Source organism: Nonomuraea sp. NPDC052634, from assembly GCF_040678535.1.
Lineage (GTDB): Bacteria > Actinomycetota > Actinomycetes > Streptosporangiales > Streptosporangiaceae > Nonomuraea > Nonomuraea fastidiosa.
In genome coordinates this window covers 168,200-225,366 of record NZ_JBFATY010000006.1, presented here as the reverse complement: position 1 = coordinate 225,366, position 57,167 = coordinate 168,200, and the positions used below count along the sequence as shown (strand labels likewise).

Below are 57,167 nucleotides of genomic sequence, written 5' to 3'. Positions count from 1 at the left end.
GAAACGAACGTAATCACCCCGGAACCTCCGGTTCATGCGGACGGTCCGAGCAGCACCCGGACGGCGCTAGGGTTTTCGAGATGCACATCGATGACTGGCTGCAGGCGATCCCCGCCGGCTGGCTGTACGCCACCGTCGCCCTCGTCATCGGCCTGGAGAGCCTCGGCATCCCGCTGCCCGGCGAGATCGTGCTGGTGAGCTCCGCCATCCTGGCCTCCAAGGGCGTCGTGCACCCGGCCTGGGTGGCGGCCTGCGCGGGCACCGGCGCCATCGTCGGCGACACGGCCGGCTACGCCATCGGCCGCAGAGGCGGCGCCGCCCTGTTCGCCCGGCTCGGCCGCCGCTTCCCCCGCCACTTCGGGCCCCGCCACATCAGCAAGGCCGAGCACTACTTCACCCGCTTCGGCATGTGGGCGGTCTTCTTCGGACGGTTCGTGGCGCTGCTGCGCATCCTGGCCGGGCCGCTCGCGGGGGCGCTGCGCATGCCGTACTGGCGCTTCGCCGTCGCCAACGTGCTCGGCGGCATCGTGTGGGCGGCCGGCACCACCACGGTCGTCTACTACCTCGGGCTGGTCGCCGAGAAGTGGCTCAAAGGTTTCTCCTGGGCAGGGCTCGGCGCGGCCGTCGTCATCGGCGTGTGCACCACGCTCTACCTGCGCCGCCGCGCCGCCTCAGCGCTCGATGAGGGTGACCTCTAGCGAGTAGTGGGAGGCCCGGTAGACGTGCGAGCCGTGCTCGACCGCCCGGCCCTGGTCGTCGTAGGTGGTGCGGACCATCGTCAGCAGCGGCGCGCCCCTGCGCTCCTGCAGCAGCCTGGCCTCGGCCTGCCCGGCGGCCCGCGCGCCGATGCGCTGGTTGGCCACCCGCATGCGCACGCCCGCGCCGCGCAGCAGCTCGTACAGGCCGCGGCTCTCCAGATCGGCCGCGGTGAGCTGGGCCAGGCCCAGCGGCAGCCAGTTGTGCAGCACCGCCAGCGGCTCGCCGGCCGCGAAGCGCAGCCGCTCCAGATAGAGGATCTGCGAGCCCGGCTCCACGCCCAGGATGGCGGCGATCTCCTCATCCACCGGGCGCGGCTCCAGCGCCAGCACCTGCGTGGCCGGCTCCTGGCCCGCCCTGCGCAGGTCGTCGTAGAGGCTGGTCAGCTCGACCGAGCGCTTGACCTGGCCGTGCACCACCTGCGTGCCGACGCCGCGCTTGCGCACCAGCAGGCCCTTGTCCACCAGATATTGGATGGCCTGGCGAATGGTGGGCCGCGACAGGCCGAGCTTGTCGGCCAGCAAGATCTCGTTGTCCAGCCGCGAGCCCGGGGGCAGGTCGCCACGCCGGATCGCCTCGGCGATCTGCTCGGCCACCTGGAAATACAGCGGCACGGGGCTTGACCGGTCGAGGTCGATGGCCAGGTTGGCGGTCATGCTGATCAGCTTAACCCAGGTCAGAATGTCCTGACAAATGAGTCAAGCTGTCGTGGCGGCCCGGTCAGGACCGCAGCAGCGGCGCCAGCCCGGCCAGCGAGGTGATCCTCGGGAACCCCTCGGGGCCGCCGCCGGCGTTCAGCCGGTCGAGCCAGACCGAGCGCATGCCCGTCGCGGCCGGGGCCGTCACGTCCTTGACGACGTCGTCGCCCACCAGCAGCACCTCCTGCGGCGCCAGCCCCAGAGCCGCCGCGGCCCGCGCGTACGCCTCCGGCTTCGGCTTGAAGCAGCCGGCCAGCACCTCGCCGGTCAGCACCGGGCCGACCTTGCCCTCCAGCCCGATCGCGCGGACCTTCGCCTCCTGCACGCGCTGCCCGCCGTTGGTCAGCACGCCGAGCGTGAACCCGGCGAGCTCCGCCACCGCGTCCGCCGCGTCGGGGAAGGCCCGCCAGGAACGCCGGTAGCGGACGACGAACTCCTCGTAGGCGGCGTCGAGATCGCCGGGGGCGGGCACGTCCAGCTCGGCGCAGAGCGCGGAGAGCCGCAGCCGCCGCTGCTCGTCCATGGTGCAGCGGCCCGCGTGCCACATCGCCAGGTACGGCTCCTCCAGCGCCGCCCACAACGCCGGCACCTCCGCCAGCCGCGGATGCCCGGGATAACGCTCGGCCGCCCAGGAGGCGATGGCCGCATCGGCCGCGCCGCGATGGTCCAGCAGCGTCCCGTCCAGGTCGAACAGCACGCCCTTGATCGCCGGCCCGGTCATGCGGCGGCGCTCGCGACGATCCTGGCCGCCGTCTCGCGCGGCGGGTAGCCCAGCGTCAGCCCGCGCACCGACAGCGCCGCCTGCGCGAAGCGCTCCTCGGCCGGCTCGGTCAGCACGTACGACAGCGCCGGCGACAGCGCGCGATGCTCCTCCAGCGCCGCCGCCTCCCGGTCGGCCAGGTCCTCCGGCAGCGCCTCGCGGTAGTCGGCGATCAGCGCGTCGAGGTCGAAGAGCTGCCCGTAGCGCTCGGAGGTGCCCGCCACCACGCGCACCAGGTCGCCCTCGGCCCGCGCCTGGTAGACCAGGTTCGTGCCGCCGCTCTTGGCGAACCAGCGCATCGCCTCGTCCACCGGCAGCGCGAACGCGCCGTACGGCTTGCGCCCGTACAGCAGGGCCTCGGCGATCCACCGGTCGCACCACAGCTCGTCGCGGTAGGGCGCGGGCGCGCCGGGATCGACGGCCATGCCCTGGGCCAGCACCGGGTTCCAGGCCGACACCATCGGGCTGGAGAAGCGCGGCATGCGGGGGCCGCGCCAGTGGCTCAGCGCGTAGCCGTACCAGACGGTCACCACCTCCATCTGGCGCTTGGGCAGCGGCCGCTCGTAGGTGCCGTTCATGATCTGGCCGCCGTCGGGGTGGCGCCACGGGCCCGGCGGGACGTCCGTCTCCGTGGGGACCGGGGGAGTCCGGTAGTCGGGATGGAGTGTCCAGGCGTCCGCCAACAGTCCCTGCCTTTCGGATCGGCGTATGCATTCGGTGTCGGGCCACTAGAGTGGCCATCGTGCATCACCCGTCACCCTGTTGCAATAGACCTGGTGTAAACGCTGATTTTTGTCATCGGTGGTTGTGACAGACGTATGCAGTTGAGCGTTGTGGCGGCCCGTCTCTCCGCGTTGCGCGTCGGGGCCGGGCTGTCGATGAAGTCCGCGGCCGACGCCGCCGGGCTCAACACCTCCACCATCTTCCGCATCGAGCACGGGCTGGTCGCGCCCCGCGAGGCCACCGTGCGCACGCTGCTGGAGCTGTACGGCGAGGGCGAGCACGTCTCCCGCGTGCTGTCGCTGCTGCGCGAGGAGCGCGCGCCCGGCTGGTACGACGCCCCCGGCGTGCCGCTGCGGCTGTCGGCGTTCCTGGAGCTGGAGGACCGGGCGCAGATCATCTACACCTACTGCCCCCACCAGATCCCGGCTCTGCTGCAGACCCCCGCCTACGCGCTGTCGGCCGCGCTCGCCGGGCTGCTGCCCGGCGCCACCTACGAGCAGGCCGCCGCCTGGGCCGGGCTGATCGCGGCCCGGCAGCGGCTGCTCGACCGGCAGCACGGGCCGCGCCTGTGGGCGGTCATCGACCGTACGGCGCTGCTCGACCCGCCGCTCAGCCGGCCCGAGGACCGCCGCGCCCAGCTCGACGCGCTCACCGCGGCCACCAAGCAGCAGCACATCGCGCTGCAGGTGGCCCGGCCGGTCGCCGAGAGCGGCTACCTCTACCAGGGGCCGCCGTTCACGCTGCTGCGCTTCGCCGAGCCCGACAGGCCCGACGCGCTGGTGCTGCACCTGCTGCACGCGCCGGTCGTCATCGAGGACCGGCGCCGGGTCGAGGAGCACCAGCAGGCGTTCGCCCGGCTGTCGCTGTCGGCGCTGCCGGTCGACGCGACCGCCGACGTGCTCGACGAGATCAGGAACGCCCTGCCCGGCTGATTCCAGGATCGACCCCGTTTCCGTGCGCGCGCCGCTCGCCCGGCCGTGGCGGCTCCGGCCCGGCCGGAAGGCGCGGTGGGGGCCCGGGGCGTGCGGGGCGGTCGTGAGGAACGGTCGGGGCTCGGCCGGATGGCGCGGTGGGGGCCTGGGTCGGCCGGTGCGGCCGTGGGGATCGGCCGGGGAGCGGTCAGCGGTGCTGGCGGTAGGAGCCGGCGGCCTGGACATGGTCGATCATGATGCGTTCGGCGGCCGCGCCGTCGCCGGACTCCAGCGCAGCCAGGATGCCCTCGTGCGCGTCGAGCTGCGCCCGCACCTGCGTCTCGTCCAGCCACAGCGACGCCTCGGCGGGCACGGGGAAGCTGTTGCGCACCGACCTGGCGTGCCCGCCGAGGAAGGCGGGCCCGCCGATGTCCACGATGCGCAGGTGGAAGCGCCGGCTCTGCTCGCCGAGCCGGTCGTTCCTGCCCTCGGCGGCGTCGCGTTCCATCGCGGCGTGCAGCTCGCGCAGCTCGGCCAGCTCATCGGCGGTGATCCTGGCCGCCGCGAGCCGCGCGCCCAGCCCTTCGACGACCGCGCGCAGCCCGTAGTACTCGGCCAGCGCCTCGTCGCCCAGGTCCACCACGGTCGCGCCGTGGTGCGGCTCGTAGCTGATCAGCCGGTCCTTCTCCAGCCTGCGCAGCGCCTCGCGCACCGGCGTGACCGACACCCCGAGCCGCTTGGCCACCTCCGCGGCCCTGACCGCGGTCCCTCCGGGGATCCGCGCCGAACGGATCTCCTCCAGCAGCACGGCGTAGACGTAGTCGGCCTTGCTCATCGGCGGCCGCGGCTCGGTGGCTGACATGTCCCCAAGTGTCTCGCAAAATGGTCACATGGTTGACCTATGACTTATTTCTTATAAGTTACATGCCCATGACGAGCCTCGACGACCTGCGGGTCATCGACGCGGCGACCCTGTTCGCCGGTCCCTCCGCCGCCATGATGCTCGGCGACTTCGGCGCCGACGTGATCAAGATCGAGCACCCGAAGCGGGGCGACCCCTCGCGCGGGCACGGCGCCTCGGTCGACGGCGTGGGCCTGTGGTGGAAGACCCTGTCGCGCAACAAGCGCACCGCCGCCGTCGACCTGTCGCGCCCCGAGGGGCAGGAGATCCTGCGCCGCCTCGTGGAACGCTCCGACGTGCTGATCGAGAACTTCCGTCCCGGCACGCTCGAACGCTGGAACCTCTCGCCCGACGACCTCCTCGAGCTCAATCCCCGGCTCATCGTCGCCAGGATGACCGGGTTCGGGCAGTTCGGTCCGATGGCCAAGCGGCCCGGCTTCGGCACGCTCGCCGAGGCCATGAGCGGCTTCGCCGCCATGACGGGACAGCCCGACGGGCCGCCCACCCTGCCGCCGCTCGCCCTGGCCGACGGCATCGCCGGCCTGGCCATGTCGTACGCGATCATGGTCGCGCTGCACGCCCGCGAGCGCACCGGGCGCGGCCAGGTCATCGACATGGCCATCATCGAGCCGATCCTGGGGCTGCTCGGGCCGCAGATGACCGCGTACAAGGCGCTCGGGGTCGTGCCGAAGCGCACCGGCAACCGCTCCAGCAGCAACGCCCCGCGCAACACCTACCGCACCCGCGACGGCCGCTGGCTGGCCATCTCCACCAGCGCCCAGCCCATCGCCGAGCGCGTGATGACCCTCGTCGGGCGGCCCGACCTGGTCGAGCAGCCGTGGTTCGCCACCGGGCACGGCCGGGTGCAGCACGTGGACGAGCTGGACGAGGCCGTCGCCTCCTGGATCGCCGAGCGCGACGCCGACGAGGTCATCGCCGCCTTCGAGGAGGTGCAGGCCGCCGTCGCCCCCATCTACGACGTCAGGGACATCGCCGAGGACCCCCAGTACGCCGCGCTCGGCACGTTCGTCGAGGTGCCGGACGAGGAGCTGGGCTCGCTCACCATGCAGAACGTGCTGTTCCGCCTGTCGGACACCCCCGGCGAGATCCGCTGGCCGGGCCGCCCGCTCGGCCACGACACCGACGAGGTGCTCGGCGAGCTCGACTACCCCGAAGACCGCATCGCGCGGCTGCGCGAGGACGGGGTGATCGCGTGAGCGCGCCCGCCCACCCGCCGGTGACCTGGCTGTACGTGCCGGGCGACCGCCCCGAGCGGTTCGGCAAGGCCGTCGCCTCCGGCGCGGACGTCGTCATCATCGACCTGGAGGACGCGGTCGCCCCGGCCCGCAAGGACGAGGCCAGGGAGAACGCCGTCGCCTACCTGCGGGCCAGGCCCGACGGCGGCGTGCTGCACGTGCGGGTCAACGACCCCGCCACCGCGCGCGGCCGCGACGACCTGGCCGCCGTCGCCGGCCTGGCCGACGCCGTGCGGCTGCCGAAGGTCGAGTCCACCGGCGTGCTCGACGCGCTGACCGGCGCGCCCGCGTACGCGCTGCTCGAATCCGCGGCCGGGATCGTCAACGCCCGAGAGATCGCCGCGCACCCGAGCGTGGCCGGCGTGGCGCTCGGCGAGCAGGACCTCGCCAGCGAGCTCGGCATCACCGACGAGCAGGCCATGAACCACCTGCGGCTACAGGTCGTGCTCGCCGCCGCCGCTGCCGGGCTGCCCCCGGTGCCGATGTCGGTCTACCCGGACGTCAAGGACGAGGCGGGCCTGCTCGCCTCCTGCCGGGCCGGACGCGCGATCGGCATGTTCGGCAGGACCGCCATCCACCCGCGCCAGATCCCCGCGATCAGGCGGGCCTTCCGCCCCGGCGAGGAGGAGACGGCCAGGGCCGCCGAGATCGTCGCCGCGGCCGAGCGGGCCGAGCAGGCCGGGCTCGGCGCGGTCGCGCTGCCCGACGGCCGCTTCGTGGACGCTCCCATCGTCGCCAGGGCCCGCCGCACGCTCGCGCTCGCCCGCCATCTCGCCGAGCCTCCCGCGCAGGCCCCGCCGACCGGCACCTGAACCCCCAGGCGCCGCACCACCCCACCCCCAACGCCCCTGGAGGACTTCACGCCATGGGAATCGCCGTATGGGCGCTCATCGCCTACATCGTCATCATCGTCGTCTGGAACGGCGTGCTGAAACGCAACATCGGTGAGGCGATGCTCATCGGATTCGCCGGCGTGTGCCTCTTCGGCGGCGGGCGCTTCTTCGAGCTGGCCTGGGCGGGCATCGCCGACGCCATGGCCGAGGAGGTCGTCTTCGCCGCCCTGGCGTTCGTCTTCATGGGCTACCTGCTGACCCGGCTCGGGCTCATCCAGGAGCAGGTCACGGTGCTCAACTCGGTGTTCGGCCGGCTGCGCGGCGGCGCGGGATACGTCTCGACCGCGGCCGCCGCGCTGCTCGGCGGCCCCTCGGGATCCGGCTCCGGCATCTCGGCCTCCGTCGGCTCGGTCACCATCCCCTGGATGATCCGCTCGAACTGGCGGCCCGACCTCGCCGCCTCGCTGGTCGCCGGCAACGCCGGGCTCGGCATCTCGATCCCGCCGAGCTCGTCGATGTTCCTGCTGCTCGGCTCGGCCGCCGTCGCGCCGGTGCTGAGCGCCGACCAGCTCTTCGTGCCCGCCCTCGTGGGCGGCCTGTGGACGGTGGCGCACCGGTTCGTGGTGGTGTTCCTGTGGGTGCGCAGGAACCGCATCGCCGCCACCGACGCCTCCGACATCCTCCCGCTGCGGGAGGCGCTGCGCGCCGGATGGGCCTCGCTGCTGGTCTACGCTGGCATCCTCATCCCGGTGCTGATGACGCTGGACTTCGGCAAGGCGCTGATGGAGTCGCGGGTCGGTGAGGCGGCCGACGGCATCAGCATCGTCGTGTGGATCCCGGTGCTGACCGTGCTGGCCACGTTCGCGGTGGCCTGGCGGCGGCTGCCGCGCACCGCGAGCGCCTGGAGCGAGCTGCTCGGCGAGATGGCGCCCCGCTACGCCGTCATCGGCGCCACCCTGTTCTTCGCCTTCGCCGCCGCGGCCGCCCTGGGCGAGCTGGGCCTGGTCGAGCAGCTCACCACGATCATGGAGGGCGTGGACGCGCCCGCCGTCGTCATCGCCGCCATCGTCGGCCTGCTGCTCGTCGTCATCGCCGCGCCGCTGACCGGCACCGCCACGATCGCCGCCGTCGGCGGCGTCGCCTTCAGCGCGCTCACCGCCGCGGGAGTCGCGCCCGCCGCCGCGGCCACCGCCATCCTCATCTTCGCCTCGACCGAGGGCGCGTCCCCGCCGGGAGCCGCCCCCATCTACATCGCCAGCGGCATCGCCCAGGTGGACCCGGCCAGGACGTTCGGCCGGCTCATCCTGTGGTTCGTCATCCCGACCCTGGTCATCGGCGTGCTCATCGCCACCGGCGTGCTGCCGATCTGAGAGGAGCCCCCGTCATGCGACAGCTCACCATGATCCTGTTCAAGATCGGCCTCGTGCTGTTCCTCGCGCTCGGCGTCGTGCTCGTGCTGGCGCAGGCCGTCGGCCTCATCGCCGGCAGCCCCGGCCTGGTGTCGGGCGCGGTCGCGGCGCTCGGCCTGCCCATGACCGTCGCGGCCGGGGTGACCGGCCTGCTCGGGTTCGTGATGTCGTACGTCTTCCACTGGAAGACCGGCGAGGACTGAACCGCGCCCCGCATGGACGGCGACGGCCTGGGTAGTCGTGCCGCCGAACACGCGGGGGGAAGCATGAAGACGCAGCTGCGGAGCAGGAAGCGCGGCATGGACCGGGCCGTCATGCTGGCGAGGACGGCCGCATCGCCCAAGCCCGGCATGGGCGCGCGGGTCAAGAAGCGGGTCACGAAGGCCGTGACCCGGCCCAAGACAGTCCTGCTCGGCTCGGCGCTGCTGGCGGCGTTCCTCGCCGGCCGGGCCTCGCGCCGGCAGCGCAGGCCGGGTCACCTCATTCCGATATCCGGGGGCGCCGCCCGGGGATGAGCTTCGCGGCCAGCAGCGACAGGTTCTCGGCCGACTGGCCGAGGAAGTAGTACAGGCGCGGCGGCAGCAGCGGCAGCAGCCGCGAATGCCGCTCGTTGAGCAGCGCGACCATCTGCTTCGGCGGCAGGTCGATGTAGCGCGGCACGTTCTCGTACCAGCGGGAGCTGTTGCGCGCCGCCCGCTGCGAGACGCGGATCGCCGCGCGGCGCTCGCGCTCGTAGCGGGCCAGCGCGCGGCTCAGCTCGGGCTCGGCGTGCAGCGCCTCCACCAGGTACGCGGCGTCGCCCAGCGCCAGCGCGGTGCCCGCGCCGATGGAGTAGTGCGTGGTGTGCGCGGCGTCGCCGAGCAGCACCACGTTGTCGCGGTACCACCTGCGGTTGGTCAGCGTACGGAAGTTCAGCCAGCGCGCGCTGCCGCCGCCCTCCGTGCTGGTGAGCAGCGGGTGGCCGTCGAGCACCTCGGCGAACAGTTTCTCCAGCTGGGCCAGCCCGTCGGCCTCGCTCGCCGTGTCCAGCCCCAGGCCCCGCCAGGTGTCGGGGGCGCACTCGACGATGAACGTGCTGTGGCCGGGGTCGTAGCCGTAGCCGTACCCCCAGATCCAGCCGTGCGGCGTCTCGGTGAAGGCGAAGGTGAACGCGTCGAGCGCCTTGGTGGTGCCGAGCCACATGTACATGTTGCGGCCGACCGACACCTCGGTGCCGTAATGCCCGGCGTCCCGCTCGCGCAGCACGCTGTTGATGCCGTCGGCGGCCACCACCAGGTCGGCGTCAGGGAATTCCGCCTCGGCGGTGATCTCGCGCTCGTACTCGATGCGCACGCCGAGCTCCGTGGCCCGCGCGGCGAGGATGTCGAGCATGCGCTGCCGCCCGACGCCGAACCCCTCGTCGCCGTGCTCGACGACGACGGTCGCGCGGTCCTGCACGTGCACGACCCAGCTGTCCCACCGCACGGACGACTCGCCGATGGCGCGCGCGGACTCGGGATCGACCTCGTGCAGGTAGTCGAACAGCTCCTCCCAGTACGTCACCCCCCACCCGTAGGTGGCGCCGGCCGGGTAACGCTCGTAGACGGTGATCTCGTGGGAGGGGTCCACCCGCTTCATCAGGATGGAGAAATACAGGCTGGCGGGTCCGCCGCCGACGCAGGCGACCTTCACAACGAGCTCCTCACCGTACTAAACGTCACCATTCAGGTGCAGAGAGTAGCAAGAGGTGGGCGGTGTGGCCGGACGCCGCGCCGCCCACCAGGACGAACGCGTACCTTTTCTGGACCTTCCGCTTTTTTGGGTCAGGCGGTGACCGTGGCGCGCACGAGGCGGCACACGTCCGACGGGCGCAGCGCGTCGCCGCGCTGCCAGAGCGCCGGATCGACGCAGTCCGCCTGCCGCACGTGCTCGGCCACCTCCAGGCCATGCCGCTTGAGCAGGGCCGTCAGGTCGTCGGGGGCGAAGAACGACAGCCACGGCTCGCCGCGCTCGGCGGCCGCCCCGGCCGCGTGGCCGGCGTACGAGGCGCCGCGCGCGTCGCGCAGCTCGGGCGGCAGGGCGTACTCCATGACCAGCTCGCTGCCCGCGGGCAGGCGGCCGAGCGCGGCGAGGGTGGCGGCGACGGCCTCCTCGGTGAGGTACATGGTGACGCCGAGCCAGCTCACGAACGTGGGCTCGCCGTCGCTGAGCCCGGCCTCGCGCAGCGCCTGCGGCAGGTCGCCGGATTCGAAGTCGAGCGGCGCGAACGTCAGGCCGGACGGCTGATCGAGGCCCGCCGCGGCGATCAGCTCGCGCTTCCACCGCTGGGTGTCCGGGTGGTCCACCTCGATCACCCTGACGTCCGGCCGCGCCCGCCAGGCGTAGGTGTCGAGCCCCGCGCCCAGCAGCACGTGGTGGCGTACGCCCGCCTCGGCCGCCTCCGCCGCGCGCCGCTCGGTGTAGGCGCTGCGGGTGGTCACCTGGGCGCGGGTGCCCGCCAGGATGGGGTGCTCGCCGAAGCGGCGGTGGTAGCCGATCGGCTCGTCGGCCAGGGCGCCGAGCAGCCGGGCGGCCAGGGTGTCGCAGAAGAGGAACGGCTCGGCGTCCACGATGAGGTGGGCGGCGCGGGCGGCGGCGGCCATGAACGCGGTCTGGCTTGGTTGCGCGTCTCGCATGTACGGTGCGTTCCTTTCAGGAAATGCTCGGGAACGCTGATGTTAAGCGCGCAAATCACCACTCCAAAACCATCATAGCAGCCTAAAATAAATTGTTTATTGTGTGCTTGTTGCGGGCGAATAACGAATCCTTTCTGGTATTTGTCCGCCGCTGCGGTGATGCTCGGGGAGCGCGGGTCCGGGCGCGCGTGACGCGAGGGCCGCGTGGCGCGAGGGCTGCGTGAGGCGAGGGCTGCGTGGCGCGAGGGCTGCGCGTGACGCGGGGCGCGAGGGCCGCGAGGGGTGCGGGCGCAAGGGGCGTGGGATGCGGAGTGGCTGTCGGGGTGATCGAAACCGGTGGGCCGTTCAAGGAGGGGCGCGGGGAGGTGCCGCGCCCGCGTTCCAGTGAGATGGGGTGCGGGGGCGCCCGCCGCGCCGGTCAGGCGCCGGAGCGGCGGGCGGCCCCTTGCCGGGGGTCAGGTGGTGCGGGTCAGGTCGAGGCGGACCCTGGCCAGCCAGGAGCCCCAGCCGTCCTCCGGGCGGCTGTCGCCGATCCGCAGGTAGAAGGTGTGGCCGTCGCCCAGCAGCTCGCCCAGGTCGAGCGTGCGAGGCGAGCGGTTGGACAGGTCGCGCACGTTCTCGCTCTCCCGGAGCACCGTCCGCCAGTTCTCGCCGTCGGTGGAGACGTCCACCAGGAACTGGTTGCCGATGTCCAGCGTGAGCGTGCCGCCGCGCACGTCGGACGGCGGCGCGAAGCGGTAGACGGCGTGGCTGTCGCCGTCGGTGAAGCGGGCCCGCCCGTCGAAGACCTCGCCGTCGAGCTGCGAGCCGTCCTCGTCGAGCAGCCACGGCTCCTCCGCCGCGGTGCCGGGCGTGAACTCCACGGTGTCGCCGATCACGATGACCGTCACCTGCTTCTCCGCGACGCCGAGGCCGGTGCCGGCGGTGGAGAAGCGTACGCGATGCGCGCCGGGCGCGGCCGAGGCCGGCACGTTCACCCGGAACGTCACCGTCTGTGACGCCCCCGAGGCGAGCGGCCCGAACGCCGCCGACGCGGGCTCGGCCGTCCAGCCTTCGGGCACGCCCGCGACGACCTGACCCTTGGCGGAGCCGCGGGAGTGGTTGGCCACGGTCACCGGCACGCTCACCTGCTCGCCGGGCCCGGCCACCGCCGGGGGAGCGGTCAGCGCGATCGGCGAGGTCGCGGGCGGCGCGGGCGCGAGCAGCTCGATCTCCGCCAGCGACCCGCCGCCGGTGAACCTGATCCGGTACTGCGCGTACGCGCCAGGCTTGGGAATCTTGAACGGCCGGGTCTGCAGCCGCCAGGCGAACCTCTCGCCCGACCGCTCGTCCAGCACCTTCCACCGGGTGCCGTCGTTCGACCCTTCGAGCACCCAGCCGGCCGGGTCGCCGGCCTCCTCGGCGCCGGAGGTCAGCGTGTAGAAGGCGGCCCGCCGCCGCTCGCCGAACGCGTACGTCACCGTCTCCGGCAGCGCCGCCCGGGTCGCGGAGTCGTCGTCGAACAGCGCGGCGACCTCGCCCGGCGCGTCGGCGGGCCGCGTCAGGTCGCCCAGCGGCTCGGGCACCCGGTCGCCACGGCTGATCGACGGCGGCGCGGCGTCCTTGCCGGTGCCCCAGCGCGACGGCCGCGGCCCCATCTCGAACTCCAGCTCGGCGCCCTTGGCGAGCAGGTCGTGCGGCAGGTACGTCTTGCCGTACGGCTTGCCGTCGACCTTCAGCCCCTGCACGTACACGTTGCGCGCGCTGTTGTTGCGCGCCTTGATCACCAGCTTCCTGCCGTTCTCCAGGCGCAGCGTCGCCTTCTCGAACAGCGGCGAGCCGATCGCGTAGTACGGGCTGCCCATCTGCAGCGGGTAGAAGCCGAGCGCCGAGAACACCTGCCAGGCCGACATCTCGCCGTTGTCCTCGTCACCGGCGTAGCCCTGGCCGATCTCGCTGCCCAGGTACAGCCGCGAGAGCGCCTCGCGGACCTTGGCCTGCGTCTTCCACGGCTGGCCCGCGTAGGTGTACATGTACGGAATGTGGTGCGACGGCTGGTTGCTGTGCCCGTACTGGCCCATCCGCACGTCGCGGGCCTCGCGCATCTCGTGGATGACCCCGCTGTACGAGCCGGGGAACAGCGCCGTCTCCTGATCGGCGAAGAACGCGTCCAGCTTGGCCGCCAGCTCGTCCCTGCCGCCGTAGAGGGCGGCCAGGCCGGCGCCGTCCTGCGGCACGTGGAAGGCCATGTTCCAGCCGTTGGTCTCGGTGTAGTCGAAGCCCCAGACGCGCGGGTCGTACTCCTGCGGCGGGCGGCGGAAGGAGCCGTCGGCGTTGCGGCCCTGGAAGAAGCGGGTCGCCGGGTCGAACATGTGCACGTAGCCGAGCGCCCGGTTCCTGAAGTACTCGGCCTCCTCCAGGTAGCGGTCGCGCTCGGCGCCCTTGGCGTGGGCGGCCAGCGCCTCGGCCATGTTGGCGATGCCGAAGTCGTTGATGTAGCCGTCCAGCGCCCACGACATGGCCTCGCCGGTCGACTGGATCGACGTGTAGCCGAGGAAGGCCGAGGTGGACAGCCCCTTGCGGCCCACGTGCCGGGCCGGCGGCGTGACGGTGGCGTTCTTCACCGCCGCCTCGTACGCCTCCTTCGCGTCGAAGCCGGACACGCCCTTGAGGTAGGCGTCGGCGAAGGCGACGTCGGAGCTGGTGCCGACCATCGCGTCCGCGTAGCCGGGCGCGGACCAGCGGGCGATCCAGCCGCCGTCCCGGTACTGCTGCACGAACCCGTCCACCATCTCGCCCGCCGCCTTCGGCGTGAGCAGCGCGTACGCCGGCCAGGTGGTGCGGTAGGTGTCCCAGAAGCCGTTGTTGACGTACACCTTCCCGTCGGCCACCCGCGGCTCGGCCGGGATGTCGGTGGAGGTGGAGGACTGCACGGCGTGCCGGTAGACGGGCCGCTCGGCGGTGCCGGTGTTCTCGTGCGCGGAGTTCGGATACAGGAACAGCCGGTACAGGTTCGAGTAGAGCGTGACGAGCTGGTCCTCGCTCGCGCCCTCCACCTCGATGACGCCGAGCTTGGCGTCCCACGCCTTGCGGGCGCGCTCGCTGACCTTCTCCAGCGTGTCGGACGCGGAGATCTCCAGCTCCAGGTTCTTCCGCGCCTGCTCCACGCTGATCAGCGAGGACGCGATGCGCATGCTGACCTGGCGGCTCTTGCCCGCGTCGAAGGAGAGGTAGCCGAGCACGTTGTCGCGGCCCTGGCCGGTCAGCTTGCCGCCGCCGGTGACCGGGCGGTCGAAGACGGCGTAGAAGTACATGCGGGTCGCGCCGTTCGACGACTCGGTGCGCACGTCGGAGTGGCCGGTGACGACGCCGTTCTCGACGTCGAGGGTGAGGCCGCCGCGGTCGTCGACGTTGTCGAAGATCAGCTTGGCGGCGTCGCCGGGGAAGGTGAAGCGGGCCAGCGCGGCGTGGTCCGCGGGCGCGATCTCGGTCTTCAGCCCGTTCTCGAACGTGACCGCGTACAGGTGCGGGCTCGCCACCTCGCGCTCGTGGCGGAAGGGGAGCGCGCGGGCCGTGCGCGACGGGTCGGGCACCCCTTCGGCGGCCGACGGCATGAACTGGAACGTCTGCCGGTCGCCGATCCACGGGCTCGGCTCGTGACTGGCCGTGAACGCCTCGATCTCCGGCAGGTTGGCGGCGTTGTTGCCACGGTGGTACTCGTACAGCCAGCGGGTCGAGCCGGCGTCGGTCATCGGCGTCCAGAAGGTGAAGCCGTGCGGCACCGCCGTGGCCGGGAAGGTGTTGCCGCGCGAGAACCCGCCGGTGGAGTGGGTGCCGCGGGTGGTCACCACGTACTGCGACGGCGAGGTGCGGCGCTCGCCGCGCCCCTCGTACGGGCGGCGCTTGCGCTCGGAGACGATCCTGATGTCGTCCACCCAGCCGCGGAACCCGGCCTCGCCCGCGGGCGTGTCGAAGGCCACCAGGATGCGCGTGATGCGCTTGCCCTTGGCCACCTCGCCGATCCTGGACCGCTTGTAGTTCCACTGGTCGGCGTAGAGGGTCTTCGACTCGCCCTGCGCGCGCGGGTCGAGCCGGACGCCGTGCTGGTCGGTCGCCTTCAGGTCGCTGAGGTAGGTGCCGTCTGCGAAGGCCAGGTCGATCGAGACGTACGTGCTGGGGTAGCGCAGGTCGGCGCCGGTGAACTCGGGGAAGACCACGTAGGACAGTTCGGTCGTGGCCGTGACCGGGATGTCCACGTCGAACACCTTGTTGGTGGCGTGCCCGCCGTTCTTGCGCGTGGTGCCGCCGGAGTAGCGCAGCGCGTGCAGGCCGGTGAAGCCGGCGCGCGGCTTGGCGGTGTGGCCGCGGGTGGGGCCGGTGCCGATCCGGCTGCGCATGTCGCTGGGCGGTGGCGCGCCCGTGCTGCCGTCGGACAGCTCCCACTCGGCGAGCTGCAGCGTCGAGCCGCCGCCGATGCGGGTGACGTTCAGCCGGTAGTGGGCGTAGGCGGTGGTGTTGGGGAAGCGGTACTCCTTGCGCTGGTGGCGGGCGGTGAACGTCTCGCCGGTGCGGGTGTCGAGCGTCGTCCAGGTCGTGCCGTCCTGCGAGCCCTGCAGCTCCCAGTCGCGCGGGTCGCGTTCGGGGGAGTCGTCGGCGGAGGTCAGCGCGTAGCGGGTGACCGCGACGGGCTCCGACAGCGCGTACGCGGCCCAGCCGGTGCCGGAGAAGACCAGCCACTTGGTGCCGGCGTCACTGTCGGCCAGGTTCTCGCGGACCTCGCCGCCTGAGGCGTTCTCGCCGCTGGAGGTCACCTGGGAGATCTTCTCGACGATGCTGCCTTCGATGATGCCGGGCATGGCGCCGGTGACGCCTCGGGACTTCTCGGAGGTGTCGGTCCAGGCCGGTGCGGGGTCGCCGGGTTCGAAGGAGCTGGCGAAGGCCGCGCCCTCGTCCTTGGCCAGGGCCTGGCCGTCCTGGGCGGCCCTGCGCTGCGCCTGCTCGGGCGGCGGCGGCTCGGACGGCGCGGGGGCGGGCGGCGGGCTGTAGGAGGGGCCGGGTGCGGGGGTGCCGGACGGTCCCGGGTTGGGAACGGGCTCGGGGCCCGCTGCTCCCGACGAGAGCGCGTACGCGGCCGGGGTGGCGATGAGGAGGGCGACGACGGGCGATAAGACCGCCGTGATGAGAGGGCGCTTCACGGGGGGTCACCTTTCTTGCGCGGGATCGCTTGACAACGTTGTCAGCCCCGATCACTAAGGAAAGTTTCAAGCGGTGAACGCGTTGTCAAGACATCGTTGTCAATCGTGCGGCGCGAGGCCGGTGAAACAGCGCCCGGAAAGCGCTCGTGGATGCGATTCCGTGCGGGCTCCAGGCCGTCTCGCTTCGGCTTGGTACGTTCGGGCCTGCGGACGCGGCGCTCCATGGCGAGCGATGCCGCGTGGCGGCATGTGCACGGGCGCTTCGCGCCGATCGCGTTCCTTCTCACCGTGGCCCTGGCGGCCGGCGCGGCCGTGTCCTTCGTCTCAGGCGACGGCATGTACGGCGCCGTGATCGCCGTCGCGGTCGTCACCGTCGCGACCCTGCTGATCGGGTCGGCGTGGGCGCATCGCGGCCTCGACGGGGACGACGCGCCTCAGAACCCCTCGCTGCGGTAGATGAGGGAGAGCGGCTCGGACGCGTCCGGCGCGGCGAGGCGGGTGGCGGTGCGGCCGACGAAGCGGGCCAGCGACCGTGCCAGGTGCGGCTGGTCGAAGTAGCCGAGCCGGTGCACGACCTCGACCGCCGGCACCCCCTCCTGGATGAGCACCGCCGCCGCCCTGGCGCGGTCGATCTGCCGGACCGCGTTCCTCGTCAGCCCGGTGGCCGCGAGGAAGCGCCGCTGCACCGTACGTTCCGACACCATGGACACCGGGCCTCCGCCCGAGGCCACCAGCGGATCGCGCACCAGCACCTCCGCGCGCACCAGCCGCTCCACGAACGACTCGGCGTCGTCGAAGCCCGGCACCTGCCACGACGACCCCTTCAGGTGGAACGAGCGCCGCGTGGCTCCGGGGATCACCAGGTTGCCGTCCACCAGCTCCGCCAGCGGCAGGTGCGGCATCGACACGCCCAGCGCGAAGCTGATCCCGATGAACGTGGCCTCCTCGGGCACCGGCGCCCGGCTCGCCCGCGTCTCCGGCCCCTGCACGGCCACGTTCATCCGGCCCTGCTGCTCCCAGAAGACCAGCTCAAGGCGGGCGGAGGCGACCGACAGCATCTGCGAGACGCCGCTGCTGCGGCTGCGCCAGACCCGCTCGATGTACGGCGAGTCGGAGCGCCGGCTCTCCATCTCCAGGCCCATGGCGGGGTCGCTTCCTTCCGTGGCCGCGCCCGAGGGTCGTGCCGGGCGTCGCAGTTCCAACCGTAGACGGCTCACGCCCGCAGCGCTGCGGGGAAGCCGGTCCAGCGCAGATCCGGGGGCAGGTGGCTCATGTCGTTGAAGAACAGCAGCGACGGCGGCGCCTTGGGACGGTAGAGGATCGCGGTGAGCGCGCAGTTGCCCTGGTTGAGCCCCATCCACCGGGCGTCGGGCGCACCCAGCGCGTGCCGGACGAACCAGGCGATGAGGTAGTTGTGCGTCACGATCAGCTCGTGGGTCTCGGCGGCGGCCGGGCCGGCGTGCCGGGCGATCGCCTCGGCGGCCAGCGGCGGGCCCGAGGCCAGCTCCGTTTCGGTGAAGCCGTCGAGGAACGCGGCGTGCCGGGGCGGCAGCTCCTCGCGCGGGGGCGCGGCGGGCACGTAGTCGCCGTACACCTCGCCGGATCGTACGGCGGCGCCGGGCAGATGGGCGGCCACGATCTCGGCGGTGGCCGCGGCCCGGGGGAGCGGGCTGTGGTGCACCGCCGTGATGGGGTGCTCCGCCAGCCGCCGTCCCAGCAGCTCGGCCTGCTCGCGCCCGATCGGGCTCAGCTCGCCCTCGTCGATCGCCTCGCCGTGCCGTGCCAGATACAGATAGCGATTCGCCACCTTTGCACCTTGATGGGTGAGATGATAGGTGAGAGGGAAGTTTGTCATAAGTCGCGGATTTTGCGCGGTGAATCGTCCTGAAACGGCCATGCCGGGGTGTCCTCGCCGTCACGAGGCGCATGGGCGGATGGTGGACCGGCGCCGAGGGCATGTACGGTGCGTTGTCAAGGATTCACGCACAGGAGTCGTCCTCATGCCTCGTCAGGCGCTACCCCTGGCCTGCCACGCCGCGGCCATCGCCGCCGTACTCTTCGCCGTCACCACCGCGCCCACCCAGGGATCCGGGCGCACCGCCGCCGACGACCCGGCGCTGCCCGGACCCGCAGGGCTCGAGGAGCTGCCCGAGCTGGCCGACCTGACCGTACGCCGGCTGCTGCTCGCCGACGCGGTCGCCGCCGCCGAATTCGGCACCGCCACGCTCGTCGCCGACCCGGCCGGGCAGCGCGAGCTGCTCGACGCCGTGGCCGAGCACTCCGTCGAGATCGGCCTGCCCGTCCCGACCGGCGTGGGGTTCTTCCGCGCCCAGATCGCGGCGGCCGAGCACGTGCGGCGCGGCCTGCACGAACGCTGGCGGGCCCGCCCCGCCCTGCTCCCGCACCCGCGCCCCGACCTGGCCGCCGACGTGCGCCCGCGGCTCGACCTGCTGACCCCGCGCCTGCTCCGCCTGCTCAAGGAGACCGAGCCGGTACGCGGGGTGCCGCGGCGCTGCACGCCCGCCCTCGCCGAGGCCCGCCGCGCCGCCGAGACCCGCGCCGGGCTCGACCGCCTGCACCGCGACGCCCTGACCCTGGCCCTCGCGCCCGTCTGCGCCGCAGAATGACCGGCTGCTGAACCGCCCCGTGAACCGGATCGGCCTCCCGCCCGACTGAGCAGGGTGACAGGAGGACGAGATGACCGATGAGCTGCTGGTCGTACGCGCCCAGCTAGGTGAGCGGGACGCGCTGGCCGAGCTCGTGTCCCGCTGGCGCACGCCGGTGTGGACGTACGTGCGGCGCATGCTGGACGCCGAGCGGGCCGACGGCGTGAGCCAGGAGGTATGGCTGGCCGTGGTGCGCGGCCTGCCGCGCCTGCGCGAGCCGGACAGGTTCGCGCCCTGGCTGTTCACCATCGCCCGCAGGTCCGTCATGGACCGGCTGCGCGGCCGGTACGCCGAGCCGCCCGCCCCGGCCGGGGACGAGACCGCCGCCGACCCGGCGGGCGCGGCGCTCGACCGCGCCGAGCTGATCGCCGCGCTGGCGCTGCTGCCTCCGCCCGAGCGGGAGATCCTCGTCCTCCACTACCTGGAGGACCTGCCCGTCGAGGACTGCGCGCAGATCTGCGGAATCCCGGCGGGCACGGTCAAGTCCCGGCTGAGCAGGGCGCGGCGGCTGATGCGCGCCCGCCTGGAGGAGAAGGGGTACCGGCCATGACGAACGAGGAGCCGCGCCTGCCGGCGCGTGAACTGCTGGAACGGCTCGAACCCGCGCTGTCGCCCGCCCGGCGCATCCGCGCGATGGCCGCGCTGATCGCCGGGGTGGCGGGCGCGCTGTTCGTCGTGGGGCTGTGGGCGACCGAGCCCGGGCCGCTGCCGGGACGCACGCATCTGGCGTTCGGCCTGCTCGCCGCGTTCTGCCTGGGCTGGGCCTGCTACGGCGGGTGGCTGCTGCGGCGGCGGGTGGCGCTGTTCGCGACCGACCGGGTGGTGGCCGGGTGGCTCGCGCTGGTCGCCTCCGCCTCGACGACCACGCTCCTCATCGTGCTGGCCGTCCAGCGCGGCGAAGGGCTCGGGGTGGCGCTGGGGGCCGGTGCGCCGGTCGTCGTGGTGGCGCTGGCGCTGACCGTCAGGGCGCACGTCCAGCGCGCTGCGCTGCTACGCCGCCGGCGCGACCTGACCGGCGGCACCTGACCCGCCGCCACGCCGCCATGCCGCCGCGCCACCGGGGCGCCGCCGCCCGCCGTGCCACTGCGCCGCTGCCTCTCGCCCCGCCCTGCCGCCGCCCGCAGCGCTACCGCGCTACCGGGTTGCCGCGCTCGAAGCGCTGCTGCTCGCCTTCGCCCGCCGCTCGGGCGGCGGGCGCGCGCTGGGAGGTGGAGCGGTGAGCGTTGCCTCGGGAAAGCGAGAGCGGCGTGCTGACCCGGACGGTGCGGGTGCGCCGTCCCTGGAAGTCCAGGGTCTGCACTGGTGTCCGGGGATGGTCAAGGAGGGAGGTTTATCGATAAAGTCGCTCCGACCGGCACCCTAACCGCGAGGAAAGCGTTCGATGAGCCCTGTCACCGTGTCCGCCATCATCAACGTCGACGTCCCAGGTCCCGTGATCAGCCGCCACCTGTACGGCCACTTCGCCGAGCACCTGGGCCGCTGCATCTACGGCGGCTTCTACGTGGGCGAGGACAGCGACCTGCCCAACGAGGGCGGCATCAGGCTCGACGTCGTCGAGGCGCTGCGCGCCCTGAACATCCCCAACCTGCGCTGGCCCGGCGGCTGCTTCGCCGACGAGTACCACTGGATGGACGGCATCGGCCCCAAGGAGAGCCGTCCCGTCATGGTCAACACCCACTGGGGCAACGTCGAGGAGAACAACCACTTCGGCACCCACGAGTTCATGGCGCTGTGCGAGCTGCTCGGCGCGGAGCCGTACATCAGCGGCAACGTCGGCTCCGGCACCGTCCGGGAGATGAGCGACTGGGTCGAGTACCTGACCCGCGAGGGCGACTCGCCGATGGTGCGGCTGCGCAAGGCCAACGGGCGCGAGAAGCCGTGGCGGGTGCGCTTCTGGGGACTGGGCAACGAGGCGTGGGGCTGCGGCGGCAACATGAGCGCCCAGCAGTACGCCGCCGAGGCCCGCCGTTTCGGCACCTACTGCCGCGACCACGGCGACAACAAGCTCTACCGCATCGCGGCCGGGGCCAACGGCGCCGACTACGCCTGGACCGAGACGCTGATGAAGCAGCTCGGCGAGCTGGGCTGCGCCTACCGGCCGGCGCCGTTCATGCAGGCGCTGTCGTTCCACTACTACACGATCCCCGGCACCTGGCAGGACAAGGGCTCGGCCACCGAGTTCGGCGTGGACGACCACTACCGCACGATGGTGCAGGCCGCCCGCGTGGACGAGCTGATCACCGGTCACTCCAACGTGATGGACTGCTACGACCCGGGCAAGAACGTGGGCCTGGTGCTGGACGAGTGGGGCACCTGGTGGAACGTCGAGCCCGGCACCAACCCCGGCTTCCTCTACCAGCAGAACACGCTGCGCGACGCGCTCGTGGCGAGCCTGCACTTCGACGTCTTCCACAAGCACGCCGACCGCCTGGTCATGGCCAACATCGCGCAGACCGTGAACGTGCTGCAGGCGATGATCCTCACCGACCCCGACTCGGGCGCGCTGGTGCGCACGCCGACGTACCACGTGTTCGAGATGAACAAGGGCCACCAGGACGCCGCCTCGCTGCGGGTGGACCTGCCCGGCGGCCTGCCCGCCCGGCAGGTGGACGGGACGGAGCTGCGCACGGTGTCGCTGTCGGCCAGCAGGAAGGACGGCAGGCTGCTGGTGTCGCTGTCGAACGTGGACGCGGGCGAGGCCGCCGACGTCGAGCTGGACCTGCGCGGCGGCGCGATCGCCGAGCCGCGCGCCCGCATCCTCACCGCCGGTGAGCTGCGCGCGCACAACACCCCGGACGCGCCCGAAGCGGTGGCGCCGCGCCTGCACGAGCAGGTCACGGCGACCGCGTCCGGGCTGCGCGTGCACCTGCCGGCACACTCCTTCGTCACCGTGGAAGCGCGCCTGGCCTGAGCGCGCCTGGCCTGAGCCTTCGCCGTCGAGGCGAGCCCATCCTGAGCCTTCGCCGCCGTGCAGGCGCGCCCGGCCTGAGCCGCGGCGCTACTCTCGGCGGCATGGTGACGATGGACGACGTCGCCCGGCTGGCCGGGGTGTCGAAGATGACGGTCTCCAACGTGGTGAACAACCGCGGCGGAGTCAGCGAGCCGGTGCGCCGCCGCGTGCGCGAGGCCATCGAGCGCTCGGGCTACCGGGTCAACGTCTCGGCCCGCACGCTCAGGTCGGGGCGCACCGGCGTGATCGGGCTGGCCGTGCCCGAGATCGACCGGCCCTACTTCGGGCGGCTCGCCTCCCACGTCATCGAGGCGGCCGGGCGGCGCGGCTTCCACGTCGCGATCGAGCAGACCGGGGCGGCGGCGTCCGGCGAGATCGACGCGATCGCCCACGCGCGGACGCTGCAGTTCGACGGGCTGATCCTCAGCGCGGTCGGGCTGGACGGCCGCGAGCGGGTGCCGCCCGAGGGCGACCATCCGATCGTCATGCTCGGCGAGCAGGACTTCGCCGGGCGCTTCGACCATGTCGCCATGCCGAACGAGGAGGCCACCGCGGCGGCCACCGCCCACCTGCTCGACCGGGGCTGCCGCGCCGTCGCGATCGTCACCGGCCGCCTCGACTGGGGGCTGAACATGGTGACCGCCCGCCACCACGGTTACCTGTCGGCGCTGGCCGCCCGCGGCCTCGACGCCGACCCCGGGCTGCGCGTGGAGCTGGACACGCTCACCATGGAGGCGGGCCGGGAGGCGGCGCACCGGCTGGCCTCCTCGGGGCGGCCGTTCGACGGCGTGGTGGCGGTGACCGACACCGTCGCCATCGGCGTGCTGCGCGGCCTGGCCGACGCGGGGCTGCGGGTGCCGGACGACGTGCGGCTCGCCGGGTTCGACGACATCGCGGAGGCGGCGTACCTGGTGCCGTCGCTCACCACCGTGGCGCCCGACCACGCCTGGATGGCCGCGAAGGCGGTCGAGCTGGTGACGGCCCGCATCGCCGACCCCGGGCGGCCGACGGGGCGGTTCGTGGCGCCGTACGAGCTGGTGAGCCGCGAGTCCACCGTGTAGTCATTTGCCCGTTTTCTTAATTGATGTCAGGTGTGCCCCTCTTGGCTGTTACATTCGTGGGTCATTGATCACGGAGGGGCCCCCATCGTTAGGAGAACTGTGCTGAGAAAGACCTCCCTGCTCGCCACCGCGCTCGTGATGATGGGCACCACGCTGACGGCCCCCATCGCGACCGCGTCGGTGACAGGCAAGGACGTCACGGACGCGGTCGGCAAACGCGGCGTCACCTGGCGGCCGTGCAAGGAGGAGCCCAGCGTCGAGTGCGCCACGCTGAAAGTGCCCGTCGACTGGTCCAAGCCCAACGGGCCCACCATCGACCTGGCTCTGGCACGGCGCAAGGCCAAGGACCCCTCCGCGCGGATCGGGTCGCTGCTCACCAACCCCGGCGGTCCTGGCAACTCCGGCGTCGACGGCATCCTGCGCCCCAGCGGGTTCAGCGAGGAGATCCAAAAGCGCTTCGACATCGTCGGCTACGACCCGCGCGGCGTCGCCCGCAGCGGCTCGGTCACCTGCACCGCCTCGGTCTACAACCAGATGCCGGACCCGGTGATGAAGAGCCAGGCCGACTTCGACAAGTGGCTGGCCTTCGACAAGAAGCTGCGCGCCGACTGCCGCAAGCGCACCGGCCCCCTCTACGACCACCTCGACTCGGTCAACGTCGCCCGCGACATGGACGCCATCCGCGCCGCGCTGGGCGAAGCGAAGCTGACCTCGTACGGCGTCTCCTACGGCACGCTCGCCCAGCAGATGTACGCCGAGCTGTTCCCGAACCGCATCCGCGCCATGGTGCTGGACAGCAACATGGATCACAGCCTGAACGTCAAGGCGTTCCAGGTGAGCGAGGCGGCCACCGTCCAGGACAGCTTCGACGAGTTCGTGGCCTGGTGCGAGCGCTCCGCAGACTGCGTCCTGAACGGCCGCGACATCCGCGCGCTGTGGAAGAAGCTCCTCGCCAAGGCCGAGCGAGGACAGCTCGTCTGGCCGGGCGGCGACGACAAAGTGAGCGCCCACAACCTGCTCTGGCTCGCCGTGATCATGAACGAGGCGCCGAACTGGCATCTGGAGGCCCAGGTGCTGCTCGCGCTGGACGGCGGTCCCGTGCCGGACGACATGCCGGGCCCGCCCGGCAACGGCCCGGTGAACGGCAGGTGGGCCGAGCTGCCCACCGCGATCCTGTGCCAGGACTTCGACCTGGGCCTGCGCGACAAGGAGTACGCCGCCATCATGCGGGCCGCCAACGCGGTGGCGCCCGACGTCCGCTACAACCCGATGCCGATGGGCGACATGCCGATCTGCCAGGGCCACCCGGTGACCAATGCGCAGCACCGGCTGCGCTACAAGGGCAAGGCGCCGCTGCTGGTGGCCACGTCCAAGCACGACCCCGACACGCCGTACCAGTGGTCGGCGAACGTGGCCAGGCAGCTCGGCCCGAAGGCGACGCTGCTCACGTACGAGGGGTGGGGCCACGGCATCTACGGCATGACCGAGTGCACCACCAAGGTCATGGACGCCTACCTCATCTCGCTGACCGTGCCCAAGCGGGGCATCCGCTGCCCGGCCGAGGAGCCGCAGCCGAAGAGCTGAGGACGGGCGTTTCCCGGGGAACGGGGTCGCGCGCGAGTGCGCCGCGCGGCCCCGTTCCGCCGTGTCGCGGCCGTTTGCAGCCGTTTGCAGAAGTCGTTGACCCTGCGGAGCCCGGCGATCACACTGAGGGCGCCGCCGATGTGCATGCGTTGTCCGGCGGCGCAGGAATGTTAACGCTAACAGAAGCGTCGTGCCCCTCAGAAGGAGACGCATGTCCGCGACCCTGCCCCGCAGGACCGCCGTGGTGCTCGCCACGGCCTGCCTCCTGCTCACCTGCCTGGCCGCCGTCGCCCCCAAGCGGGCCACCGCGCTCGAACCGTTCACCGGCTACCTCATGGCCCACTTCACCGGCGAGTCCGCCAACGGCGAGCAGATCTACCTCGCCCACAGCGACGACGGCCTGCACTGGACCGACCTCAACAACGGGCAAGTCGTCTTACGCTCCACCGTCGGCACCCGCGGCGTGCGCGACCCCTCGCTCGTCCGCTCCCCGAACGGCGACCGCTACTGGATCGTCGCCACCGACCTGCGCATCGCCGGCGGCACCTCCTGGGACGACGCCGCCAACCGCGGCAGCACCTCGCTCGTCGTGTGGGAGTCGCGCGACCTCGTGAACTGGTCGTCCCCCTGGCTCATCAACGTGGCCGGCGCCATCCCCGGCGCGGGCAACGCCTGGGCGCCCGAAGCCATCTACAACCCGGCGACCGGCGACTACGTGCTCTACTGGGCCACCAACTCGCCCGTCAACGGCGTCAAGAAACACCGCATCTGGTACGTCCGCACCAGCGACTTCCGCTCCTTCACCACGCCTCAGCTCTACATCGAGCGCGGCGGCACCCAGGGCATCATCGACACCCAGATCATCGAGGTGCCCAGCGGCGCCGGCGGATACCGCTACTACCGGGCCTCCGCCGACGGCCACATCACGATCGAGGCGTCCGACTCGATCCTCGGCACATGGACGACCCTCGGCGACCTCTCCCACATGGGCATCACCAACGGCACCGGCGGCGGCACCGTCGTCGAAGGCCCCATGTGGGCCCGCTTCAACGACCGCGACGAATGGGCGCTGTGGCTCGACCAGTTCGCCACCGGCCGCGGCTACATGCCCATCACCTCCACCGACCTCGGCAGCACCCGCAACTTCCGCACCCGCAGCGACTACTCCATGGGCGGCAACCGCAAGCGGCACGGTTCGATACTCAGCATCACCGCCGCCGAGGAGAGCCGGGTGCTCGGCCGCTGGGGCGACAATGTGCCCATCAGCCGCATCCAGTCCTACAACTTCCAGGATCGCTACATCCGGCACGCCGACTTCGACGTACGCATCGACGCGAACGTCAGCCCCGCCCAGGACGCCCAGTTCCGCCTGGTGCCCGGACTGGCCGGCGGGTCCGGCACCGTGTCGTTCGCCTCGGTCAACTACCCCGGCTACTACCTGCGCCACTACGGTTTCGACCTGACGCTGGCCGCCGACGACGGCAGCGGCACCTTCGCCGCCGACGCCACGTTCCGGCCGGTCGCCGGGCTCGCCGACTCCTCGTGGACCTCGTACCAGTCGGTCAACTACCCCGACCGCTACCTGCGCCACTACGACTACCTGCTACGGCTCGACCCGATCAACGACGCGCAGGCCCGCGCCGACGCCACCTGGCGGCAGGTCACCGGCTGACGAGCGGTGAGACCGGCCCTCACGGGTAGGGGGCTTGCACGGCCGGAAGCGACGCCGCACGGCGCCTCTCATCGGCGGGCGGCGGCCCTGCCCGCCGACCCGGGCCGGGCGTAGACCCTGGTCACGGCCGAGGCGGGGACCTCGCTGCCGGTCGGCGGAGGTACCCGCCGGCGGCCGGGACGGGTACTGGTCGCGGTCGTGACGGGGACCTGGTGTCAGCCGTGTGGCGGAGAGATGACGGTCGTTGGGGGAGCGCGTGATGACGGCCGCGAGGCAGGCGGGGGACCCCCGCCTCCGGAGCCTGATCAGGGCGGCGAGGCGGGCGGGGGACCCGCATGCCCTGGACCTGGCCGAGGCCGCCGGACGGGACTGCCGCGCCGCCGACCTGGTGGTGGCGGCGGAGGAGGTCGGTGTGCGCGACCTGCGCCTGCTTGCGGCCATCGCCGCAACGCCGCGCGAGCTGTTCGTGCCGCCGCGCTCAGTGGCGCGCGCCTACGCGGACGAGCCCATCCCGCTCGCCCACGGCCAGCCCACCAGCCAGCCGTCCCTGGTCGCCCAGATGATCGACGCGCTGCGGCTGTCGGGCGGCGAGACCGTCCTGGAGATCGGCACCGGCTACGGCTACCAGACCGCGCTGCTGGCCCGGCTCGCCTGGCGCGTCTACTCCGTCGAACGCCTGCCCGACCTCGCCGCGCACGCCCGCGCCAACCTCGCCGCCGCGGGCATCACCGGCGTCGAAGTGCTGGTCGGTGACGGCACCGCCGGGCTGCCCGAGCACGCGCCGTACGAGGGCATCATCGTCTCCGCCGCCGCCCCCGAGGTGCCCGCCCCGCTGGCCGAGCAGCTCACCGAGGGCGGCCGCCTCATCATGCCCGTCATGGGGCAGATCGCCGACATCGTCACGCTCTTCACCAAGCGACGCGGACGGCTGGCGCAGATCCGTGAGGTGACACCCGCATCCTTCGTCCCCCTCATCCCCGGCCCGTAAGGGGAGGAAGCAGCCGTCGCCGTTCCCTTGGATGGCCGGGGGCCGCTCCCGTCGGCGTGGGCGTGCCGCTCCGCAACGGCGCGGGAGAGCCCCCGACGGCGCGGGAGAGCCACCTCGCGACGGCACGGGCGTGGCGCCCCCTTCGGGGGTGGGGGGATGGCGCCCCGTGACGGCGCTGTCGAGCGACCTCCTGACGGCACGGGGGTGGAGCCACTTGACGGCACGGGCGTGGCATGCCTCGACGGTGGGAGCGTGGCGCCCCTCGACCGTTACAGGCGAACCGCCCCCCGGACAGTGCGGGCCTGGCGTGCCCTGACGGCGCGGGGGGATGGGAGGGCGGCGCACTGGGTGCGCGCGCTCATCCGGACCCGGCTACGGCATGACGGCGGCATGGCGACGGCGGACGGCGCGGCGGCGCGCGGGCGATCTGCGATGCGGCTGACGGTTGACGGTCAGCGCCTCCTGGTACGCCTCGCTCTCAAAGCCTGGGCCGCTGCGGGGGCGCGGAGGGGCCGCCGCGCCCCCCGCTGGTCCGGCCCCTCGGGGCGGGTTTGGGGGTGGTGGGGTGGGAAGGGGAGCCAGGTGAGCGTCACGCTTGCGCTGGCGGGTGACACGATGCTCGGCCGGGGCGTCGCCGACCTGCTGGCGAAGTCCACCGACCCCGGGGACTACGTGTCGGACGCGGTCCGGGCGTACCTCTCCGAGGCCGATCTCACGCTGCTCAACCTCGAATGCTGCCTGTCCGATCGCGGCAGCCCGTGGCCGGCGCCGGGCAAGATCTTCCACTTCCGCGGCCCGCCGCGAGCCGCCGACCTGCTCGCCGAGCTGGGCGTGGGCTGCGTGACGCTGGCCAACAACCACGCGCTCGACTTCGGGTACGACGCGCTCCTGGACACCCTCGCCCACCTGCGACGGGTGGAGATCCGCGCCGCCGGAGCCGGGCCCGACCTGGAGAAGGCGCGCGAGCCCGTGCTGCTCGACGTGGGCGGACTGCGCCTGGCCGTGATCTCCGTGACCGACCATCCCGACGACTTCGCGGCCACATCCCAACGGCCCGGCGTGGCTTACGCGGACCTGCCCGCCGGGGTGCCCTCCTGGCTGACCGGCACGGTGTCCGGGGCGCGGGCGGAGGCGGACGTCGTGCTGGTCAGCCCGCACTGGGGGCCGAACATGACGACCGAGCCGCTGCCGTACATCCGGTCCGCCGCGAGCATCCTGGCCGGCGCCGGCGCCACGCTGATCGCCGGGCACTCCGCGCACGTCCCGCACGGGGTGGCGCCGCCCGTCCTGTACGACATGGGCGACTTCCTCGACGACTACGCCGTGGACCCCGACCTGCGCAACGACCTGTCGCTGCTGTTCCTGGTCACCATCGACGAGCTCGGGCCGCTCCAGCTGCGCGCGGTGCCGCTCAAGCTCGACTACTGCCGTACGACCCTGGCCAGGGGCGACGAGCGGGCCTGGCTGGCGAGCCGCTTCACGGCGGTCTGCGCCGCGCTGGGCACGAAGGTCGTGTGGGAGGACGGCAGCCTCCTGGTCGACCTCCGCTGACCCCGCACTGCCCAACGGACGCCCGTCAAGCCTCGCGCTCCGGTGGCCGCGGCGAGCGTTCGTCCTCGGCAGGGCGGGTCTCACCGGGCCACAGGGCGGCCATGAAACTTTCAGCGCCGTCCTGCAACTGGCGCACAGCATCTGACCTGCGATGACGCCCCCATCCGCAAGCGGTGTGCTTTGCGGGCTTGCGGCCCTGTGCTTCACTGCTCCTGCGGACGGGAAAGCGCTTACCGTAAGTCGGTAAGCGCTTGCCAAGCCGCTCCCCAGGCGGCGCCGGACACCGGGCGCGCCGCTCGATGCCCCATGCCGTATCGCGAGAGGGAGTTCACCGTGCGTAAAAACAGGAGGCTGGCCACCGCGCTGGCCGCGGCGCTCGTCGCGGGCAGCGGGATGGTGACCGTGCTCGCCACCGCCGCATCGGCGGCACCGTCCAACGGGAACTACACGCTGGTCAACGCCGGCAGCGGCCTGTGCGCCGCGGTGCCGGGGCAGAGCACCGGCGACGGCGTCCAGCTCGTGCAGGCGTCCTGCTCGGGCGGGGCCGGGCAGGTGTTCGCGGTCACCGCGTCCGGCGGCGGCTACCAGATCAAGGCCGCGCACAGTGGCAAGTGCCTCGGCGTCAAGGACGCCTCCACCAGCGCGGGCAAGGCCGTGCAGCAGGAGACGTGCACGGGCGCCGCCTCCCAGACCTGGCAGCTCACCGAGTCCGGCTCGAACTACCGGGTCGTCAACTCCAACGGCGGCAAGTGCCTCAACGTCAAGGACAACTCCACCTCGTCAGGTGCCGCGCTGCAACAGAACTCCTGCGACTCGGCCGCCACCAAGCAGTGGACGCTCAGGGCGGCAGGCGGCGGCAACCCCGGCCCCAACCCCACCCCTACCGTGACGCCGACCAGCGGCGACGGTGACGGCAGCGGCCCGTGGCCGTCCGACACCGGCAGCGTGCGCCTGACCGAGACCCAGCGGCTCGGCTCGTTCTTCGACGGCGGGATGAAGCGCTACTACGGCATCGGCGACGGCGGCCAGAGCGAGAGCCAGGACCCGATGTTCGTCGTGCCGAACGGCGGCACCATCCAGAACGTCATCATCGACGCCCCCGCGGGCGACGGCATCCACTGCGAGGGCTCCTGCACGATCCGCAACGTCTGGTGGAACGACGTCGGCGAGGACGCCGCCACGTTCAAGAGCTCCAGCTCCTCGGCCACGTACCTGGTGGACGGCGGCGGCGCGAAGTCCGGCAGCGACAAGGTGTTCCAGCACAACGGCGCCGGCACGCTGACCATCAAGAACTTCCAGGTGCACAACTCCGGCAAGCTCTACCGGGCCTGCGGCAACTGCTCGACCTCCTACCAGCGGCACGTGGTGATGGACGGCATCACCGCCCGCTCCACCAAGGTGCTGGCCGGCATCAACTCCAACTGGGGCGACACCGCCCGCTTCAGCCGGATCACCGTATACGGCAGCGCCACCATCTGCGAGCGCTACAAGGGCGTCCCCAAGGGCCAGGAACCCACCAAGATCGGCTCCGGCCCCGATGGCACCCACTGCCTCTACCGCGAATCCGACATCACCTACCGGTGAGAAGCGTGCGAGGCGGGCGGGCGGGTGAGGGCGCCCGCCCGGCCCGGGGTGCCGAGGCCGCCGCACGTACTGTGAGAGCCATCGCCGGGGAGGGCGGCACGGCCGTCCCCGTCATCGCCGACGTCACCTCCGACCAGGCCTGCGCGGACGCGGTCGCCGAGACAGTGGTCGCGTTCGGCACGCTCGACGCGGCCGTCAACTGCGTCGCGTCCGGCGACCGCAGCGGCGTGTTCGACACCACGCCCGAGCACTACGACCGGCTCATGACCGTCAACCTCACTACGACAGCGAGCCGGTCACCTCCGGGCCCCCGGGGGAGTGAGCGGGCGGGTGGCCTCGTGTACCCGCCAGTGCGGGCGCGGCGCCGGAGCCCCGGCCGAGGGCGCGCCGAGCGCACGCGAGATGCTGCGCGCGGTCGTCGTCATCGCCGGGATCAGCGCGTGCGGTGAGGCGGAGCCGCTCGGCACGGTGACGCCGACCGCAGCCACCACCTTGTCGCGCGGCCCCCTGATCGGCACGGCCACGGCCATCACCCCGTAGGTGAGCTGGCTCTCCACGACGGCCACCCCCGACCTGCGCACCTCGGCGAGGAAGCGCCGCAGCTCGTCGGGGTCGGTCAGCGTTTTCGCGGTGTAGCTGCGCAGCTCGGAGGCCAGCAGCTCCTCCTGGAACTCCTGCGGCGCGTACGCCAGCAGCACCAGCCCGCTGCCGGTGGCGTGCAGCGGCCAGCGCCCGCCCTGACGGCTCGGCACGGGGACGGTGTCGCGGGCGCGCAGCGACTCGACGTAGATCACGTCATGCCCGTCGGGCACGCCGAGGTGGATGTTGGCGCGCAGCGCGTGCTGAAGGTCGTGCAGGTACGGCAGCGCGATCTCGCGCAGCCGACCGCCCTGGGGCGCCAGCGTGCCCAGCTCCAGGATGCGCAGGCCGATGCTGTACTTGCCGTCGCTGTGCCGGATGAGCGCGCCCCAGCAGCGCAGCTCGTTGAGCAGCCGGTGGGTGGTGCTGAGCGTGAGACCGGACCGGCGGCTGATCTCGCTGAGCGACAGCGCCAGGTTCTCGGCGTCGAACACGCCGAGTATGGACAGCACTCGCTGCGCCGATGTCAGGCGATGGGACTCCGCGGACCGGTCTGCCAGGACAGTCACCTGCTCACCTGCCTGTCCGTTGATCGGGTTACGTGAGTGTTAACACAGGCTACCCAAGCCGACAACTCACCGATAGTGCACAGAAATCTCTCTGAATTGTCGTCCCGTACGCGGGAACCGCCTTTCCGCCCGGCCTTTTCGCGTGCTCGCAAATGCCTCGTCCACCGGCCCAGAAGGCAGGCCCGGCGGGCCTTGACGAGCCCCTTCAAGCGGCCCTTCCGCCTCATGAAAGCCGCGGTCCCGGCGTTCTAGATTGCGCCGAACAGGAGGTGCGAGCGGGATGTCCGGCCGAATTCCCGGACCGCCCGGCCCAGCCGTCCGGGCGGCGGAAAGCCGCGGCCCGGCGCGGCCGTGACGCGGGCGATCGGGCCGACCCCTCGCAACGCGCTCGGCGCCGTCCCGCGACGGGCCGACCGGTCAGCGGCGGAGGCCGAGGGCTTCCGCGGCGGTCGCCAGGGCGGCGAGGTGGTCGTCGACCGTGGCCAGCCCGGCCCGCATGGTGTCGATGGCGATGTGGGTGGCCCCGGACTCGCGCCACCGATCCGCCAGCCGCGCCACCTCGTCGGGATCGCCCCGCCAGGGGAGCCGCCCTTCCATGCCGAGCGCGGCCGGGTCGCGTCCCGCCTGCGCGGCGGCCTCCTCGACCACCGCCTTCGCCTCGTCGAGGCGCGGCCCCGGCGACATCTGCGGGAACCAGCCGTCGGCCAGCCGCCCCGCACGGCGGTAGGCGGCCGGCGACTGCGCGCCGATCCAGACGGGGATCGGCCGCTGCACCGGCAGCGGCGCCAGCCCGGCTCCGGTGACGCGGTCGAACTCGCCCTCGAACGTGATCGACTGCTCGGTCCACAGCCGCCGCATGAGCGTGATCTGCTCTTCCGCCCGGCGTCCCCGGGTGGAGAAGTCCTGGCCGAGCGCCTCGTACTCGACCCGGTTCCAGCCCAGCCCGACGCCCAGGCGGAACCGCCCCTCGGCGAGCAGATCGACCTCCGCCGCCTGCTTGGCGACCAGCGCCGTCTGCCGCTGCGGCAGGATGATGATGCTGGTGACCAGCTCGAGCTTGGTGATCGCGGCGAGGTAGCCGAACATCACCAGCGGCTCGTGGAAGGTGGTGCGCACGTCGTACGGGCCGTCCCAGCCCGTGTGCACCGCGGGGTCCGCGCCGAGCACGTGATCGAAGGCCATCACGTGGGCGTAGCCGAGCTCCTCCACGCCCTGGCCGTAGGCGCGCAGCGCGCCCACGTCGCCGCCGAGCTCGATCTGCGGGAAGACGACACCGATGCGCATGCGTACTGCCTCCAAGGAAATCCGAAGGAAACGGCTCGATCGACCAGCACCATCTTCATCAAAAAGCGCACCACTCACATGCGCGACGCTCCGGGCGGCCCCGGCCGGTGATCCGACCTGTTCCGGACCGGCGGTAACCTACGCAGCAAGCCGCGAGGAGATGGTCACCGATGAACAGGGCCGAAGGCGACAAGCACCTTCACGTCACGCCGCCCAAGACGTGGGCGGCCGGTCTGCCCGGGGTCACCCACGCGCTGCAGTACTCCCTGGGCCAGACCACCGTCCGGCGCACGGCGCTGACGCTGCTCAACGTCAACCAGACGGCCGGCATCGACTGCCCCGGCTGTGCCTGGCCGGAGCCGGGCCGCAGGCACCGCAACGAATACTGCGAGAACGGCGCCAAACACGTCACCGACGAGGCCACCTCACGCCGGGTGACCCGCGACTTCTTCCGCGAGCACCCGATCTCCGAGCTGGCCGGCCGCAGCGACCAGTGGCTCAACCAGCAGGGCCGGCTCACCGAGCCCATGGTCAAGCGCCCCGGCAGCGACCACTACGAGCCGATCGGCTGGGACGAGGCGCTCGGCCTGCTCGCCGGCGAGCTGCGCACGCTCGACGACCCCGACCAGGCGCTCTTCTACACCTCTGGGCGGCTCGGCAACGAGGCCGCGTTCCTGCTGCAGCTCTTCGCCCGCGCGTACGGCACCAACAACCTGCCCGACTGCTCCAACATGTGCCACGAGTCCAGCGGCCACGCGCTCATCGAGACGCTGGGCGTCGGCAAGGGCAGCGTGAGCCTGTCGGACATCCACGAGTCCGACCTGGTCTTCGTCGTCGGCCAGAACCCCGGCACCAACCACCCCCGCATGCTCTCCGCCCTCGAGGAGACCAAGCGCTCCGGCGGGCGCGTCGTCGCGGTCAACCCGCTGCCCGAGGCCGGGCTGATGCGCTTCAAGAACCCGCAGAAGCCGCGCGGCATCATCGGGCGCGGCACCCGCATCGCCGACGAGTTCCTGCAGATCCGGCCGGGCGGCGACCTCGCGCTGTTCCAGGCGCTCAACCTGCTGCTGCTCCAGGCCGAGGACGAGCGCCCGGGTACGGTGCTCGACCACGCCTTCATCGAGGCGCACACGACCGGGTTCGACGAGTTCGCCGCGCACGCGCGTACCCTCGGCTGGCCCGACCTGCTCGCCGCCACCGGCCTCGACCGCGCGCAGATCGAGCGCGTGCACGAGATGGTGCTGAGCAGCAAGAAGATCATCGTGTGCTGGGCGATGGGCCTGACCCAGCACAAGCACGGCGTGGCCACCATCCGCGAGATCGTCAACTTCCTGCTGCTGCGCGGCAACATCGGCCGGCCAGGCGCGGGCGTGTGCCCGGTGCGCGGCCACAGCAACGTGCAGGGCGACCGCACGATGGGCATCTGGGAACGCCCGCCGCAGTCGTTCCTCGACGCGCTGGAGAAGGAGTTCGGCTTCACGCCGCCGCACAAGCCCGGCTTCGACACGGTCGGCGCCATCCAGGCCATGCTGGACGGCCGCGCCCGGGTGTTCCTCGGCGTGGGCGGGAACTTCGTCCGCGCCACCCCCGACAGCGCCGTCACCGAGCGGGCCATGCGCGCCTGCCGCCTGACCGCCCACATCTCCACCAAGCTCAACCGCTCCCACACCGTCTGCGGCGAGACCGCGCTCATCCTGCCCACGCTCGGCCGCAGCGACCGCGACGTGCAGGCGAGCGGCGAGCAGTTCGTCACGGTCGAAGACTCCATGAGCCAGGTCCACGCCTCGCGCGGCCGGCTCGACCCCGCCTCGCCCCACCTGCTCAGCGAGGTCGCCATCATCAGCCGGCTGGCCCGCCGCGTGCTCGGCGACAATCCGGACATCCCGTGGGAGACGTTCGAGGCCGACTACGGCACCGTGCGCGACCGCATCGCCCGCGTCGTGCCCGGCTTCGAGGACTTCAACGCGCGCGTCGCCGAGCCCGGCGGCTTCCGCCTGCCCAACCCGGTCAACGAGCGGGTCTTCCGCACTGAGAGCGGTAAGGCCGTCTTCACCGCCAACGCCTTCACCAAGCTGGAGGCCCCGCCCGGCCACCTCATCCTGCAGACGCTGCGCTCCCACGACCAGTGGAACACCGTTCCTTACTCCGACGACGACCGCTACCGCGGCATCCGCCACAGCCGCCGTGTCGTGCTCGTCAACCCCGACGACCTGGCCGAGCTGGGCTTCGCCGACCGTGACGTGGTCGATCTCGTCGGCGTCTGGCACGACGGCGTCGAGCGCCGCGCGCCCGGCTTCACCGTGGTCGCCTATCCGGCCGCGCGCGGCTCGGCCGCCGCCTACTACCCGGAGACGAACGTCCTGGTGCCGCTCGACAGCGTGGCCGACGGCAGCAACACCCCGACCTCGAAGTCGGTCATCGTCCGGCTGGAGCGCCCGGCGTCGTAGGCCGGGCCGGTCGGAGGTGCGGCGGTCTCAGCCGAGTTCACGTGTGATCAGCGCGAACGAGGCGGCGCCCATGAGCACGTACGCGAGCGTCAGCAGCACCGCCCCCGCCACGACCAGCACGCGGCGGCCCAGCGGCGGCCTCCCTGACATGTCGTCATCGTGCATAACCGGACGCTAGCATCCGATCACGGTGGGTCACCCCAGAAGTCGGGGAAAGCCGTCGCGCGGCGGAGACAGGCCGCCCCGAGGGCGCGATGCGTCACACCGCGCCGGACCCACCTCGGGGCGGAGCTTTGCGGGGCCGGGCTCAGCGCAGGGGGTCGAACTCGCGCAGCGCGGCGGGCTGCTTGCCCGTGGTGATCTGCTCGGCCAGCAGCCGCCCGGTGGCCGGGCCGTGGGTCATGCCCCACATGCCGTGCCCGCCCGCGACGTACACGCCGGGCAGCCGGGTCGCGCCGACCAGCGGGCGCCCGTCCGGCGTGACCGGCCGCGGACCCACCCAGACGTCCGTGCGCTCCTCCCACCGGACACCGTCGAGCAGCGGCCGCGCCGAGGCGATGATCGCCTCAAGCCGGGCCGGCACCAGCGGCGCGTCGGGGGAGCGGAACTCCATCGTCCCGGCCACCCGCAGCTTGCCCTGGTACGGCGTGCACGCCACCCGGACCTCCGGCAGGTAGATCGGCCCGGGAACGGGACGATCGACCGGCACCGTGAAGGAGTAGCCGCGGCCCGCGCGGACCGGCGTGCGCACGCCCCACTTCGCGGCCAGGCGAGGCAGCCACGCGCCGGTCGCCACGACCACCGCGTCCGCCGTCAGCGTCGTGCCCTTGGCCGAGCTCACGGTGACCTGCCTGCCGTCGCTGCGCACGTCGGTGACCTCGAAGGCGTACACGGTGGCGCCCCGCTTCATCACCGAGTCGCCGAGCGCGTGCACGAACGCGCCGGGATCGACGTACCGCTCGCCGTCGAGCCGCACGCCGGCGGTCAGCGCATCGGACGCGAGCGGCACGTGCTCGACCAGCCGTTCCCTGCCGAGCGGGACGTGCGCGACCTGCTGCCCGGCGGCGGAGATGCGGCGCAGCTCGTTGAGCAGCGCCCGCGCCTGCTTCGGCGTGCGGAACGCCGCCGTGATCGGGGCGTGCACGAGCGGCGCACGTACGCCGTTGTACGTGAGCACGTCGAACGCCTCGATGCTCTCCTCGTTGAGCGGCAGGTTGGCGCGCACGGCCCGGGTCCACGACGGCCACCGGCAGTTGGCGGCGAACTTCAGCAGGAACGACCACAGCCCAGGGTCGAGGGTGACCGGAACGTGCAGCGGAGCGGAGGGGTTCAGCAGCGAGCGCAGCCCGTACCGCAGCACGGAGGGCTCGTTGAGCGGGATGGCCAGCCCGGGGGAGATCCACCCGGCGTTGCCCCAGGACGCACCGGCCGCCACGCCCTTGCGGTCGACCACCTCGACCTCGACCCCGCGTTCCTGCAGGAACCACGCCGTCGACAGGCCGACGATGCCCGCGCCCACCACGATCACCTTGCGCGGCCAGCCGCTGGTGCCGTCGACCATGGCGCCGTCTCCTTCCAGCTTTCGGAAGACTCGCTTCTTACGGTGACAGGATGACCGTCCGCGGGCGGGTGAGCGCTGTGCGATCAGGACAATTCAGCCGCGCCGATTGTGCGCTTCCCACAACCGGGTCATTCGCCGAGCGCGGCGAGCTGGATGATCATGGCGAGGCGCTGGCGGGCGTCGTCCAGGTCGAGCGGGGTGATCTCGCCGATCTTGCGCAGCCGGTTCCTGACCGTGTTGGGATGCACGCCGAGCCGCTCCGCCGCCGCGACCGGGTCGCCCTGCGCCTCCAGCCAGGCCCGTAGCGTCGCCACATAGCGGGTGCCGTGCCGGGCGTCGTGCCGCCGCAACTCGCCGACCGGGCCGCGCGCCGGGGTCCGTCCGGTACGCGCGGCGGCCCGCAGCCGCTGCAGCAGGATGTCACCCCACGACTCGTCGTACACCGGCGGTGCGCCGCCCGCGCTCTCGTGCAGCGCCAGGCACTCGTCCGCCTCCTGCCGCCCGGCCGGCAGCTCCGCCGCCCCGGCCGGCGCGCCGATCCCGGCCACCAGCTCCACCTCCGCGGGCAGCGCCGCCTGCAGCGCCGCCACCCACGCCAGCGCCCCCTGCGCCTCCTCGCCCGGCAGGATCGTGTACAGCGTGTTGCCGAGCAGCGTGCTGCGGCCCGGCCGCGACCAGCCGAACCCCGTGGTGGCCCGGTCGAACGCCAGCAGCAAAGCGGCCGCCCGGTCTCTCGCGGCGCCCGCGCGTACCGCGATCACCCGCATCGGCCCCGGCGCAAGCCCGAGCTGGCTCAGCGCGGTCACCGCGTCGGCGCTGCCCTCCAGCAGCCGGATCACCAGATCCGACTCCACCTGCCGCTCCAGGTCCGCGCTCGCACGCGAGCGCAGCAGGTGCAGCGCCACCGTACGGGCTCCGTCGGACAGCGCGGTCAGCCGCCGGCCCGTCAGCGGCCGGTCGCACGTCGCCCACACCGTGCCCAGCACCTCGCGCCCGGCCCGCGCCGCCACCGCCATCCGCCCCGTCAGCCCGTGCTCGGGGTCCGGCTCCACGAAGATCGGCTCGTCGGACGCGGCCAGCCGGCTCAGCACCCCGCGCGCCTCGAACAGCTCACGCAACCGCTCGGGCACCTGCCGGGCCAGGATCGTCTCGAGCCGCGCCGGGTCGCCCGCCTGCTGCGAGCGCGAATACGCCAGCACCCGCGACAGCCGGTCCTCGATCGTCACCGCCGCCCCGACCACGTCCGCCAGGCTGTCGGCCAGCGCGAACAGGTCCGTCGGGCCCCGCCCCGACTCGGTCTCCCTGCCCTCCAGCACCAGCCCGAACACGATCCCCGCGAGCTGGCTCCACGACACCGCCGGATCCACCAGCAGCACCGCCACCCCGGCGTCCTGCGGCACCTCGCGCGCCGCCTCATCGCCCGCGCGCACCAGCACCGCCGTGGCACGGGCCTCCCGCGCCCACGCGATCGCCTCGGCGACCGAGGCCGCGCCCACCGCCAGCAGCACGTCGCCCACCACCCGGCGCTCGTCCGTGGGGTCCGGCATCGCCACGCTGCGCAGCTGCACCGTGCGGGCGTCCGTCCTGCCGGCCAGGCGCACGCCGTACCCGCCCAGCACGTTGACCAGGCGGTCCAGTCTGACCACGGGCGTTCGACCTCCTGCTCGTCGCGTGTGCGAGGGTGGCGGGACGGCTTGCTGCCGCCGTCCCGCCACGCGAATCTGCCCGCTTTAGGCTGCTTCGTACCGACGCTGGCAGGTGATGCAGAACTTGGCCAGCGGCCGGATCTTCAACCGCTCGTACGGGATGCCCGCCTCACAGCCCGAGCACCGGCCGTACGTGCCGTCCTTGACCCGCTCCAGCGCCTGCGAGAGTTCGGCGATCGCGCGGTCGGCGGCGGCCAGGTTCACCATCAGCTCCTGGTACTGGGCGTCGGCGCCCGTGCCGCCCTCCGCCTCGGCCTGCAGGCCGAGCAGCTGCCGGCTGCGCCGTTCGAGCTGCTGCTGCAGCTCCTCGCGCAGTTCCTGAAGCTGCACGCTGCTGAGGTGAGAGTCGGTCATGACGATTCCCCTTTCTAGAGGACTGGTTGGGGGGACTGGCTTGTGGGAGCACCGGGAGGAGCACGGCGGGTCGTGCCGCGGTGCGTTCATCGGCCGTACCGGGTGATCTCCGGCAGAAGGTCCGGCCGCCGGCCGATGAGGGACAGGCCGCGGATGGTCGCGTGCTCGGGCTCCGGCGCCGCGTGGACCGGCATGCGCAGGGCCGGCTGCAGGCGCTGCAGCAGCCGCTGCTGCCGGGCACCGCCTCCCGTGACGGTCAAGGACGGCACGGCCCGGCGTACGTCGTCGGGCAGCCGCCGCACCAGCGCCGCGGTCATCTCCACGACCCCGTCCAGCGCGTACGGCAGCAGCCCCGCACTCGTCGTGGCGCCGAGCTGCAGCGCGGCCGCGTCGCACACGGAGCCGCCGCACACCGCCACGGCCTCCACGATCCCCGCGCCCACGTCGAGCAGCAGGAACGGCTGCGGCCCTGAAACGTCCAGCCCGGCCCCGACGGCGGCGGCCACCGGCTCATCCACCAGCCACACCGCCACCCCACCCGCGACGCCGCTCACGTCCTCGGAGTCCACGGCCGAGTCACCGGGAGAGGTACCGGCAGGGGAGGCCGCCGGGTGACGGGCGGGATCGCCGGCTGCCGGGCTACCGATCCCGCCCGCTCTCCCGCCGACGGTGGCGGGAATCGGCGTGGTGGCGGGGCGGCCCGTGACGGCCTCGATGACGGCGGCGTGCACGGCGCGGCGGTCGCTCTGGGTCGCCGCCAGCGGGACGCCGACCAGCACCCGTTCCACGGGTTCGTCGTCGGGAGGTCTTGCGTCCTGGAGCGCCTCGCGTACCAGCCGGAGGCATGCGGCCGGGTCGGCGACCATGCCGTGGCGAAGCGGGCGTACCCGGGCCTCGGGGTCCTGGGACGAGGCGGCGAGCACCTCCGACGGACGGCCGGCGATGGCGGCTCCGCGCGAGGTGCGGGTCCACGCCGTACCGAGGTCCAACGCCACGAAGCCGCCCCCGTATTTCGCGGACTCCTGCGCCGGGCTCATGCCCCGCCTCCTGCGCGACGTCGATCCCACCGGACTCCGCTGGTCCGTTGTTGCAATGACCTGATCACGGCCATGACTGACTGGCTCCTTGCTGTAGCGAAACGACGGGGAACGGCACGATCGCCGCCCCACGAACTCGACCGCCCGCCCCTCCTCCCCACCGCGAACCCGCGCAGGGGCGGCCCCGGCATCCCGCGCCGGCCGCACCACGGCCCTCGACGTCCAGCGCGCGAGCGTCCGGCCCAAGGGCAGGGCGTCGGCCCGCCGGCCCGGTCATCGCGCTCCCGGCCCGACGCCGGCCGGCAGGCCGGACGCCGGCTCGCGGAGCCGCTCACCGGCCGGACACGGGCGAGCCGTCCGGGCCACGGCCGGACTGGCATGCTCTGCGCGCAGGGCGTTCCTGCACGCGCCGGATCACCGGCCGGTCACGCGGCCAGACGTCGGGAGCGTGCCGATCGGAGCTTCTGGCGATCGGCCGCAACCAGTGCGCGCAGGGGTGAGCGCCGGACCTCCGGGCCGGTGAGGCGCCGGTTGCCCGGGAGCACCTGCGGGACGGTCAGCCGAAGCGCCACATCCCCTAGTGCCGGTCAGTCCCGCGCTCCAGCACAGCCGGAGCACGCCGAACGCCCAGCTTCGCCGAGACGTGCCGGCGCCGGTCTCGCCGAGTCACGAACGGCGAGGGCACGGCGTGTCACGCCTGCTCCGGTCCGGGCATGCGCGTTCCGGGCCTGTCAGAGCGTGGCTGGGCCGGGCCGAGGATGTCGCGGGTCGCGAAGGGAGGAGGGGTCAGGAAAGCGGCGGGCTGCGGGAGCCCGCGGTGCGGTGGCCGACCTGCTGCGGGTCGCGGATCGCCGGGCCGTCGGAGCCGGGCGAGGGCAGGAGCGCCAGGTGGGCGGCCTCGCCGTTGCGCGTGCCGCGCAACGGCGGCCACAGCGACAGCGTGTGGTGCTCACGGGCGTTGCCCGCCTGCGGCGGCAGGCTGGACAGCTTGTCCTTGTACGCGCCCGCGAGCCACACCTGCCCGGCGGACGTGCCGGACAGGCCCGCCGGCCCGCCGCCGTACCAGGCGACGGAGAACGCGCCGGCCACCAGCAGGGACAGCAGGACCAGGCCCATCACGCCGTCGCGCGGCGAGATGAACCTCCGTGAGGTGATCCCTGGTCCCGTCATACGGCCGACCATAGCCCAGGAAGTGGGAAAAGGCATGCCCCGCCTTCCCAGGCCCCGCCTTCCCAGGCCGCGCCCGAGCCTGCGCGCCCGAGCCTGCGCGCTGGAGCCTCCGAACTTGAGCCTGAGCCCGGATCCGAGGCCGAGCCCGACGTCGAAGGCCGAGCCGGCAACCAGGGCTCGGGCTCGCGGTCAGAGGTAGTGGCCGATGTTCTCTTCGCGCCGTTCCTGCGGCGTGCGCGGTGTCGCCTTGGCGACCGCGTTCGGGCGGGTCTCCGGGCCGGCCTCGGCGCCCGGGTCGAGGACGGTGATGGTGAGGTCGTCGTCCCGGACCGCGACGTGCGCGCGCTGCCCCTCGCGGAGCGTCCCGTTGAGCAGCAGCCGGGAGAACGTGTTGTCCAGCGTGCGCTGGATCATCCGGCGCAGCGGCCGGGCGCCGAAGGCCGGCTGGTAGCCCTCGCGGGCCAGCCAGTCGATCGCGGCGGGCTCCATCTCCAGCTCCACGCCCTGCGCGTGCAGCCGCCGCCTGGTCTCCTCCAGCAGCAGCGAGGTGATCTCGCGGAGCTGCTCGGCGTCCAGGCCGCGGAACATGATGATCTCGTCGATCCGGTTCAGGAACTCGGGCCTGAACCGCTGCTGCAGCAGCCGCATGAGCTGGCCCCGCAGCTCACGGGAGGCCTCGCCGGGATGGGACATGATGAGGTCCGCGCCGATGTTCGACGTCATGATCAGCACGCTGTTCCTGAAGTCGACCGTGCGGCCCCGCGAATCGGTCAGCCGCCCGTCGTCCATCACCTGCAGCAGCAGGTTGTACACGTCGGTGTGCGCCTTCTCGATCTCGTCGAGCAGGATCACCGAGTACGGCCTGCGCCGCACCTGCTCGGTGAGCTGTCCCGCCTCCTCGTAGCCGACGTAGCCGGGCGGCGCGCCGACGAGACGGGAGACCGTGTGCCGCTCCTGGAACTCGCTCATGTCGAGCCGGATCATCCGGTCCTGCTCGCCGAAGAGCGCCTCGGCCAGGGCACGGGCCAGCTCGGTCTTGCCGACGCCGGTCGGCCCGAGGAACAGGAACGATCCGATGGGCCGGTTGGGGTCGCTCATCCCGGCGCGGGAGCGGCGCACGGCCTCGGCCACCGCCCGTACCGCCTCGTCCTGGCCGATGACCCGCCGGTGCAGGTGCTCTTCGAGGCCGAGCAGCCGTTCGCGCTCCTCCTGGGTGAGCTGGGCGACGGGGATGCCGGTGGCGCGGGAGACGACCTCGGCGATGTCCTCAGGGGTGACCTCGGCGAAGCCGCAGCGGTTGCTCCTGGCCTGCTCGATGCGGGCCTTGAGCTCAAGGATCTCGTCGCGCAGCTCGCGGGCGCGGTCGTAGTCCTCGCGTTCGACCGCCTGGTCCTTCTCGCGCTGCCGGTGCTCCAGGTCCTCCTCCAGCTCGCGGGTGCCCGCCGGGGTGGTCCCGGTCTGCAGCGCCACCCTGGCGCCCGCCTGGTCCATGAGGTCGATGGCCTTGTCGGGCAGGAACCGGTCGGGGATGTAGCGGTCGGACAGCTCCACCGCGGCCACCAGCGCGTCGTCGGTGAACTTGACCTGGTGGTGCGCCTCGTACCGGTCGCGCAGGCCGCGCATGATCTCGATGGTGTCCTCGACGGTCGGCTCGGGCACCAGGATGGGCTGGAAGCGGCGTTCGAGCGCGGCGTCCTTCTCGATGTACTTGCGGTACTCGTCGAGCGTGGTCGCGCCGATGACGTGCAGCTCACCGCGGGCGAGCGCGGGCTTGAGCATGTTGGAGGCGTCGATCGCGCCCTCCGCGCCGCCGGCGCCGACGATCGTGTGCAGCTCGTCGATGAAGATGATCAGCTCCTCGCTGTGGGCGCGGATCTCCTCCATCAGCTTGCTCAGCCGCTCCTCGAACTCGCCGCGGTACTTGGTGCCCGCGACCAGGCCGGCCACGTCGAGCTGCACCACCCGCTTGCCGCGCAGCGTGTCGGGCACCTCGCCGCTGACGATGCGCTGCGCGAGGCCCTCCACGATGGCGGTCTTGCCGACGCCGGGCTCGCCGAGCAGCGCCGGGTTGTTCTTGGTACGCCGCGACAGCACCTCGACCGCCTGCGTGATCTCGTCGTCCCTGCCGATCACGGGGTCGATGCCGCCCTCGTCGGCGGCGGCCGTCAGGTCGATGCCGAACTGGTCGAGCGTCGGCGTGGTGCTCGGCTGCGGCGGCTGGTGCTGCATCGGCTCGGCGGCGCTCCTGCCCTCCTGGATGAACGACTCGGGGGTGAGCCGGGCATGGCGCAGCAGCCGTCCCGCCGCCGACAGCGGGTTGGCCGACAGCGCGAGCACCAGGTGCTGCGCCCCGATGTACGACGCCGCGGTGGCCCTGGCGGCCTGCCGCGCGTCCAGCAGGGCGCGCTTGGCGGCGGGCGCCAGGCGCACCGGGCCCTCGCGCGGCTCACGCTTGTCGGCGTTCTGCTCCACCTCTCTGGCCAGCGCCTCCGGATCGGCCCCGGCGTTCTCCAGCATCGCCCGGGTCGCCGCCACCTGGGTGGCGGCCCACAGCAGGTGCTCGGTGTCGAGATAGGCGGCGCCCCAGGATGCCGCCTTCTGGGCGGCGGTGCGCAGCAACTCGATGGCGTCCTCGCTGAGCAGCCGTTCGAGATCGACCCGCCGGTTGTACGGCGGCGGCCCGAACCCGAAGAACCTGGCCAGCAATTCGTCCATGGGGCCATAGCCGTAGTGCCAGTAATCACCAGAGGTCATGGGTCCCCCCTTCACATGACGTCGCTTCCGGGCCGCCTACCCCTGGCCGTACGCCGTAAGCACGGCGTTTCCTCTCGTGGGTGGGACGGGGGCGATCTCGCTCTGGAGGTGGCGGCGGGGCCCGCGCCGGCCTGGTCCTGGGCGCCTGCCGGACGCGCCGGCGCCGTTCCGGAGGTGAGCGCGGGGGGGTGCTCGCCTCGCCTCACCGGCCACGCCGGACGTGTCGGCGACGGCGTTCCCGGCTGTCACGGCGATCAGCGCGCACTACGGTAGGCGGGGCAACGCGCCGGCCGATGTTGCCTATCGGTGCGGCCCTATCGCCGTCCAGGGGTCGTCACAAAAGAATCATGTCTGTTACTTGTTAATTCACCTTTGATCAGTTTCGATCGGTACTATGGCCGTCGGCAAGGAGGAGTATGACCAACGTGGCCACGGGCGCATCACCTGCCGAAGACCAGGCCGAGGAGCAGAACGGCCGAGCCGCCGGCGCGCGCGCCGGCTCCGACGCGGCGGGCAGGCTGCCGGACGAGCGCCGCAACCGGCTGGTGGAGCTGTTGCGGCGGCGCGGCATCATGCGCGTGCACGACCTGGCCACCGAGCTGGCGGTGTCGGCGATCACCATCAGACGTGACATCACGCTCCTCGCCGAGGAGGGCGTCATCCGCCGGGTACGCGGCGGCGCCGCGCTCACCGAGCCGCCCGCGCCCGAGCCGCAGCCCGCCCGCGAGCCGTCGGAGGCCCCCGCGCAGCAGGGCGGCCCGCTCACGGTGGGCATGGTCGTCCCCTCGCTCGACTACTACTACCCCGACGTGATCCGCGGCGTCCGCGAGGCGGCGGCCGCCGCCGGGGTGCGGGTGGTGCTGCGCGGGGCCACGTACCAGGTGGCCGACGAGCGGCGCCAGCTCGCCTCGCTCATCGAGTCCGTCGGCGTGGACGGACTGCTGGTCGCGCCCACCACCGAGAGCGACGAGGGCGAGGAGCTGGTCCGCTGGCTGCACTCGGCCGGTGTGCCGGTGGTGCTGATCGAGCGGGCCGCGGCCGTCGGCCCCTACCGGGAGGCGATGGAGTCCGTGGTCAGCGACCACGCGCTCGGCGCGGCGATGGCCGTACGCCACCTGGCCGTGCTCGGTCACCGCCGGGTCGGCCTGATCACCACGATCAGCAGCCCTACGGCCCCGCACGTCCGCGCCGGGTGGCGGCTGGCCTGCGAGGAGCTGGGGCTGGAGATGGAGGGCACGCCCCAGGCCCGTACGGTGGACCGCCGCGACCCCGGCTGGGCACAGGCGCTCGACGACGTGCTCGACGCCTGCCTGGCCTCTCGCACCAGGGCGCTGCTCGTGCACTCGGACCCCGAGGCCATCTCGCTGGTCGAGCGGTGCCAGGACCGCGGCATCCGGGTGCCGGAGGACCTGGCGGTGGTCACGTACGACGACGAGGTGGCCGAGCTGTGCGACCCGCCGCTCACCGCGATCCGGCCGCCGAAGACCGACATCGGGCGCGCCGCGTTCACGCTGCTCCTCGAACGCCTGCGCAACCCCGACAGGCCCGCGCACCGCGTCGTGGTCGGGCCGCAGCTCATCGTCCGCCAGTCGTCGTCCTGACCCGCCTACCTCGGGGGCAGGCGGGTCAAGGGGAGCGGGTCAGGACGGCAGGGGAGCGGGGTCGAAGGCGTCGCTCGTGCCGTCCGGCCAGGTCACCAGGCAGCGCGGGCCGTCCCACGCCACGGCGGGCGGCTCGCCGGGCTCGGACGCGCCGAGGTGGATCGCCGCCGCGTACCAGACGCCCGTACGGGCGGGGCCGCTCGTCGCCCGCCACGGCACCAGCGTCCAGTGGGCGAGCGGCGAGGCGTCGTCCGCCGAGGTGACCCCGCCGGCGTCCAGCCCGGCCGCGTCCCACACCCCGGAGCAGGTCTTGCCGTTGCTCACCTGGGAAGCCCTGCTGTCCTCGTGCGGGCTGTCCTCGTGCGGGCTGTCCTCGTGCGGGCCGTCCGCCGGCAGCGGCCAGCCGCCGACCCGCAGCCGCGCCGTCCCCTGAGAAGCCGCCCCATCACCGGAGGGATCGGGCTGTACGCGGACCAGCCGCACCTCCCACGCCCCGCGCAGCACCGACAGCACCTCCAGCCACGGCCCCGGCCGCACCTCGCCGGAGCGCCCGGAGCCGTGATCGGGGGCGTCCTCGTCGGGCTTCACCCAGTGCGCCCGCCACCGCGACCCGCCGACGACGGTCCCGGTGGCGAGCCGTTCCAGGCGGAGCGTGTCGAAGCCGGTCCTGTGGCTCGGCTCGCCGTCCTCCGACAGCAGCGTGACCGACTGGTCCAGGGGCCGGGCGGCGTGCGGGCCGGCGAGCAGGGGAGAGGTGGCGGTCGAGTAGCCCAGGCGGGCGTACAGCGGCGAGTCCGTCAGATGCGAGCCGGGATGCGAGTGGTCGGTGCCGTGGTTGACGACGCGTACGACGCCGTCGGCCCGCGTCCCGCTGACCAGCCAGCCCGGGGCGGGCAGGACGCGGCCGTAGTCGCCGCGCTCGACCGGCAGCGGCTCCTCCACCGCCGTCCACACCGGGTGGTCGGCGGGCAGGGTCAGGCCGAAGAGCCCCTTGGACGCCCAGTACGGCGACCCGGGCCCCGAGTACGACTGCGCGATCGGCCGCCACGGCCCGTGCCAGCCCAGCGTCAGCAGCCCGTCATCGCCGGGGGCGCCGTGGGAGACGAAGTGGCGGGCGATTCCGGACGCGGCCCGCCGCAGCAGCCCGGGCGAGGGCGTGTCGAGACCGTACCTGGCGCCGGTCCAGAACGGCACGGCCGCGGCGAACCGGTAGGTGAGGCTGCGCCCCTGGATGAGCGGCGAGCCGTCGGCGCCGACGAGGTGCACCGCGTCCTGCAGGTAGCGTTCGAGCCGCCGCAGGTAGACGGGGCGGCGGGACTCCGCCTCGGGGCTGCCCGCGGCCATCTCGGCCCAGAGCAGCGGGTAGAACTGCAGCGCCCACCCGGCGTAGTGGTCGTAGGAGCGCTCGTCGCCGTCGGCGTACCAGCCGTCCTGGCGGGCGAAGCCGTCGGTCAGCGCCAGCCCCGCCTCGATGTCCTCCGCCGAGTACGGCCCGCCGACCGACTTGAGGAACTGCTCGACGACGATCTGGAACCACACCCAGTTGATCGGCGGATACCACGAGCCGATGGCGGGCTTGAGGTAGTCGACGACCTGCTCCTGCACGACGGGATCGAGCCGGTCCCACAGCCAGGGCCTGGTCAGGTGCAGGACGAGCGCGAGCGAGGCGGCCTCGACCTTGGCCTGGTCGTGCTCGTCGAGCCGGACCCAGCGCTCGGGGGAGTGCGGGTCGGTCCCGGCGGCGATGCCGTCGGCGTACCACTCCATGAGGTTGAGCGGGTCTTCGCCGTTCTCGCCCGTGACGCGGAAGCCGGCGGCGAGGAACGTGCGGGCGAAGCCTTCGAGCGCGTCCACGTCGGGGCCGTAGCCGCCGGGCCGGCCGGGGAAGGAGACCCTGGCGCGCCCCGGCGAGGTGTGGCGGCGGGCCGCCAGCAGCATGCGGTCGGCCAGATCTGCCCAGTGTGCGCGCGTCCACCCGGTGAACGGTGACAGCCGCGGGTCGTCCAGGGGCGGCATTCACGAGTCCCTTCGTGCCGGAACGATGTTTACGTAACCATCGATTCACGCGATGGTTACAGCGCCCCGGTTGCCCGTCAAGCGGTCACGAGCCCATCCGGCCGCTTTGTTGAGCAGTTGTGATCTAAGCCGAACGTTGATGATCGGATCGATTGGATTGCCTCTTGACTGTTTCGACATGCTCGCGCTTAACTCCATGGCAACGCCGACCGATCACAGATGAACGAAGCTGATCGTTTGCCGATCGGATCCATCCAGGCGCCCTTCTCTCGCCGTGCCGTCATGCGCGCGTGCCGAGACACCCCTGACGTCATCGCGTAACAAGGAGCATCAGGTTGAACAGCAGATTCCGCGTCGCCGGCCGGCCGAACGGGCACATGGGCGCGTCCCGATGACGCGACCCCAGGCCCTGCTGGTCATGAACCCGGACACCTACCGGCTGCAGTTCGGGCAGCGGCAGCTGCACCGGCTGCGCGAGATGGCCGAGCTGGGCGACCCGATCTGCGTCGACGACCTGGACACCCCCTCCGCACGGCGCCGCCTGCGGGAGAGCGAGGTGCTGCTGACCTCCTGGGGCTGCCCGCCGCTGACCACGGAACGGCTGGCCGACGCCCCTCGCCTGCGCGCCATCTTCCACTGCGCCGGCACCGTGCGCCCGTTCGTCACCGACGAGGTGTGGCGCCGCGGCATCGTGGTGACCAGCGCCGCCGACGCCAACGCCATCCCGGTCGCCGAGTTCACGCTCGCCGCGGTCATCTTCGCCGGCAAGAAGGCGCCGTTCCTCGCCCAGGACGCGCGCAAGCACCGCGACGACTGGTCCTACGCCTCACAGCGCGGCGAGCTGAGCAACCGCGGCCGCACGGTCGGCGTGGTCGGCTTCTCGCGGGTGGGCCGCCGGGTCGTCGAACGGCTGCGCAGCCTGGAGGTGGACGTGCTGGTCTCGGACCCGTACGCGGCGCAGGAAGAGGTGAGCGCCGCGGGCGGCCGCCTGGTCGAGCTGCCCGAGCTGCTGCGCCGCTGCCACGTGCTCACCCTGCACGTGCCCTCGCTGCCCGCCACCCGGCACCTCATCGGCGCCGCCGAGCTGGCCATGCTGCGCGACGGCGCGACCGTCATCAACACCGCGCGCGGCGCCGTGCTCGACACCGCCGCGCTGGAGCGCGAGTGCGCCTCCGGGCGGCTCGACGCCATCCTCGACGTCACCGACCCCGAGCCGCTGCCCGCCGAGTCGGTGCTGTACGAGCTGCCCAACGTCATGATCACCCCCCACATCGCCGGCTCGCTGGGCAGCGAGACCCGGCGCATGAGCGACAGCGCTCTCGACGAACTCGAACGCCACCTGGCCGGCCTGCCGCTGCGCACGGCCGTCACGCCGGACGAGTTCGCCGTCAGCGCCTGACCAACCCCCCTGCGACGGAGAGGAGACCGGATCAATGATCACGTCAGGCAAGGGCGGTGCGCGGCGGCAGGCGGTCAAGGGCCTGGCCCTGGCGGGCGCGCTCTCGCTCACCCTCGCGGCCTGCGGCTCGGGCGACCCCGAGCCGGCCGACCCCAACGGCAAGATCACGCTGAGCGTCACGGTGTGGAACCTGGCCAAGACGCCCGAGTTCAAGGCGCTGTTCGACGCCTTCCAGCAGGCCAACCCGAACATCACCATCAAGCCGGTCGACATCCTCGCCGATGACTATCCGGAGAAGGTCACCACCATGCTGGCGGGCGGTGACAAGACCGACGTGATCACGATGAAGAACGTCACCGACTACTCCCGCTACTCCAGCCGCAACCAGCTCCTCGACCTCACCGACATGGTGAAGTCGACCGACACGAGCAAGCTCGCCGGCCTGGACGCCTTCGACGTCGGCGGCAAGTACTACGCGCTGCCGTACCGGCAGGACTTCTGGCTGCTCTACTACAACAAGACGCTGCTCGACAAGGCGGGCGTCAAGCTGCCCGAGCCGATGACCTGGGACGACTACGTCAAGATCGCCAAGCAGCTCACGTCGGGCGAGGGCGGCGACAAGGTCTACGGCGCCTACCACCACACCTGGCGCTCGGTCGTGCAGGCCGTCTCCGCCGCGCAGACCGGCGGCGATCAGCTCGGCGGCGACTACACGTTCTTTACCGACCAGTACAACGTGGCCAAGGGCCTCCAGGACGCCGGCGCCGTGCTCGACTTCGGCACCGCCAAGTCGCAGCAGGCCGACTACCGCACCCAGTTCGAGAGCGGCAAGACCGCGATGATGCCCATGGGCACCTGGTACATCTCCGGCATCCTCGAGGCCAAGGAGAAGGGCGCCACCGACGTCGAGTGGGGCCTTGCGCCCATGCCGCAGCGGCCCGGCGCCACCGGCGTCACCACGTTCGGCTCGCCGACCGCGTTCGCCGTCAACAAGCGCTCCGAACACGCCGACGCCGCCAAGAAGTTCGTCGAGTTCGCCGCGAGCAAGGCCGGCGCCGAGGCGATCACGAAGGTCGGCGTGGTGCCGGCGCTGCAGACGCCCGAGATCACCGAGGCGTACTTCGGGCTCAAGGGCATGCCGGAGGACGAGCTGTCGAAGAAGGCGTTCGAGCCCGACAAGGTCGTGCTGGAGATGCCGGTCAGCGAGCACACCTCCGACATCGACACGATCCTCAACGAGGAACACGAGCTGATCATGGTCGGCGACAAGTCGATCGCCGACGGCATCCGCTCCATGAACGAGCGCGTCAAGAGCGAAGTACTCAACTAGGGCGGTCGCGGGCCCGGGCCGCCGTCCGGGCCCTCCGGCGCCTCACGGAGAGTTCCGAAGGACACCATGACACAGGCAATGACGCGACCGCTGCCGCCGGCCGCACCGCCCCGCCGCCGACGCTCCTGGCGCAACATCCTCGTCGGCTGGAGCTTCATCCTCCCGAACTTCATCGGCTTCGCCCTGTTCACGCTCGTGCCGATGCTGGCCGCGTTCGCGCTGGCGTTCCTCGACTGGGACTCCTACAGCACCCCCGAATGGGTCGGGCTGGAGAACTTCGAGCGGCTGTGGCGCGACCAGAACTTCCACGTCGCGCTGCGCAACACGCTCTTCTACGCGGCCGGGCACATCCCGCTGACGCTGGCCGTCGCGCTCGGCCTGGCCATCGTCCTCGACAGGAAGATCCGCGGCGTGCAGTTCTTCCGCACCGCCGCGTTCTTCCCGTACATCACCTCGCTGGTCGCCGTCGCGGTCGTGTGGAACATGCTGTTCAACCCGACCGCGGGCCCGATCAACCAGTTCCTGGAGGCGATCGGCATCTCCGATCCGCCGCGCTGGGTGGCCAGCACCGACTGGGCGATGCCCGCCGTCATCATCACCAGCGTGTGGCGGGACATGGGCTACTACATGGTGCTCTACCTGGCCGGCCTGCAGACCATCCCGCGCGAGTACTACGAGGCCGCCAGGGTGGACGGCGCCGGCGCCTGGCAGCGCTTCTGGAACGTCACGCTGCCCTGCCTGCGGCCCACCACGTTCTTCGTCCTGGTCATGCTGACGATCCAGAGCTTCAAGGTGCTGGACCTGATCGTGGTGATGACCGACGGCGGCCCCGGGCGCAGCACGCTCGTGCTGGCCCAGCTCGTCTACCGCGAAGGCATCCGCGAGGGCCAGTTCGGCTACTCATCGGCCATCGCGCTGGTGCTGTTCCTCATCGTGCTGACGGTGACCGTCCTTCAGTTCCGACTCAACGAGCGCAGGAGCACGTCATGACCGCGCTGCCAGGAGCCGCCACCGAGGCGGGCGCCGCCGGCGGGCGCAGCCGCGCGCGGCGGCTGCTCCGCACCGTCCCCGCCTACATCGGCCTGATCGTGATCGCGGCGCTGGTGCTGGTGCCGTTCGCGTGGATGGTGTCGTCCTCCCTCAAACGCGACAACCAGGTCTTCTCGGTGCCGATCCAGTGGATCCCCGACGAGCTGCGCTGGCAGAACTTCGTGGAGATCTGGGAACGCATCCCGCTGCTCACCTACCTCGGCAACTCGGCGTTCCTGTCCGTCACGATCACCGCGCTGCAGGTGCTGACCGGCAGCTTCGCCGCCTACGGCTTCTCCAAGGTGCGCTTCCCCGGCAGGGACGGGTTGTTCCTCGCCTACATCGCGACCATCGCGGTGCCGTGGCAGGCGTACATGGTGCCGCAGTACATCATGATGCAGCGGGCCGAGCTGACCGACACGTTCTTGTCGATCATTCTGCTCCAGGCGTTCAGCGCGTTCGGCGTCTTCCTCATGCGGCAGTACTACATGTCGATCCCCGACGACCTGTGCGAGGCGGCGCGCATCGACGGGCTCAGCGAGTACGGCATCTACCGCCGCATCATGCTGCCGCTGTCGAAACCGGCGCTGGCCAGCCTGGCGCTGCTGACGTTCGTCAACACCTGGAACGACTACATGGGGCCGTTCATCTACCTGACCAGCAACGAGCTGTGGACGGTGCAGCTCGGCCTGCGCTCGTTCGTCGGCCAGTACGAGGCCGAGTACGCGATGATCATGACCGGCTCGGTGCTGTCGGTGCTGCCGATCCTGGTGATCTTCCTGTTCGGCCAGCGGTACTTCATCCGCGGCATCGCGACGAGCGGGCTCAAGGGATGAGCGCGCCGCGGAACGTCTCCGAGGGCGGCGGGGTCGCACGGCGGCTGCTGCGCCCCGCCCGCCAGGAGACCTACGAGAAGGTGTTCTCCACCGTCTACGTCGGCCTCATGACGAACGTGCTGCTGGCGATCTCCTGCGCGCCGCTGCTGTTCGCGCTGGCCGTCGTGCGCGACCCGCTGGCTTCGTGGCCGTTCTTCGGCGTGCTGTCGCTGCTGTGCGCGCCGGCGCTGACGGGCGCGTTCGGCTGCTTCGAGGCGCTGGACGAGGGCGGCACCGGCGTGCTGCGCGCGTTCTGGGGCGCCTACCGGCGGGCCTGGCGGCGCGCCCTGGCCGTGTGGGCGGCGGCGGGGACGGCGGTCGCGGTGCTCGCGGTGGACGCGGCGGCCGTGGCGGGCACCGGCTGGGGCCCGGCCCTGGTGCCGTTCTTCTGCACCGCCGCCGCGCTGGTGATCTCGGTGGCGTTCGCGCTGCTGACGCTGGCCGGCGAGCCCGGCACGCGGCTGCGCTCCCTGGTGCTGCCCTGCCTGTTCCTGGTCGCCCGCCGCTGGTACCTGGCGGCGGCGACCCTCGTCGTGCTCGGCCTCGCCGTCGCGGTCGTCCTGGTCAAGCCGGTGGCGGGCCTGCTCCTGCTGGCCTCCCCGCTGCTGTACGCGGCCTGGGCGACCATGCGGTACGTCGTCGCGCCGGCCCGCTGAGGAGGCGTGGCGTACGGCCGCTCCTTCGGGCCGCCGTGGTATCACGAGAATCATGAAGAATCTTGCGGGCGCGGGCATCTGGAGCACGCAACTGAGGCACGGTGACCCGGGAGAGGCCGCCGAAGCGGCCGCCGAGCTGGAGGAACTCGGGTTCACCGCCTTGTGGATACCCGACGTCGGAGGGCCGGTGTTCGAGGCGGTCGAGCGGCTGCTGTCGGCCACCCGGCAGGCGACGATCGCCACCGGCATCCTGAACCTGTGGATGCACACCGCCGAGGAGACCGCCGCCTCGCATGCGTCGCTGTCGGCCGCGCACGGCGACCGGTTCCTGCTCGGCATCGGGGTCAGCCACGCCCCGCTCATCGACTCGACCGAGCCCGGCCGCTACCGCCGCCCGCTCGCCGCCATGTCGGCCTTCCTCGACGGGCTCGACACCGCCGAGCGGCCCGTACGGCCCGGCGACCGGGTGCTCGCCGCGCTCGGTCCCAAGATGCTGGAGCTGGCCAAGGAGCGTTCGCGCGGCGCCCACCCGTACCTCGTCACCGTCGACCACACCCGCCAGGCCCGCGAGGCGCTGGGCGCGGGCCCGCTGCTGCTGCCCGAGCAGACCGCGATCCTGTGCTCCAGCCGCGACGAGGCGCGCGCCATCGGCACCGACTGGCTGCGCGGCTACCTGTCCCTGCCCAACTACGCCAACAACCTGCTGCGGCTCGGCTTCTCCCAGGAGGACCTGGAGACCGTCAGCGACCGGCTGTTCGACGCGCTCATCGCCTGGGGCGACGAGGAGGCCGTCAAGCGCCGGGTGGACGAGCACCGCGCGGCAGGCGCCGACCACGTGACCGTCCAGGTGCTCACCGACGACCCCAAGGGCTTCCCGCGCGATGAGTGGCGCAGGCTCGGCCCGGCGCTGAACGGCTAGAGCGGACTCTGCGGGCCGCCCGCCTCCCGGAGCGGTGCCCGACGCGCTCGGCGCGCTGCGGTCCGCACCCGCCTACCACTGGTCACCGCGGGACGACAGCCTCTCATAATGGGGAAAACCGTCGCACCGCCGTCGTCAGCAGAGACCTGGAGGCGAGCCGCCTTGTACCTCATGCGCATCGGAGCCCCCGGCGCCGAGAAGCCCGTCGTCCGCGTCGACGACACCCGCTACGTCGACGTCTCCGACGTCACCCCCGACTTCGACGAGCGCTTCTTCGCGGGGGGCGGCCCCGCATCCATCGCCTCCGTGGTCGATGAGCGCATCGCCCGCGGCGACGTACGCGAGTTCGCCGGCGAACGCGTCGGCGCGCCCATCGCCCGGCCGCACCAGATCCTGTGCATCGGGCTCAACTACAGCGACCACGCCGCCGAGACCGGACAGGCGGTGCCGAAGGAGCCGATCCTGTTCACCAAGTCGCCGAACACGCTCGTCGGCCCGTACGACGACGTGCGCATCCCGCGCGGCGCCACCAAGACCGACTGGGAGGTGGAGCTGGGCATCGTCATCGGCCGCCGCACCTCCTACCTCGACTCGGTCGAGGAGGCCAGGGACGCGATCGCCGGCTACTGCGTGGTCAACGACGTCAGCGAGCGCTCCTTCCAGATGGAGCGCGGCGGGCAGTGGAGCAAGGGCAAGTCGGCCGAGACGTTCAACCCGGCAGGGCCCTGGCTGGTCACCCCCGACGAGATCCCCGACGTGCGCGACCTCGGCATGTGGCTGAACGTCAACGGCGTGCGCCGCCAGACCGGCAACACCAAGACCATGATCTTCGACCCGTACGTGATCGTGCACCACCTGAGCCAGTTCATGGTCCTGGAGCCCGGCGACCTCATCGACACCGGCACCCCGCCCGGCGTCGGCATGGGCCACGACCCGCAGATCTGGCTCCAGCCCGGCGACGTCATGGAGCTGGGCATCGACGGCCTGGGCAGCCAGCGGCAGACCGTCGTCGGACCCCGCTAGATGCGCGCCCTGGTGCTCACCGGGCCGGGCAAGGCCGAGGTCCAGGACGTCGAGCCGCCGCACGCCGCGCCCGGCGAGGTCGTGGTGGACGTCGAGCGGGCCGGCGTGTGCGGCACCGACGTCGAGCTGTTCACCGGCCGGATGAGCTACCTGAGCACCGGGCGCGCCTGGTACCCGCTGCGGCCGGGCCACGAGTGGTGCGGCCGGGTCAGCGCCGTCGGCGACGGCGTGGACCCCGCCTGGCTCGGCCGCCGCGTCACCGGCGACACCATGCTCGGCTGCGGCCGGTGCGCGCGCTGCCTGGCCGGGCGGCACCACGTGTGCGCCGACCTCGCCGAGATCGGCATCAGCAGGGGCCGCCCCGGCGCGCTCGCCGAGCGGCTCCCCGTACCGGCCGCCGCGCTGCACGCCCTGCCCGACGACCTGGACCCCGCGCTCGGCGCGCTGGTCGAGCCGGGCGGCAACGCGCTGCGCGCCGTACGCGCCGCCGCGCTCGGCTCGGGGGAGCGGCTGCTCGTCCTCGGCACCGGCACCATCGGCCTGCTCGCCGCGCTGTTCGCGCGCGCCCAGAGCGTCGAGGTCCACCTGCTCGGCCGCGACCCCGCCCAGCTCGGCCTGGCCACCGATCTCGGCTTCTCCGGCGTCTGGACCCGCGCCGAGCTGCCCGGCCTGCCCTGGCACGCGGTCATCGACGCCTCCACCGCGCCCGAGCTGCCCGGGCTCGCCCTCGACCTGGTCGAGCCGGGCGGCCGCGCCGTCTACATCGGCCTCGCACCGGACCCGTCCACGGTCGACACCCGTGACCTGGTGCTGAAGGACGTGACGGCAGTCGGTATTCTCGGCGGTTCAGCCGGACTCGACGGGGCCGCCGCGGCCTACGCCGACGGCTCGGTGGACGCCCGGCCGCTGGTCGCCGCCACGATCGGGCTCGCCGAGACCGCCGAGGCGCTGGCCGGGCGCCGCCCCGAAGGCCCAGGACCCAAGATCCACATCGACCCGCGACGCTAAGGAAGCACCCATCGTGATCGACCAGCCGGACCCCGCACTCCTCGCCGCGGTCGAGGCCGCCGTGCCGGGGATCGCCCGGACGAGGGCGAGCGACCGGCTCGGCCTGGCCCACGACGCCTCCCACTACCTGCTCACCCCGCAGGCCGTCCTGGTGCCGCGGGACACCGCCCAGGTCGCCGCGCTGCTCAAGGCCGGGCTGCCGATCACGTTCCGCTCCGGCGGCACCAGCCTCAGCGGGCAGGGCGTCAGCGACAAGCTGCTGGTCGACACCCGCCGTCACTTCCGCGGCATCGAGGTGCTCGACGACGGCGCCCGCGTACGCGTCCAGCCCGGCGCCGTGCTCCGGCAGGTCAACGCCAGACTCGCCCCCTACGGCCGCAAGCTCGGCCCCGACCCCGCCAGCGAGTCGGCCTGCACCATCGGCGGCGTCGTCGCCAACAACTCCAGCGGCATGACCTGCGGCACGCACGCCAACACGTACCGGACGCTCGCATCCATGACGCTCGTGCTGCCCAGCGGCACCGTCATCGACACCGGCGCGCCCGACGCCGACGAGCGGCTGCGCGCGCTCGAACCCGCGCTCTTCGAGGGCCTGGCCCGCCTGCGCGACCGCGTGCGCGGCAACCCCGAGTCCGTGCGCCGCATCCAGGCCCAGTTCTCGCTGAAGAACACCATGGGCTACGGCCTCAACAGCTTCCTCGACCACGACACGCCCGCCCAGATCCTCGCCCACCTGGTCATCGGCAGCGAGGGCACGCTCGGGTTCGTCGCCGAGGCCGTCTTCCGCACCGTGCCCGCGCACCGCCTGGCCGCCACCGGCCTGCTCGTCTTCCCCGCGCTGCGCGAGGCCATGGCCGCCATGCCCGCGCTGGTCGCCGCCGAGCCCGCCGCCGTCGAGCTGCTCGACGCCGAGTCCCTGCGCGTCGCCCAGACCGACCCCAAGGCCGACGACGTGCTGCGCACGCTCGCCGTCCAGGACCACGCCGCGCTGCTCATCGAGTGGCAGGAGTCCGACGCCGACCTGCTCGCCGAGCGCGAGCGCGCCGCCGAGCGGGCGTTCGCCGAGCTGCGCCTCGCCGTGCCCGCCAGGCTCAGCCGCGACCCCGGCGGCCGGGCCGGGCTCTGGCACATCCGCAAGGGCCTGTACGCCGCCGTCGCCGGAGCCCGCCCCAGCGGCACCACCGCCCTGCTCGAAGACGTCGCCGTCCCCGTGGCCGCACTGGCCGACCTGTGCGACGACCTCACCGCCCTGTTCGCCGCCCACCGCTACGAACGCAGCGTCATCTTCGGCCACGCCAAGGACGGCAACCTGCACTTCATGATCAACGAGCGGTTCGGCACCGAGCTCGACCGCTACGCCGCCTTCACCGAGGACATGGTGGCGGCCGTGCTCGATCGTGGCGGCACGCTCAAGGCCGAGCACGGCACCGGCCGCGTCATGGCCCCGTTCGTCCGCCGCCAGTACGGCGACGAGCTGTACGAGGTGATGCGCGAGGTCAAGCGCCTGTGCGACCCGGCCGGCACGCTCAACCCCGGCGTCGTGCTCACCGATGACGACGAGGCCCACCTGCGCGACCTCAAACGGGTCGTCAGCGTCGAGCCCGAGGTGGACCGCTGCGTCGAGTGCGGCTACTGCGAGCCCGTCTGCCCCAGCCGCGACCTGACCACCACGCCCCGGCAGCGCATCGTGCTGCGCCGCGAGCTGGCCGCCGCCCGCGC

Annotated in this window: 48 protein-coding genes and 1 pseudogene (1 of these 49 cut by a window edge); 30 read left to right on the top strand and 19 right to left on the bottom strand. The window is 72.5% G+C overall.

Annotated features, from left to right (window positions below):
• Positions 1-80: 80 nt before the first annotated feature.
• Complete coding sequence (locus AB0K67_RS26320) at positions 81-698, top strand: DedA family protein (RefSeq protein WP_364065301.1); 618 nt, start codon at positions 81-83, stop codon at positions 696-698.
• Here AB0K67_RS26320 and AB0K67_RS26315 read toward each other — a convergent pair.
• The 3 genes from AB0K67_RS26315 to AB0K67_RS26305 form a co-directional block, all read right to left on the bottom strand.
• The gene (locus tag AB0K67_RS26315; RefSeq protein ID WP_364065298.1) at positions 672-1,412 is read right to left on the bottom strand and encodes a GntR family transcriptional regulator; all 741 of its coding nucleotides are present in this window, start codon (positions 1,410-1,412) and stop codon (positions 672-674) included. The two genes, AB0K67_RS26320 and AB0K67_RS26315, sit on opposite strands and share 27 nt — an antisense overlap.
• Before the next feature lie 64 nt (positions 1,413-1,476).
• On the bottom strand, positions 1,477-2,175 hold the full coding sequence (locus AB0K67_RS26310; RefSeq protein WP_364065295.1) for an HAD family hydrolase: 699 nt from the start codon (positions 2,173-2,175) through the stop codon (positions 1,477-1,479).
• Positions 2,172-2,897 (bottom strand): hypothetical protein, encoded by a 726-nt coding sequence (locus AB0K67_RS26305; RefSeq protein ID WP_364065292.1) that lies wholly within the window; start codon positions 2,895-2,897, stop codon positions 2,172-2,174. The genes AB0K67_RS26310 and AB0K67_RS26305 overlap by 4 nt, the downstream gene beginning before the upstream one ends.
• A gap of 135 nt (positions 2,898-3,032) precedes the next feature.
• On the opposite strand from AB0K67_RS26305, the gene AB0K67_RS26300 reads away from it, so the two are divergent.
• Positions 3,033-3,869: a Scr1 family TA system antitoxin-like transcriptional regulator gene (locus AB0K67_RS26300; protein WP_364065289.1), complete on the top strand. Its 837-nt coding sequence runs from the start codon at positions 3,033-3,035 to the stop codon at positions 3,867-3,869.
• 187 nt (positions 3,870-4,056) lie between these two features.
• Here AB0K67_RS26300 and AB0K67_RS26295 read toward each other — a convergent pair whose 3' ends face one another.
• Complete coding sequence (locus AB0K67_RS26295) at positions 4,057-4,710, bottom strand: GntR family transcriptional regulator (protein WP_364065286.1); 654 nt, start codon at positions 4,708-4,710, stop codon at positions 4,057-4,059.
• 68 nt (positions 4,711-4,778) lie between these two features.
• Between AB0K67_RS26295 and AB0K67_RS26290 the strand changes: the two genes are divergently transcribed.
• From AB0K67_RS26290 to AB0K67_RS26270, 5 genes are all read left to right on the top strand, one after another.
• Entirely contained in the window at positions 4,779-5,966 is a 1,188-nt protein-coding gene (locus tag AB0K67_RS26290) for a CoA transferase (protein ID WP_364065938.1), read from the top strand.
• Complete coding sequence (locus AB0K67_RS26285; protein ID WP_364065283.1) at positions 5,963-6,817, top strand: CoA ester lyase; 855 nt, start codon at positions 5,963-5,965, stop codon at positions 6,815-6,817. Before AB0K67_RS26290 ends, AB0K67_RS26285 begins: the two co-directional genes overlap by 4 nt.
• 53 nt (positions 6,818-6,870) lie before the next feature.
• On the top strand, positions 6,871-8,208 hold the full coding sequence (locus tag AB0K67_RS26280; RefSeq protein WP_364065280.1) for a TRAP transporter large permease subunit: 1,338 nt from the start codon (positions 6,871-6,873) through the stop codon (positions 8,206-8,208).
• A 14-nt stretch (positions 8,209-8,222) separates the two neighbouring features.
• Complete coding sequence (locus AB0K67_RS26275) at positions 8,223-8,450, top strand: hypothetical protein (protein ID WP_364065277.1); 228 nt, start codon at positions 8,223-8,225, stop codon at positions 8,448-8,450.
• Positions 8,451-8,513: 63 nt separating this feature from the next.
• Complete coding sequence (locus tag AB0K67_RS26270) at positions 8,514-8,762, top strand: hypothetical protein (RefSeq protein ID WP_364065274.1); 249 nt, start codon at positions 8,514-8,516, stop codon at positions 8,760-8,762.
• Here the strand turns inward: AB0K67_RS26270 and AB0K67_RS26265 are convergent.
• From AB0K67_RS26265 to AB0K67_RS26255, 3 genes are all read right to left on the bottom strand, one after another.
• Positions 8,728-9,918, bottom strand: coding sequence for an FAD-dependent monooxygenase (locus AB0K67_RS26265; protein ID WP_364065271.1), 1,191 nt, complete (start codon positions 9,916-9,918; stop codon positions 8,728-8,730). The genes AB0K67_RS26270 and AB0K67_RS26265 overlap by 35 nt on opposite strands.
• 131 nt (positions 9,919-10,049) lie before the next feature.
• Positions 10,050-10,901 carry an SAM-dependent methyltransferase gene (locus tag AB0K67_RS26260; protein ID WP_364065269.1) on the bottom strand — a complete coding sequence of 284 codons (852 nt, stop codon included), beginning with the start codon at positions 10,899-10,901 and terminating at the stop codon, positions 10,050-10,052.
• A gap of 455 nt (positions 10,902-11,356) precedes the next feature.
• Positions 11,357-16,075 carry a GH92 family glycosyl hydrolase gene (locus AB0K67_RS26255; protein WP_364065266.1) on the bottom strand — a complete coding sequence of 1,573 codons (4,719 nt, stop codon included), beginning with the start codon at positions 16,073-16,075 and terminating at the stop codon, positions 11,357-11,359.
• A gap of 150 nt (positions 16,076-16,225) precedes the next feature.
• On the opposite strand from AB0K67_RS26255, the gene AB0K67_RS26250 reads away from it, so the two are divergent.
• Positions 16,226-16,531, top strand: a complete 306-nt coding sequence (locus AB0K67_RS26250; RefSeq protein WP_364065935.1) for an SdpI family protein — start codon at positions 16,226-16,228, stop codon at positions 16,529-16,531.
• Here AB0K67_RS26250 and AB0K67_RS26245 read toward each other — a convergent pair.
• Both AB0K67_RS26245 and AB0K67_RS26240 read right to left on the bottom strand, forming a co-directional pair.
• Positions 16,510-17,217 carry an AraC family transcriptional regulator gene (locus tag AB0K67_RS26245; protein ID WP_364065263.1) on the bottom strand — a complete coding sequence of 236 codons (708 nt, stop codon included), beginning with the start codon at positions 17,215-17,217 and terminating at the stop codon, positions 16,510-16,512. The two genes, AB0K67_RS26250 and AB0K67_RS26245, sit on opposite strands and share 22 nt — an antisense overlap.
• Before the next feature lie 71 nt (positions 17,218-17,288).
• On the bottom strand, positions 17,289-17,882 hold the full coding sequence (locus AB0K67_RS26240; protein ID WP_364065260.1) for a histidine phosphatase family protein: 594 nt from the start codon (positions 17,880-17,882) through the stop codon (positions 17,289-17,291).
• A gap of 193 nt (positions 17,883-18,075) precedes the next feature.
• On the opposite strand from AB0K67_RS26240, the gene AB0K67_RS26235 reads away from it, so the two are divergent.
• The 11 genes and pseudogenes from AB0K67_RS26235 to AB0K67_RS26185 form a co-directional block, all read left to right on the top strand.
• Positions 18,076-18,702: a hypothetical protein gene (locus AB0K67_RS26235; RefSeq protein ID WP_364065257.1), complete on the top strand. Its 627-nt coding sequence runs from the start codon at positions 18,076-18,078 to the stop codon at positions 18,700-18,702.
• Between the two features lie 70 nt (positions 18,703-18,772).
• Positions 18,773-19,291 (top strand): sigma-70 family RNA polymerase sigma factor, encoded by a 519-nt coding sequence (locus tag AB0K67_RS26230; RefSeq protein WP_364065254.1) that lies wholly within the window; start codon positions 18,773-18,775, stop codon positions 19,289-19,291.
• Positions 19,288-19,767 carry a hypothetical protein gene (locus AB0K67_RS26225; protein ID WP_364065251.1) on the top strand — a complete coding sequence of 160 codons (480 nt, stop codon included), beginning with the start codon at positions 19,288-19,290 and terminating at the stop codon, positions 19,765-19,767. Before AB0K67_RS26230 ends, AB0K67_RS26225 begins: the two co-directional genes overlap by 4 nt.
• 355 nt (positions 19,768-20,122) lie before the next feature.
• On the top strand, positions 20,123-21,652 hold the full coding sequence (locus AB0K67_RS26220) for an alpha-L-arabinofuranosidase C-terminal domain-containing protein (RefSeq protein ID WP_364065248.1): 1,530 nt from the start codon (positions 20,123-20,125) through the stop codon (positions 21,650-21,652).
• A 101-nt stretch (positions 21,653-21,753) separates the two neighbouring features.
• Complete coding sequence (locus tag AB0K67_RS26215; RefSeq protein ID WP_364065245.1) at positions 21,754-22,752, top strand: LacI family DNA-binding transcriptional regulator; 999 nt, start codon at positions 21,754-21,756, stop codon at positions 22,750-22,752.
• A gap of 99 nt (positions 22,753-22,851) precedes the next feature.
• Positions 22,852-24,336, top strand: coding sequence for an alpha/beta fold hydrolase (locus AB0K67_RS26210; protein WP_364065242.1), 1,485 nt, complete (start codon positions 22,852-22,854; stop codon positions 24,334-24,336).
• A 211-nt stretch (positions 24,337-24,547) separates the two neighbouring features.
• Positions 24,548-26,008 carry a glycoside hydrolase family 43 protein gene (locus tag AB0K67_RS26205; protein ID WP_364065239.1) on the top strand — a complete coding sequence of 487 codons (1,461 nt, stop codon included), beginning with the start codon at positions 24,548-24,550 and terminating at the stop codon, positions 26,006-26,008.
• A 259-nt stretch (positions 26,009-26,267) separates the two neighbouring features.
• Entirely contained in the window at positions 26,268-26,996 is a 729-nt protein-coding gene (locus AB0K67_RS26200; RefSeq protein WP_364065237.1) for a protein-L-isoaspartate(D-aspartate) O-methyltransferase, read from the top strand.
• Between the two features lie 582 nt (positions 26,997-27,578).
• Complete coding sequence (locus AB0K67_RS26195; protein ID WP_364065234.1) at positions 27,579-28,547, top strand: CapA family protein; 969 nt, start codon at positions 27,579-27,581, stop codon at positions 28,545-28,547.
• Positions 28,548-28,880: 333 nt separating this feature from the next.
• Positions 28,881-30,131 (top strand): pectate lyase, encoded by a 1,251-nt coding sequence (locus AB0K67_RS26190; RefSeq protein ID WP_364065231.1) that lies wholly within the window; start codon positions 28,881-28,883, stop codon positions 30,129-30,131.
• Positions 30,128-30,406: pseudogene (locus AB0K67_RS26185) on the top strand (SDR family oxidoreductase); the annotation flags it as partial. The gene AB0K67_RS26190 and the pseudogene AB0K67_RS26185, both read left to right, overlap by 4 nt.
• A gap of 21 nt (positions 30,407-30,427) precedes the next feature.
• On the opposite strand, the gene AB0K67_RS26180 reads toward AB0K67_RS26185, so the two are convergent.
• Positions 30,428-31,279: an IclR family transcriptional regulator gene (locus AB0K67_RS26180; protein ID WP_364065228.1), complete on the bottom strand. Its 852-nt coding sequence runs from the start codon at positions 31,277-31,279 to the stop codon at positions 30,428-30,430.
• 417 nt (positions 31,280-31,696) lie between these two features.
• Positions 31,697-32,563, bottom strand: coding sequence for an LLM class F420-dependent oxidoreductase (locus AB0K67_RS26175; protein WP_364065225.1), 867 nt, complete (start codon positions 32,561-32,563; stop codon positions 31,697-31,699).
• A gap of 170 nt (positions 32,564-32,733) precedes the next feature.
• Between AB0K67_RS26175 and AB0K67_RS26170 the strand changes: the two genes are divergently transcribed.
• Positions 32,734-35,010 (top strand): FdhF/YdeP family oxidoreductase, encoded by a 2,277-nt coding sequence (locus AB0K67_RS26170; RefSeq protein ID WP_364065222.1) that lies wholly within the window; start codon positions 32,734-32,736, stop codon positions 35,008-35,010.
• Positions 35,011-35,037: 27 nt separating this feature from the next.
• On the opposite strand, the gene AB0K67_RS26165 is transcribed toward AB0K67_RS26170, so the two are convergent.
• The 7 genes from AB0K67_RS26165 to AB0K67_RS26135 all read right to left on the bottom strand — a co-directional run bounded on the left by AB0K67_RS26165 (position 35,038) and on the right by AB0K67_RS26135 (position 43,592).
• On the bottom strand, positions 35,038-35,175 hold the full coding sequence (locus AB0K67_RS26165; protein ID WP_364065220.1) for a hypothetical protein: 138 nt from the start codon (positions 35,173-35,175) through the stop codon (positions 35,038-35,040).
• Between the two features lie 142 nt (positions 35,176-35,317).
• A complete protein-coding gene (locus tag AB0K67_RS26160) occupies positions 35,318-36,571 on the bottom strand; it encodes an FAD-dependent oxidoreductase (RefSeq protein ID WP_364065217.1) in 1,254 nt (417 codons plus the stop codon).
• Between the two features lie 128 nt (positions 36,572-36,699).
• Complete coding sequence (locus AB0K67_RS26155; protein ID WP_364065214.1) at positions 36,700-38,217, bottom strand: helix-turn-helix domain-containing protein; 1,518 nt, start codon at positions 38,215-38,217, stop codon at positions 36,700-36,702.
• 84 nt (positions 38,218-38,301) lie between these two features.
• Positions 38,302-38,631 (bottom strand): TraR/DksA C4-type zinc finger protein, encoded by a 330-nt coding sequence (locus tag AB0K67_RS26150; protein ID WP_364065211.1) that lies wholly within the window; start codon positions 38,629-38,631, stop codon positions 38,302-38,304.
• Between the two features lie 86 nt (positions 38,632-38,717).
• Positions 38,718-39,668, bottom strand: a complete 951-nt coding sequence (locus AB0K67_RS26145; protein WP_364065209.1) for a rod shape-determining protein — start codon at positions 39,666-39,668, stop codon at positions 38,718-38,720.
• A gap of 786 nt (positions 39,669-40,454) precedes the next feature.
• The gene (locus AB0K67_RS26140; RefSeq protein WP_364065206.1) at positions 40,455-40,838 is read right to left on the bottom strand and encodes a hypothetical protein; all 384 of its coding nucleotides are present in this window, start codon (positions 40,836-40,838) and stop codon (positions 40,455-40,457) included.
• A 189-nt stretch (positions 40,839-41,027) separates the two neighbouring features.
• Positions 41,028-43,592, bottom strand: a complete 2,565-nt coding sequence (locus AB0K67_RS26135) for an ATP-dependent Clp protease ATP-binding subunit (RefSeq protein WP_364065203.1) — start codon at positions 43,590-43,592, stop codon at positions 41,028-41,030.
• A gap of 416 nt (positions 43,593-44,008) precedes the next feature.
• On the opposite strand from AB0K67_RS26135, the gene AB0K67_RS26130 reads away from it, so the two are divergent.
• The gene (locus tag AB0K67_RS26130) at positions 44,009-45,193 is read left to right on the top strand and encodes a substrate-binding domain-containing protein (protein WP_364065201.1); all 1,185 of its coding nucleotides are present in this window, start codon (positions 44,009-44,011) and stop codon (positions 45,191-45,193) included.
• Positions 45,194-45,232: 39 nt separating this feature from the next.
• Here AB0K67_RS26130 and AB0K67_RS26125 read toward each other — a convergent pair whose 3' ends face one another.
• Positions 45,233-47,209 carry a DUF2264 domain-containing protein gene (locus tag AB0K67_RS26125; RefSeq protein WP_364065199.1) on the bottom strand — a complete coding sequence of 659 codons (1,977 nt, stop codon included), beginning with the start codon at positions 47,207-47,209 and terminating at the stop codon, positions 45,233-45,235.
• 391 nt (positions 47,210-47,600) lie between these two features.
• On the opposite strand from AB0K67_RS26125, the gene AB0K67_RS26120 reads away from it, so the two are divergent.
• The 9 genes from AB0K67_RS26120 to AB0K67_RS26080 form a co-directional block, all read left to right on the top strand.
• Positions 47,601-48,608, top strand: coding sequence for a hydroxyacid dehydrogenase (locus AB0K67_RS26120; protein WP_364065196.1), 1,008 nt, complete (start codon positions 47,601-47,603; stop codon positions 48,606-48,608).
• Positions 48,609-48,642: 34 nt separating this feature from the next.
• Positions 48,643-49,938 (top strand): sugar ABC transporter substrate-binding protein, encoded by a 1,296-nt coding sequence (locus AB0K67_RS26115; protein ID WP_364065194.1) that lies wholly within the window; start codon positions 48,643-48,645, stop codon positions 49,936-49,938.
• 78 nt (positions 49,939-50,016) lie between these two features.
• A complete protein-coding gene (locus AB0K67_RS26110) occupies positions 50,017-50,928 on the top strand; it encodes a sugar ABC transporter permease (RefSeq protein ID WP_364065191.1) in 912 nt (303 codons plus the stop codon).
• Entirely contained in the window at positions 50,925-51,803 is an 879-nt protein-coding gene (locus AB0K67_RS26105; protein WP_364065189.1) for a carbohydrate ABC transporter permease, read from the top strand. Before AB0K67_RS26110 ends, AB0K67_RS26105 begins: the two co-directional genes overlap by 4 nt.
• Positions 51,800-52,498 (top strand): hypothetical protein, encoded by a 699-nt coding sequence (locus tag AB0K67_RS26100; protein WP_364065187.1) that lies wholly within the window; start codon positions 51,800-51,802, stop codon positions 52,496-52,498. Before AB0K67_RS26105 ends, AB0K67_RS26100 begins: the two co-directional genes overlap by 4 nt.
• Before the next feature lie 52 nt (positions 52,499-52,550).
• A complete protein-coding gene (locus tag AB0K67_RS26095; RefSeq protein WP_364065184.1) occupies positions 52,551-53,417 on the top strand; it encodes an LLM class F420-dependent oxidoreductase in 867 nt (288 codons plus the stop codon).
• A 162-nt stretch (positions 53,418-53,579) separates the two neighbouring features.
• Entirely contained in the window at positions 53,580-54,440 is an 861-nt protein-coding gene (locus AB0K67_RS26090; RefSeq protein WP_364065182.1) for a fumarylacetoacetate hydrolase family protein, read from the top strand.
• Positions 54,441-55,448, top strand: a complete 1,008-nt coding sequence (locus AB0K67_RS26085; RefSeq protein ID WP_364065179.1) for an alcohol dehydrogenase catalytic domain-containing protein — start codon at positions 54,441-54,443, stop codon at positions 55,446-55,448.
• A gap of 13 nt (positions 55,449-55,461) precedes the next feature.
• A protein-coding gene (locus tag AB0K67_RS26080; protein WP_364065176.1) for an FAD-binding and (Fe-S)-binding domain-containing protein crosses the window boundary here: on the top strand, positions 55,462-57,167 show its 5' portion. 1,168 nt of this gene lie beyond the right edge of the window; only the first 1,706 of its 2,874 coding nucleotides appear in the window; it begins with the start codon at positions 55,462-55,464; the stop codon falls past the right edge of the window.

Excerpts from the sequence above, each read along its gene's own strand:
- AB0K67_RS26100 (WP_364065187.1), top strand. The coding sequence starts at position 51,800 with ATGAGCGCGCCGCGGAACGTCTCCGAGGGCGGCGGGGTCGCACGGCGG.
- AB0K67_RS26270 (WP_364065274.1), top strand. The coding sequence starts at position 8,514 with ATGAAGACGCAGCTGCGGAGCAGGAAGCGCGGCATGGACCGGGCCGTC.
- AB0K67_RS26275 (WP_364065277.1), top strand. The coding sequence starts at position 8,223 with ATGCGACAGCTCACCATGATCCTGTTCAAGATCGGCCTCGTGCTGTTC.
- AB0K67_RS26135 (WP_364065203.1), bottom strand. The coding sequence starts at position 43,592 with ATGACCTCTGGTGATTACTGGCACTACGGCTATGGCCCCATGGACGAA.
- AB0K67_RS26115 (WP_364065194.1), top strand. The coding sequence starts at position 48,643 with ATGATCACGTCAGGCAAGGGCGGTGCGCGGCGGCAGGCGGTCAAGGGC.
- AB0K67_RS26125 (WP_364065199.1), bottom strand. The coding sequence starts at position 47,209 with ATGCCGCCCCTGGACGACCCGCGGCTGTCACCGTTCACCGGGTGGACG.
- AB0K67_RS26215 (WP_364065245.1), top strand. The coding sequence starts at position 21,754 with ATGGTGACGATGGACGACGTCGCCCGGCTGGCCGGGGTGTCGAAGATG.
- AB0K67_RS26280 (WP_364065280.1), top strand. The coding sequence starts at position 6,871 with ATGGGAATCGCCGTATGGGCGCTCATCGCCTACATCGTCATCATCGTC.
- AB0K67_RS26150 (WP_364065211.1), bottom strand. The coding sequence starts at position 38,631 with ATGACCGACTCTCACCTCAGCAGCGTGCAGCTTCAGGAACTGCGCGAG.
- AB0K67_RS26315 (WP_364065298.1), bottom strand. The coding sequence starts at position 1,412 with ATGACCGCCAACCTGGCCATCGACCTCGACCGGTCAAGCCCCGTGCCG.
- AB0K67_RS26110 (WP_364065191.1), top strand. The coding sequence starts at position 50,017 with ATGACGCGACCGCTGCCGCCGGCCGCACCGCCCCGCCGCCGACGCTCC.
- AB0K67_RS26145 (WP_364065209.1), bottom strand. The coding sequence starts at position 39,668 with ATGAGCCCGGCGCAGGAGTCCGCGAAATACGGGGGCGGCTTCGTGGCG.
- AB0K67_RS26220 (WP_364065248.1), top strand. The coding sequence starts at position 20,123 with ATGAGCCCTGTCACCGTGTCCGCCATCATCAACGTCGACGTCCCAGGT.
- AB0K67_RS26120 (WP_364065196.1), top strand. The coding sequence starts at position 47,601 with ATGACGCGACCCCAGGCCCTGCTGGTCATGAACCCGGACACCTACCGG.
- AB0K67_RS26230 (WP_364065254.1), top strand. The coding sequence starts at position 18,773 with ATGACCGATGAGCTGCTGGTCGTACGCGCCCAGCTAGGTGAGCGGGAC.
- AB0K67_RS26290 (WP_364065938.1), top strand. The coding sequence starts at position 4,779 with ATGACGAGCCTCGACGACCTGCGGGTCATCGACGCGGCGACCCTGTTC.
- AB0K67_RS26105 (WP_364065189.1), top strand. The coding sequence starts at position 50,925 with ATGACCGCGCTGCCAGGAGCCGCCACCGAGGCGGGCGCCGCCGGCGGG.
- AB0K67_RS26245 (WP_364065263.1), bottom strand. The coding sequence starts at position 17,217 with ATGGGCCTGGAGATGGAGAGCCGGCGCTCCGACTCGCCGTACATCGAG.
- AB0K67_RS26165 (WP_364065220.1), bottom strand. The coding sequence starts at position 35,175 with ATGCACGATGACGACATGTCAGGGAGGCCGCCGCTGGGCCGCCGCGTG.
- AB0K67_RS26250 (WP_364065935.1), top strand. The coding sequence starts at position 16,226 with ATGCGATTCCGTGCGGGCTCCAGGCCGTCTCGCTTCGGCTTGGTACGT.
- AB0K67_RS26200 (WP_364065237.1), top strand. The coding sequence starts at position 26,268 with ATGACGGCCGCGAGGCAGGCGGGGGACCCCCGCCTCCGGAGCCTGATC.
- AB0K67_RS26235 (WP_364065257.1), top strand. The coding sequence starts at position 18,076 with ATGCCTCGTCAGGCGCTACCCCTGGCCTGCCACGCCGCGGCCATCGCC.
- AB0K67_RS26170 (WP_364065222.1), top strand. The coding sequence starts at position 32,734 with ATGAACAGGGCCGAAGGCGACAAGCACCTTCACGTCACGCCGCCCAAG.
- AB0K67_RS26095 (WP_364065184.1), top strand. The coding sequence starts at position 52,551 with ATGAAGAATCTTGCGGGCGCGGGCATCTGGAGCACGCAACTGAGGCAC.
- AB0K67_RS26260 (WP_364065269.1), bottom strand. The coding sequence starts at position 10,901 with ATGCGAGACGCGCAACCAAGCCAGACCGCGTTCATGGCCGCCGCCGCC.
- AB0K67_RS26300 (WP_364065289.1), top strand. The coding sequence starts at position 3,033 with ATGCAGTTGAGCGTTGTGGCGGCCCGTCTCTCCGCGTTGCGCGTCGGG.
- AB0K67_RS26225 (WP_364065251.1), top strand. The coding sequence starts at position 19,288 with ATGACGAACGAGGAGCCGCGCCTGCCGGCGCGTGAACTGCTGGAACGG.
- AB0K67_RS26310 (WP_364065295.1), bottom strand. The coding sequence starts at position 2,175 with ATGACCGGGCCGGCGATCAAGGGCGTGCTGTTCGACCTGGACGGGACG.
- AB0K67_RS26175 (WP_364065225.1), bottom strand. The coding sequence starts at position 32,563 with ATGCGCATCGGTGTCGTCTTCCCGCAGATCGAGCTCGGCGGCGACGTG.
- AB0K67_RS26160 (WP_364065217.1), bottom strand. The coding sequence starts at position 36,571 with ATGGTCGACGGCACCAGCGGCTGGCCGCGCAAGGTGATCGTGGTGGGC.
- AB0K67_RS26295 (WP_364065286.1), bottom strand. The coding sequence starts at position 4,710 with ATGTCAGCCACCGAGCCGCGGCCGCCGATGAGCAAGGCCGACTACGTC.
- AB0K67_RS26205 (WP_364065239.1), top strand. The coding sequence starts at position 24,548 with ATGTCCGCGACCCTGCCCCGCAGGACCGCCGTGGTGCTCGCCACGGCC.
- AB0K67_RS26140 (WP_364065206.1), bottom strand. The coding sequence starts at position 40,838 with ATGACGGGACCAGGGATCACCTCACGGAGGTTCATCTCGCCGCGCGAC.
- AB0K67_RS26130 (WP_364065201.1), top strand. The coding sequence starts at position 44,009 with ATGACCAACGTGGCCACGGGCGCATCACCTGCCGAAGACCAGGCCGAG.
- AB0K67_RS26085 (WP_364065179.1), top strand. The coding sequence starts at position 54,441 with ATGCGCGCCCTGGTGCTCACCGGGCCGGGCAAGGCCGAGGTCCAGGAC.
- AB0K67_RS26320 (WP_364065301.1), top strand. The coding sequence starts at position 81 with ATGCACATCGATGACTGGCTGCAGGCGATCCCCGCCGGCTGGCTGTAC.